This window comes from Paraburkholderia sp. CI2 (genome assembly GCF_014201055.1).
Taxonomy (GTDB): Bacteria; Pseudomonadota; Gammaproteobacteria; order Burkholderiales; family Burkholderiaceae; genus Paraburkholderia; species Paraburkholderia tuberum.
In genome coordinates this window covers 1-57,671 of the sequence record NZ_JACHDL010000035.1, presented here as the reverse complement: position 1 = coordinate 57,671, position 57,671 = coordinate 1, and the positions used below count along the sequence as shown (strand labels likewise).

Annotated in this window: 47 protein-coding genes and 8 pseudogenes (1 of these 55 running past the window's edge); 23 read left to right on the top strand and 32 right to left on the bottom strand. The window is 63.1% G+C overall.

The annotated features are described in order from the left end of the window. Both HDG32_RS32685 and HDG32_RS32680 read left to right on the top strand, forming a co-directional pair. Positions 1-75 carry the 3' end of a diguanylate cyclase gene (locus tag HDG32_RS32685; protein ID WP_184073665.1) on the top strand. Its footprint begins 1,101 nt before the window's first position, so only the last 75 of its 1,176 coding nucleotides appear in the window; its start codon lies off the left edge, out of view; the stop codon is at positions 73-75. 170 nt (positions 76-245) lie between these two features. Continuing rightward, the gene (locus tag HDG32_RS32680) at positions 246-938 is read left to right on the top strand and encodes a cytochrome b/b6 domain-containing protein (protein WP_184073664.1); all 693 of its coding nucleotides are present in this window, start codon (positions 246-248) and stop codon (positions 936-938) included. 44 nt (positions 939-982) lie between these two features. Here the strand turns inward: HDG32_RS32680 and HDG32_RS32675 are convergent, their stop codons facing one another. Next, positions 983-1,444: a CHRD domain-containing protein gene (locus tag HDG32_RS32675; RefSeq protein WP_184073663.1), complete on the bottom strand. Its 462-nt coding sequence runs from the start codon at positions 1,442-1,444 to the stop codon at positions 983-985. A 336-nt stretch (positions 1,445-1,780) separates the two neighbouring features. Between HDG32_RS32675 and HDG32_RS32670 the strand changes: the two genes are divergently transcribed. Next, positions 1,781-2,035, top strand: a complete 255-nt coding sequence (locus tag HDG32_RS32670; protein WP_260336676.1) for a diguanylate cyclase domain-containing protein — start codon at positions 1,781-1,783, stop codon at positions 2,033-2,035. 178 nt (positions 2,036-2,213) lie between these two features. Here HDG32_RS32670 and ilvD read toward each other — a convergent pair whose 3' ends face one another. Further along, a complete protein-coding gene (gene ilvD, locus HDG32_RS32665; RefSeq protein WP_184073661.1) occupies positions 2,214-4,076 on the bottom strand; it encodes a dihydroxy-acid dehydratase in 1,863 nt (620 codons plus the stop codon). Positions 4,077-4,556: 480 nt separating this feature from the next. Between ilvD and HDG32_RS32660 the strand changes: the two genes are divergently transcribed. Continuing rightward, positions 4,557-5,948 (top strand): short-chain fatty acid transporter, encoded by a 1,392-nt coding sequence (locus tag HDG32_RS32660; RefSeq protein ID WP_184073659.1) that lies wholly within the window; start codon positions 4,557-4,559, stop codon positions 5,946-5,948. Between the two features lie 318 nt (positions 5,949-6,266). On the opposite strand, the gene HDG32_RS32655 is transcribed toward HDG32_RS32660, so the two are convergent. From HDG32_RS32655 to HDG32_RS32640, 4 genes are all read right to left on the bottom strand, one after another. Next, positions 6,267-6,698, bottom strand: coding sequence for an NUDIX domain-containing protein (locus tag HDG32_RS32655; protein ID WP_184024745.1), 432 nt, complete (start codon positions 6,696-6,698; stop codon positions 6,267-6,269). Positions 6,699-6,720: 22 nt separating this feature from the next. Beyond that, positions 6,721-7,365 carry a LysE family translocator gene (locus tag HDG32_RS32650; protein WP_184073657.1) on the bottom strand — a complete coding sequence of 215 codons (645 nt, stop codon included), beginning with the start codon at positions 7,363-7,365 and terminating at the stop codon, positions 6,721-6,723. 105 nt (positions 7,366-7,470) lie between these two features. Further along, positions 7,471-8,451 (bottom strand): substrate-binding domain-containing protein, encoded by a 981-nt coding sequence (locus tag HDG32_RS32645; protein WP_184073654.1) that lies wholly within the window; start codon positions 8,449-8,451, stop codon positions 7,471-7,473. Continuing rightward, on the bottom strand, positions 8,448-9,827 hold the full coding sequence (locus HDG32_RS32640) for a leucine-rich repeat-containing protein kinase family protein (protein WP_184073653.1): 1,380 nt from the start codon (positions 9,825-9,827) through the stop codon (positions 8,448-8,450). The genes HDG32_RS32645 and HDG32_RS32640 overlap by 4 nt, the downstream gene beginning before the upstream one ends. A 300-nt stretch (positions 9,828-10,127) precedes the next feature. Here HDG32_RS32640 and HDG32_RS32635 point away from each other — a divergent pair, with 300 nt between their 5' ends. Beyond that, positions 10,128-10,751, top strand: coding sequence for a methylated-DNA--[protein]-cysteine S-methyltransferase (locus HDG32_RS32635; protein ID WP_184073651.1), 624 nt, complete (start codon positions 10,128-10,130; stop codon positions 10,749-10,751). 134 nt (positions 10,752-10,885) lie between these two features. After that, positions 10,886-11,191: a panthothenate synthetase gene (locus HDG32_RS32630; RefSeq protein WP_090807469.1), complete on the top strand. Its 306-nt coding sequence runs from the start codon at positions 10,886-10,888 to the stop codon at positions 11,189-11,191. A gap of 8 nt (positions 11,192-11,199) precedes the next feature. Here the strand turns inward: HDG32_RS32630 and HDG32_RS32625 are convergent, their stop codons facing one another. Continuing rightward, entirely contained in the window at positions 11,200-12,441 is a 1,242-nt protein-coding gene (locus tag HDG32_RS32625; protein WP_184073649.1) for a Zn-dependent hydrolase, read from the bottom strand. Between the two features lie 4 nt (positions 12,442-12,445). Then, a complete protein-coding gene (locus tag HDG32_RS32620; RefSeq protein ID WP_260336675.1) occupies positions 12,446-13,426 on the bottom strand; it encodes a helix-turn-helix domain-containing protein in 981 nt (326 codons plus the stop codon). 136 nt (positions 13,427-13,562) lie between these two features. Here HDG32_RS32620 and HDG32_RS36835 point away from each other — a divergent pair. Next, positions 13,563-13,646: pseudogene (locus tag HDG32_RS36835) on the top strand (oxidoreductase); the annotation flags it as partial. Positions 13,647-13,805: 159 nt separating this feature from the next. Here HDG32_RS36835 and HDG32_RS32615 read toward each other — a convergent pair. Together HDG32_RS32615 and HDG32_RS32610 are read right to left on the bottom strand one after the other, a co-directional pair. After that, the gene (locus HDG32_RS32615) at positions 13,806-14,513 is read right to left on the bottom strand and encodes a dienelactone hydrolase family protein (protein ID WP_090807471.1); all 708 of its coding nucleotides are present in this window, start codon (positions 14,511-14,513) and stop codon (positions 13,806-13,808) included. Positions 14,514-14,837: 324 nt separating this feature from the next. Next, a complete protein-coding gene (locus HDG32_RS32610) occupies positions 14,838-16,010 on the bottom strand; it encodes a porin (protein ID WP_184073647.1) in 1,173 nt (390 codons plus the stop codon). A gap of 370 nt (positions 16,011-16,380) precedes the next feature. Here HDG32_RS32610 and HDG32_RS32605 point away from each other — a divergent pair, with 370 nt between their 5' ends. Then, positions 16,381-17,889, top strand: a complete 1,509-nt coding sequence (locus HDG32_RS32605; RefSeq protein WP_184073675.1) for an MFS transporter — start codon at positions 16,381-16,383, stop codon at positions 17,887-17,889. Positions 17,890-18,025: 136 nt separating this feature from the next. Here the strand turns inward: HDG32_RS32605 and gudD are convergent, their stop codons facing one another. Both gudD and HDG32_RS32595 read right to left on the bottom strand, forming a co-directional pair. Further along, a complete protein-coding gene (gene gudD, locus HDG32_RS32600; protein WP_184073645.1) occupies positions 18,026-19,375 on the bottom strand; it encodes a glucarate dehydratase in 1,350 nt (449 codons plus the stop codon). Between the two features lie 130 nt (positions 19,376-19,505). Beyond that, positions 19,506-20,837, bottom strand: coding sequence for an MFS transporter (locus HDG32_RS32595; protein ID WP_184073643.1), 1,332 nt, complete (start codon positions 20,835-20,837; stop codon positions 19,506-19,508). Between the two features lie 417 nt (positions 20,838-21,254). On the opposite strand from HDG32_RS32595, the gene HDG32_RS32590 reads away from it, so the two are divergent. Beyond that, entirely contained in the window at positions 21,255-21,965 is a 711-nt protein-coding gene (locus HDG32_RS32590; RefSeq protein WP_184024710.1) for a FadR/GntR family transcriptional regulator, read from the top strand. Between the two features lie 55 nt (positions 21,966-22,020). Here the strand turns inward: HDG32_RS32590 and HDG32_RS32585 are convergent, their stop codons facing one another. Both HDG32_RS32585 and HDG32_RS32580 read right to left on the bottom strand, forming a co-directional pair. Beyond that, on the bottom strand, positions 22,021-22,326 hold the full coding sequence (locus tag HDG32_RS32585) for a hypothetical protein (RefSeq protein WP_184061648.1): 306 nt from the start codon (positions 22,324-22,326) through the stop codon (positions 22,021-22,023). A 1-nt stretch (position 22,327) separates the two neighbouring features. Continuing rightward, positions 22,328-22,867 (bottom strand): annotated as a pseudogene (locus tag HDG32_RS32580) (acyclic terpene utilization AtuA family protein); the annotation flags it as partial. On the opposite strand from HDG32_RS32580, the pseudogene HDG32_RS32575 reads away from it, so the two are divergent. Both HDG32_RS32575 and HDG32_RS32570 read left to right on the top strand, forming a co-directional pair. After that, positions 22,858-23,115 (top strand): annotated as a pseudogene (locus HDG32_RS32575) (LysR substrate-binding domain-containing protein); the annotation flags it as partial. The pseudogenes HDG32_RS32580 and HDG32_RS32575 sit on opposite strands and share 10 nt — an antisense overlap. Positions 23,116-23,475: 360 nt before the next feature. Beyond that, positions 23,476-23,703 (top strand): hypothetical protein, encoded by a 228-nt coding sequence (locus HDG32_RS32570; RefSeq protein ID WP_013092475.1) that lies wholly within the window; start codon positions 23,476-23,478, stop codon positions 23,701-23,703. Positions 23,704-23,846: 143 nt separating this feature from the next. Here the strand turns inward: HDG32_RS32570 and HDG32_RS32565 are convergent, their stop codons facing one another. Next, positions 23,847-26,075: an NADP-dependent isocitrate dehydrogenase gene (locus tag HDG32_RS32565; protein ID WP_184073641.1), complete on the bottom strand. Its 2,229-nt coding sequence runs from the start codon at positions 26,073-26,075 to the stop codon at positions 23,847-23,849. Positions 26,076-26,440: 365 nt separating this feature from the next. On the opposite strand from HDG32_RS32565, the pseudogene HDG32_RS32560 reads away from it, so the two are divergent. Next, a pseudogene (locus HDG32_RS32560) lies at positions 26,441-26,947 on the top strand (substrate-binding domain-containing protein); the annotation flags it as partial. Between the two features lie 46 nt (positions 26,948-26,993). Here the strand turns inward: HDG32_RS32560 and HDG32_RS32555 are convergent. From HDG32_RS32555 to HDG32_RS32515, 9 genes are all read right to left on the bottom strand, one after another. Further along, complete coding sequence (locus HDG32_RS32555) at positions 26,994-27,341, bottom strand: type II toxin-antitoxin system ChpB family toxin (protein ID WP_184073639.1); 348 nt, start codon at positions 27,339-27,341, stop codon at positions 26,994-26,996. After that, positions 27,335-27,586, bottom strand: a complete 252-nt coding sequence (locus HDG32_RS32550) for an AbrB/MazE/SpoVT family DNA-binding domain-containing protein (RefSeq protein WP_184073637.1) — start codon at positions 27,584-27,586, stop codon at positions 27,335-27,337. The genes HDG32_RS32555 and HDG32_RS32550 overlap by 7 nt, the downstream gene beginning before the upstream one ends. Positions 27,587-27,776: 190 nt before the next feature. After that, complete coding sequence (locus HDG32_RS32545; protein WP_184073635.1) at positions 27,777-28,661, bottom strand: alpha/beta fold hydrolase; 885 nt, start codon at positions 28,659-28,661, stop codon at positions 27,777-27,779. An 81-nt stretch (positions 28,662-28,742) separates the two neighbouring features. Continuing rightward, positions 28,743-30,005: a 3-(3-hydroxy-phenyl)propionate transporter MhpT gene (gene mhpT / locus HDG32_RS32540; RefSeq protein ID WP_184073633.1), complete on the bottom strand. Its 1,263-nt coding sequence runs from the start codon at positions 30,003-30,005 to the stop codon at positions 28,743-28,745. Between the two features lie 101 nt (positions 30,006-30,106). Then, entirely contained in the window at positions 30,107-31,138 is a 1,032-nt protein-coding gene (gene dmpG / locus HDG32_RS32535; RefSeq protein WP_184073631.1) for a 4-hydroxy-2-oxovalerate aldolase, read from the bottom strand. Positions 31,139-31,151: 13 nt separating this feature from the next. Beyond that, on the bottom strand, positions 31,152-32,102 hold the full coding sequence (locus tag HDG32_RS32530; protein WP_184073629.1) for an acetaldehyde dehydrogenase (acetylating): 951 nt from the start codon (positions 32,100-32,102) through the stop codon (positions 31,152-31,154). A 35-nt stretch (positions 32,103-32,137) separates the two neighbouring features. Then, the gene (locus HDG32_RS32525) at positions 32,138-32,947 is read right to left on the bottom strand and encodes a 2-keto-4-pentenoate hydratase (protein ID WP_184073627.1); all 810 of its coding nucleotides are present in this window, start codon (positions 32,945-32,947) and stop codon (positions 32,138-32,140) included. 18 nt (positions 32,948-32,965) lie between these two features. Next, positions 32,966-33,916 carry a 3-carboxyethylcatechol 2,3-dioxygenase gene (locus HDG32_RS32520; protein ID WP_184073625.1) on the bottom strand — a complete coding sequence of 317 codons (951 nt, stop codon included), beginning with the start codon at positions 33,914-33,916 and terminating at the stop codon, positions 32,966-32,968. 1 nt (position 33,917) lies between these two features. Beyond that, positions 33,918-35,780 (bottom strand): bifunctional 3-(3-hydroxy-phenyl)propionate/3-hydroxycinnamic acid hydroxylase, encoded by a 1,863-nt coding sequence (locus HDG32_RS32515; RefSeq protein ID WP_184073623.1) that lies wholly within the window; start codon positions 35,778-35,780, stop codon positions 33,918-33,920. Between the two features lie 220 nt (positions 35,781-36,000). On the opposite strand from HDG32_RS32515, the gene HDG32_RS32510 reads away from it, so the two are divergent. Continuing rightward, positions 36,001-36,840 (top strand): DNA-binding transcriptional regulator, encoded by an 840-nt coding sequence (locus HDG32_RS32510; RefSeq protein ID WP_184024662.1) that lies wholly within the window; start codon positions 36,001-36,003, stop codon positions 36,838-36,840. A gap of 122 nt (positions 36,841-36,962) precedes the next feature. Here HDG32_RS32510 and HDG32_RS32505 read toward each other — a convergent pair whose 3' ends face one another. The 3 genes from HDG32_RS32505 to HDG32_RS32495 form a co-directional block, all read right to left on the bottom strand. Beyond that, on the bottom strand, positions 36,963-38,003 hold the full coding sequence (locus tag HDG32_RS32505) for an ABC transporter substrate-binding protein (protein WP_184073621.1): 1,041 nt from the start codon (positions 38,001-38,003) through the stop codon (positions 36,963-36,965). A gap of 126 nt (positions 38,004-38,129) precedes the next feature. Further along, positions 38,130-39,515: a sensor histidine kinase gene (locus HDG32_RS32500; protein ID WP_184073619.1), complete on the bottom strand. Its 1,386-nt coding sequence runs from the start codon at positions 39,513-39,515 to the stop codon at positions 38,130-38,132. Between the two features lie 2 nt (positions 39,516-39,517). Next, positions 39,518-40,195: a response regulator gene (locus HDG32_RS32495; protein ID WP_184073617.1), complete on the bottom strand. Its 678-nt coding sequence runs from the start codon at positions 40,193-40,195 to the stop codon at positions 39,518-39,520. A gap of 279 nt (positions 40,196-40,474) precedes the next feature. On the opposite strand from HDG32_RS32495, the gene HDG32_RS32490 reads away from it, so the two are divergent. The 8 genes from HDG32_RS32490 (at position 40,475) to HDG32_RS32455 (ending at position 50,205) form a co-directional block, all read left to right on the top strand. Further along, entirely contained in the window at positions 40,475-41,494 is a 1,020-nt protein-coding gene (locus HDG32_RS32490; protein WP_184073615.1) for an ABC transporter substrate-binding protein, read from the top strand. Between the two features lie 39 nt (positions 41,495-41,533). Continuing rightward, on the top strand, positions 41,534-42,328 hold the full coding sequence (locus HDG32_RS32485; protein WP_184024643.1) for an ABC transporter ATP-binding protein: 795 nt from the start codon (positions 41,534-41,536) through the stop codon (positions 42,326-42,328). Positions 42,329-42,344: 16 nt separating this feature from the next. Further along, complete coding sequence (locus tag HDG32_RS32480; RefSeq protein WP_184061632.1) at positions 42,345-43,208, top strand: ABC transporter permease; 864 nt, start codon at positions 42,345-42,347, stop codon at positions 43,206-43,208. A gap of 285 nt (positions 43,209-43,493) precedes the next feature. Beyond that, positions 43,494-44,969 (top strand): tetratricopeptide repeat protein, encoded by a 1,476-nt coding sequence (locus tag HDG32_RS32475; RefSeq protein WP_184073613.1) that lies wholly within the window; start codon positions 43,494-43,496, stop codon positions 44,967-44,969. Positions 44,970-45,023: 54 nt separating this feature from the next. Beyond that, a complete protein-coding gene (locus HDG32_RS32470; RefSeq protein WP_184073611.1) occupies positions 45,024-45,506 on the top strand; it encodes a glycoside hydrolase family 108 protein in 483 nt (160 codons plus the stop codon). Further along, the gene (locus tag HDG32_RS32465; RefSeq protein ID WP_184073609.1) at positions 45,506-46,198 is read left to right on the top strand and encodes a hypothetical protein; all 693 of its coding nucleotides are present in this window, start codon (positions 45,506-45,508) and stop codon (positions 46,196-46,198) included. The genes HDG32_RS32470 and HDG32_RS32465 overlap by 1 nt, the downstream gene beginning before the upstream one ends. A 151-nt stretch (positions 46,199-46,349) precedes the next feature. After that, complete coding sequence (locus HDG32_RS32460) at positions 46,350-47,894, top strand: alkaline phosphatase family protein (protein WP_184073607.1); 1,545 nt, start codon at positions 46,350-46,352, stop codon at positions 47,892-47,894. A 589-nt stretch (positions 47,895-48,483) separates the two neighbouring features. Then, a complete protein-coding gene (locus HDG32_RS32455) occupies positions 48,484-50,205 on the top strand; it encodes a DUF6311 domain-containing protein (RefSeq protein WP_184073606.1) in 1,722 nt (573 codons plus the stop codon). Between the two features lie 168 nt (positions 50,206-50,373). Here the strand turns inward: HDG32_RS32455 and HDG32_RS32450 are convergent. Beyond that, a pseudogene (locus HDG32_RS32450) lies at positions 50,374-50,850 on the bottom strand (IS5/IS1182 family transposase); the annotation flags it as partial. 3 nt (positions 50,851-50,853) lie between these two features. On the opposite strand from HDG32_RS32450, the pseudogene HDG32_RS36830 reads away from it, so the two are divergent. After that, positions 50,854-51,165 (top strand): annotated as a pseudogene (locus tag HDG32_RS36830) (sterol desaturase family protein); the annotation flags it as partial. A gap of 535 nt (positions 51,166-51,700) precedes the next feature. Beyond that, a complete protein-coding gene (locus HDG32_RS32445; RefSeq protein WP_090810248.1) occupies positions 51,701-52,183 on the top strand; it encodes a 2OG-Fe(II) oxygenase in 483 nt (160 codons plus the stop codon). A gap of 244 nt (positions 52,184-52,427) precedes the next feature. Here HDG32_RS32445 and HDG32_RS32440 read toward each other — a convergent pair whose 3' ends face one another. The 4 genes and pseudogenes from HDG32_RS32440 to HDG32_RS32425 form a co-directional block, all read right to left on the bottom strand. After that, positions 52,428-53,072: a hypothetical protein gene (locus HDG32_RS32440; protein WP_184073604.1), complete on the bottom strand. Its 645-nt coding sequence runs from the start codon at positions 53,070-53,072 to the stop codon at positions 52,428-52,430. 346 nt (positions 53,073-53,418) lie between these two features. After that, positions 53,419-53,547: pseudogene (locus tag HDG32_RS32435) on the bottom strand (IS30 family transposase); the annotation flags it as partial. A 147-nt stretch (positions 53,548-53,694) separates the two neighbouring features. Further along, a complete protein-coding gene (gene tehA, locus HDG32_RS32430; RefSeq protein WP_184073602.1) occupies positions 53,695-54,681 on the bottom strand; it encodes a dicarboxylate transporter/tellurite-resistance protein TehA in 987 nt (328 codons plus the stop codon). Between the two features lie 787 nt (positions 54,682-55,468). Next, positions 55,469-57,574, bottom strand: a pseudogene (locus HDG32_RS32425) (putative bifunctional diguanylate cyclase/phosphodiesterase); the annotation flags it as partial. Between the last annotated feature and the right edge of the window lie 97 nt (positions 57,575-57,671).

The following is a 57,671-nucleotide window of genomic DNA, read 5'->3' as shown; positions in this document are numbered from 1 at the left end:
TTGTATCGAGCCAAGTCGCTGGGGGGCAATCGGCTTGAACAGACGCCAACGACCGCGCTCGCCGCCGCCAGCTGATCTTCGAGTGGCAATCGGATTCAAGCTCCCGCCGGCTAGTGTGTGGGGAAGTTTCCGGTCCCGCTCGAAACACTGAATTCGTTTGTCAGCACGGCTCCGTCGATTTTGCTAGTGGCCGAGGAGCCACGCGGATTTTCGTCCGAGCGCGATTGCGCACGCAGGTACGACACATGGATGCTCACGAACCCGACACACGGCCGACCCAGCCCGTAACCCGCCCTGTCCTTGTCTGGGACGCGCCGGTGCGGTTGTTTCACTGGCTGGTGGTCGTGCTGGTCACGGCCGCGTATGTCACGTTGAAGCTGAACTGGATCGACTGGCACGTGCGCGTCGGCGAGACGCTGCTCGCCCTTGTTATTTTCCGGCTGCTATGGGGCTGCTTTGGCAGTGAGACCGCCCGCTTTCGCAGTTTCGTGGCATCACCCGCTGCCGCGCTTCGTCATTTGCGCCGCCTGTTTCATCGCGAGCCCGATGTACAGGTCGGTCACAATGCGGCCGGCGGCTGGATGGTTCTATTTCTGCTCGTCTTGCTGCTGACCGAGACGCTGAGCGGGCTCTACGTCAACAACGACATCGCCGACGAAGGGCCGTTTAGCGAACTGGTGCCCGCGTGGCTCGCCAACGCAATCTCGGCGTTGCACGGCCTTGTCTGGTACGTGCTGCTCGCCGCGGTGGTGCTGCACGTGCTCGTGATCGCCCTCTACGCGGTAGCGAAGGGACACAACCTGCTGCGCCCGATGCTGACCGGCTACAAACTGCTGCCCTCGTCAGTAGACGCGCCGCGGCAGGCGCCAGCGCTGCTGGCGCTGCTGCCATTCGGCGTCGGCGTTGCCGTGGTGATGCTGCTCGCGGCTTATCTGTGAGCCTGACGCAAACCCGCTCTCCGGGCGCGGCTACCGTGCCTGCTTCAGTTGCCCTTCGGCGGCGTCACCTGGCCGCGAATCTCGCCATCCGGATTGTTCTTCGTGTGAACGTTGATGTACATGTCACCGGCTTCGAACATCTTGGCTTCGTCCGGAGATAGCGTGGCCTGACCGGTGATCGGGCTCGTCACCTCCATGGTGCCCTTCTGCGACAGCCAGACCTTTACGCCAGCGTTTTTACCGGCCGGGGCGGGTCCGTGGAAATGCGCCATCGTGGTCGGACTCGTCAATCCGCTGAAGCTGATGTTCCAGGTGACGACCCGCGTGCTGGGGTCGTACGTGAGCTTGGCGCTGCCGCTGCCCGGCGTCTGCACCGGCGGAACCTGTTGGGCGCCCGTCAAAGGCACCTCAAACGAGACGGGCGCCGCTTGCGCCAAGGTCAGCGTACCCGCGAAGGCCAAACCACCGAACACCATGAAAGCGCGCCGCGTGATGGATCGTGACATCTGGTTTTCTCCTGTTGGGTTTGCCCTTGGTGAGCGGGCGATTATTGAAGACTGCAGAAGACCTCGTCGGCGTTGTTGGCAGCCAAACAAGTGAGTCAAGCATAGACGCAAGCAGGCCGTAACGCGAAGGTCGCATGAGGCCGAAATCCGGCTATGCGTGGCAACCGCCCCGTTACGTCGACGCCAGATCAGTCTGTCCGGCGATTCGAAAGGAATTCGTCGGGCGAAAATCGTTGAAATTTGATCTGGCGCGAAAAATTCTTCCGGTACGATATGCGCTTCGTGCGGAGGCAGCGGATGTAACTGGCGCGACCTGGTGTTGCGCCAGGAGCCTTCATGGATCACACCCATTGTTACGCTGCCATGTTGCGCGCACTCGTCGCGGCGTCTGCTGCGCGCGCTCCGGCCGGCGACGTCGCATGCACACTCAGCGCTGGCGTCGACGAATTCGGTGACGGCGATACCGTTGCCTCGGTGATGGCGAGAGCCGATACAGCGCTCTATGCCGCGAAAGCCAACGGCAGAAACTGCGTGATGCTGGCGGGGTCGTCGCAGCGTGCCGATGACATCGTTTCCAGTTTCCCGGCTTAGGCAAGGCTCCGCGCAGGGCTGCGCAGGAGACGCCTGATCGATCGTCCATTCGCACTGCCGCCGCAAAAAAAAAACCGGCACGCAGTCGCCCGCATACCGGTCTCTATTGGGGCCCAGTCGCGTCACCGCGAAAAGGGCCGCCGCGCTGATCCGCGCCAGTCCGCGCTTTATTGGCGCTTTATTTGCGCTTCAATTGCGAAATATCGCGCACCGCGCCGCGATCGGCCGAGGTCGCGAGCGCCGCGTACGCCTGCAATGCCTGCGACACGACACGCTCGCGATTGGTCGGCTGCCATGCGTCGTCGCCGCGCGCTTCCATCGCCGCGCGACGGCGTGCGAGCTCTTCGTTCGACACCGCGAGATGCATCTTGCGCTGCGGAATGTCGATCTCGATCACGTCGCCGTCTTCGACCAGACCGATCGTGCCGCCTTCCGCCGCTTCCGGCGACGCATGGCCGATCACGAGGCCCGACGAGCCGCCCGAGAAACGGCCATCGGTAAACAGCGCACAGCTCTTGCCGAGGCCCTTCGACTTCAGATACGAAGTCGGGTACAGCATTTCCTGCATGCCCGGACCGCCTTTCGGACCTTCATAGCGGATCACCACGACGTCGCCCGGCACGACCTTGTCACCGAGAATCGCGTCGACCGCGTCGTCCTGGCTTTCGAACACGCGCGCGCGACCCGAGAACAGCCACTGCGATTCGTCGACACCCGCGGTCTTCACGATACAGCCCTTCTCCGCGAGATTGCCGTACAGCACCGCGAGGCCGCCGTCCTTCGAGTACGCGTTTTCCTTGCTGCGGATACAGCCGCTCTTGCGGTCCGTGTCGAGCGTCGCGTAGGTCGCTTCCTGGCTGAAGGCGACCGTGGTCGGAATGCCGCCCGGCGCCGCGCGGAAGAATTTCTGCGCTTCCTCGCCCGCGCCGCCGGCGATGTCCCACTTCGCGATCGCGTTGCCGAGGGTGCCGCTATGCACGTTGCCGCACGACAGATCGAGCAGCTCCGCGCGCGCGAGCTCACCGAGAATACCGATGATGCCGCCCGCGCGATGCACGTCCTCGATGTGGTACTTGTCGGTCATGGGCGCGGCCTTGCACAGGCACGGCACCTTGCGCGAGATACGGTCGATGTCCGACATCGTGAAATCGACGCCCGCTTCCTGCGCGGCGGCCAGCAGGTGCAGCACGGTGTTGGTCGAGCCGCCCATCGCGACGTCGAGCGTCATCGCGTTTTCGAACGCCTGCCTGGTGGCGATGCTGCGCGGCAGGACCGAGGCGTCCTCCTCCTGATAGTAGCGGCGGCACAGATCGACGACCAGGCTGCCCGCCTGCTCGAACAGGCCCTTGCGCCATGCGTGCGTCGCGACGATGGTGCCGTTGCCCGGCAACGCGAGGCCGATCGCCTCGGTCAGGCAGTTCATCGAGTTCGCGGTGAACATGCCCGAGCACGAACCGCAGGTCGGGCACGCGCTGCGCTCGACTTCGGCGACTTCGGCGTCGCTGATCTTCGGATCGGCGGCCTTGATCATCGCGTCGATCAGGTCGATCTTTGCGATCACCTGGCCGTCGGTCGGCGACTTGACCTTGCCCGCTTCCATCGGCCCGCCCGACACGAACACGACCGGAATGTTCAGGCGCATCGCGGCCATCAGCATGCCCGGGGTGATCTTGTCGCAGTTCGAGATGCAGACCATCGCGTCCGCGCAGTGCGCGTTGACCATGTACTCGACCGAGTCCGCGATCAGTTCGCGCGACGGCAGCGAATACAGCATGCCGCCGTGGCCCATCGCGATGCCGTCGTCGACGGCGATCGTGTTGAATTCCTTCGCCACGCCGCCGGCCGCTTCGATCTGCTTCGCGACCAGCGCGCCCAGGTCGCGCAGATGCACGTGGCCCGGCACGAACTGCGTGAACGAGTTCACGACCGCGATGATCGGCTTGCCGAAATCGTCGTCCTTCATGCCGGTGGCGCGCCACAGCGCGCGGGCGCCGGCCATGTTGCGGCCATGAGTCGAAGTGCGTGAGCGATAGTTAGGCATCTGTATCCTCAGGTATTGCTGTTATCGGTTTTGATGAGCGCCCGCGCGGGCGTGGGGATCGCAGCGCGGACTTTGCGCTGGGAACGAATAGTGCAAGAACGCCAGTAAGACGTCCAATATATTTTTTCTGCGTAATTAGGTCGGGGAAAGTATTAAACGATGCCGCGACCGCTCAGCCGATTTCACCTTTTCTTGACATTGCCCGCTCCCACCGCGAATAATGCAGCGTTCGTTTAACGAAACCGTGTTCACCATAAGAACATTGAAACGGAAACAGAGGTCTTTTCGAGCGCAACACCGGGTTCGAGGCCAGGCGCGCCCAAGCCTCGGCCCACCCTCCTGGATTCGCGCCAATCTGTCCGCTGTGATCAAGATCAGGTAAGGCAAGTTTGCCGCCAATACGCGCCAGCACCCCGCGCCGGCGCGCCGTACCCGCCCCTCCGCCCAGCACAGGGCCCGGCACTACACAGAGTCACACACATGAAGCGAGACACTCCCCCTCACGCCGCCGGCCGACCGGCCGCTTCGCGCGGCATCGTCGAAGGGCTGGTTTATGTTTTCGAGCAGGTCATGCCCGACCCGTTCGTCCTGTCGATCTGCCTGACGTTCTTCGTCGCCGTGCTGGCGATGCTGATCGCTCCGAACGGCACACTGCCGACGCTGCTCGATTCCTGGTACACCGGCACGTTCGGCATTCTGGGCTTCGCGCTGCAGATGATCCTGATCCTCGCGACCGGCTACGCGATCGCGGAAGCGCCGATCGTGCAACGCGGTCTGCGCGCGCTCGCGTCGCATGCGAACTCGCCGACGCGTGCCGCGCTGCTCGTGTTTCCGGTCGTCGCGGTTGCCGCGTGGCTCAATTGGGGGCTCGGGCTCATCGTCGGCGCGTTGCTGTCGCGGGAAATCGCGCGGCGCGTCGACGTCGACTTCGCATGGCTCGTCGCGGGCAGCTATTCGGCCTGGTCGATCTGCAACAGCGGGCTGTCAAGTTCGATCGCGCTATCACAGGCATCGCACGGCAATGCGCTGAATCTCGTCGAGAAAGCGACCGGCCACGTGGTGCCGCTCAGCGAAACCATCTTCGCGCCGTTCGTGTTCATTCCGACCGTGCTGGTCGTCGTCGTGATGACCGCGATCTTCATCAAGATGCATCCGAAGGCGGAGAACGTCGTCGCGTTTCGTCAGAGCGGCGAAGCCGCCGCCGACGCGCCGAGCGACGACCCGCATGCCCGCGCGAGCAGCGAGACATCGCTCGCGGCGCGCCTCGAACAGTCGATGCTCGGCACACTGCTGATGCTCGCGCTCGGCATCGGCTATCTGGCGCTGACGTGGCACAAGGAAGGATTCGATCTCGACATCAACAACACGATCCTGATCTTCCTGATGATCGGTCTCGCGCTGCAACGCACGCCGATCGCGTACGCGAATTCGATTCGCCGCGCCGCGCGTCAGACCGGCTCGATGCTGCTGCAATATCCGATGTACGGCGGGATCATGGGCATCATGAAGGGCACGGGTCTCGCGTCGATGATCGCGAAAGCGTTCGTGACGATCGCGTCACCGGTCACGCTGCCGCTGTGGAGCTATCTGAGCTCGCTGATCATCACCCTGCTGGTGCCTAGCGCCGGTGGCCACTGGGCGGTGCAGGGTCCGTTCGTGCTGCCCGCGGCGCTCAGCCTGCATGCGTCGGTGCCGCGCACCGCAATGGGCGTGGCGATGGCCGAGAATGTATCGAACATGCTGCAGCCGTTCTGGGCGGTGCCGATCGTCGCGATCGCGGGTATCCGGATTCAGCGCGTCATGGGCTATACGGCGGTGACGTTCGCGGTGTCGCTGGTGATTTACGCGCTGGCGTTGTGGCTCGTGCCGTAACCACAATGACCTGAGTCGAACGATCTCGCTACCGTCAAAACAAAGGGCCGATGAAGCAATGCTTGATCGGCCCTTTGTGCTTTTGCGGCGTACCGCTCGCTGTTACATCTTGACGACGTCCAGCAGCGTCTTCTTGCCGTCCTTGTAGTCGTACAGCGAGATCACGCCGTGCTGAAGGTCGCCCTTCGCGTCGAACGTCGCGATTGGAGCCGCGTCAATTGGCGGTCGTTTCGTCGCTCGATTCAGCGGGATTTTGCGGGTTTGATTCGTTCAGGACATCGTCGGCAAAAGTGACGAGATAAGCAGGAACTCTGCGAATCACGGCTTGAAATCGGCCAGCATCACACCGTCGCGGATATGCGCGAGAGCGGCCGCCACGTAGTCGACGACCGGTGCCGGTGGATGGTCGGGCTTCGCCCACACGAAGCCCGAGCACTTGTGCGGCTCCATGTTCGCCAGTTCGCCTTGCCATGAACGGCACACGAGAAAGAAGCTGATGCGGTTCGTGTCCGAGTCGCGCCGCATCACGAGTTTGAATTCGAGCGCGCCGGGCGCGATCGTCACACCCGCTTCTTCTTTCGATTCGCGAATCGCGCATGCCTCGATCGATTCGCCCGGTTCGAGATGGCCGGCAATCAACGCGTACTGGCCGTCCCTGAAACCGGTATTCGCGCGCCGGATGAAAAGGCACTCGCCCTGCCCATTCAGGAACAGCACGTTCACATCGACGATGCTTTGCATTCGGCTCATTTTCTTGCCGGCATCATGACGACTAGCCGCGTTGCGCGGTCAGCAGCTTGATGCCGAGCGCGACGAAGACGAGCCCGCTACCGCGTTTGAGGGCCGCGACCCAACGGCTGGCTCCGACGCGCGTATGGATACCGCGCACGCCGAGCGAATAAATGGTGTGCACGAGCGCGACGGTGACCGCGATCGTCAGATACATCACGATGAACTGCTCCGCCAGGCCGCGCTCGTGGTCGATGAATTGCGGCATGAACGCCGATAGAAAGATCATCGTCTTCGGATTGCTGCCCGACACGAGCAAGGCTTCACGGAATACCTTCTTGCGCTCGAACGTATAAGCGGACGATGCGACGCCCGCCGGCTGCGCGGCCCGCTTTGCCTCTTTGTTGCCGCCGCGCAGTTGCCTGATGCCGAGATACATCAAATAACCCGCGCCGAGCACTTTCATCGCGACGAAGAGCGGCGGCAGCGTCGTCAATACCGCGCCGACACCTAGCGCCACGAGCGCGACGACGACGCCTTGCGCGAGCAGATTACCGGCGACGCTCGCCGCCGCGCCGCGGTTTCCATAGCGGACCGAATTGCGGATCACGAGCAGAACGTTCGGTCCCGGCGAAATGGTGGTGAGCAGATAGGCACCGGCGAAAAGCAACCAGGTATGGAAGGACATGGCAGGCCCAGCGGTTCGTTGTGGTTGAATACCAATACACCGGACATCATCATGCCACGGAAAAAATCGCTGCCGCCGTCGCTGCGCGCTAATCGCTACGCCGCTTCAACGTATCGAGGCCGTCACCAGTTGCAGCGGCGTCTCGATCACCTTCGACAACTCGCGCTGCTTGCGCCGCTCGGTCACCGCCTTCAACGCGAAGTCGATGCCGAACACGGTCTGGCGGCCGGCGAACTGGTTCATCGTCGCGAGCACGCGGCCGTCGGCGAGTAGCGGCTTGATCGCATCGATCGCGTCGTAGCCGGTGACATAGACGCCGCCGCCGCGACCCGCGTCGCGAACCGCGTCGACCGCGCCCATCGCCATGTTGTCGTTGCCGCATAACAGCGCGCGCAGCTGCGGGTGCTCGGCCAGCATTTTCGCGGCCACGTCGCGGGCTTTGCCGTACTCCCAGTCACCCGACTCGACCGCGACGACCTGCACGCTCGCGGCATCCATCGCATCGCGGCTGCCGGCCGTGCGCTGCTGCGCATTGCTGCTCGCCGAAATGCCTTCGATGATGCCAACCTGATCGCCGGGCTTCAGCCGCGCGGCCAGATATTGGCCGACCTGCTTCGCGCCGTTGCGATTGTTCGGCCCGACGAACGGCACCGAGATGCCGGCGGCCGCTTGCGCCGCATCGTCGAGCGGGTTGTCGATCGTGATCGTGATGATGCCGGCCTTGATCGCGCGCGCGATCACCGGGATCAGCGCCTTCGAGTCGGTCGGCGCGATCACGATCGCGTTCACCTTCGCCCTGATCGCCTCGTCGACCATGCGGATCTGCGCGGCGGTGTCGGTCTGTTTGGCCGTGCCGCGAATCGTCAGGCTGAATTGCGACGAGAAGTGGTCATGGTAATTGCGCGCAGCGTCGACCATCGCAACCGTGAACGGGTCAGACATCGATTTGAGTACGAGCGCGATCTTCGGCTTCGTGCCGGGCAGCACTTCGGCGCCGGCATCGTCCGCGAACAGCGCGATGCCAGTGAGACCGGTTGCGGCCAGCGCGCCCGCGAGCAGCACGCGGCGGCGCATGTTCTGCGTCATGGCTTGACTCCTTCGCGGAGTTGCCGGTTGCGGAGGTGCCGGTTGCGGAGGTGCCGATCGAACGACGCGACGCTGGCGGCAATTTCGTCGAAGAGCGGCCGGCTGTCGATATCTTCGCTCAGACAATGCGTCTTCAAGGCGGCGAGTTGCGCGGCGAGTCCATCGGGTACGTCGCAACGCTCGAGCAGCTCTTCGAGCAGACAGCCGTACGCCCTCACTTCGAGCCGCTGCAACGCGATAGCGAGCTCGCGATTGCCGGCGTCAAAAAACGACGCCGCCCCGAAATCGCCGAGCAGCGCGCGCCCCGCGCCGCCGTGCAGGATATTGTGCGCGTACAGATCGCCATGCATCACGCCGCCCCGATGCAGATGACTCGCGACCTTCGCGATGCCGCTCGCGATACCGAGCACCGTCGCAAGGTCGAAGCGCGCGTCGTCGCGATAGATGTCGCGCGTACACGATGCGAGGTTCGGCGGGCCGGCGAGATTGGCGAAGCGCGTATCGATCAATCCCATCACGAGGCCATGCGTATCCGACGGATGCCCGATCACCTTGCCGAGCACGGGGATCAGGTTCGCATGTTCGCCGCCGCGAATGCAAGCAGCCATCTCGCAGTCGGGCAAACCGTCGCTCGTCACCGCGCCCTTGAACAGCTTGACGGCGACCGCACGCGGCGCGGGCTCGTTGTCCGCGTGCAGCGCCACGCGATAGATGACGCCCGATGCGCCCTCGCCCAACGGCCGTTCGAGCCGCAACGCATCCCAACGAATGCCGCTGATGGGTGTGTCGATGAGCGCCGCCTGTTCGAGCGCCGCGTTGAACGGATTGCCCGCATACGCGAGCCACGCAAGCCGCGGCAGACGCAGCAACCAACTCGGCAATGCATCGAAACGATTCGCCGCGACCCTCAGCAGTTCGAGCCGCGTGCATGCGAGCAACTCCTCGGGCAGCGCGCGCAGCCGGTTGCCGGCAAGCATCAGCTTCTGCAGTTGCGTGCAGCGGCCGAGCTCCGCGGGCAAGCGTTCGAGATCGTTGTCGGTCAGAATCAGCCAACGCAGCAGCGGCGGCAGCGCGCGAGCCGGCACCTCGCGGATGCGATTCGACTTGAAGCCGATCATGCTCAGTTGCGCGCATTCGCCGAGCACGCCGGGCAATTCGGTGAACGGGTTGTTGGACGCGAACAGGATGCGAAGTTTGCGCAGACGCGGCAGATCGTCCGGCAGCGTCGTCAATGCGTTGTTCGACAGGTCGAGCACTTCGAGCGTATCGGCGAGATCGAAAATCTCGCGCGGAAATTCGCTCAGGCCGCACGCGAGTTTGAGTTCGCGCGCACCCGCCAGTCGCCCGGCCCGCAGGTGTTCTAAAGTCGTGGTCACAGTCGTGGGAAAGAAGATCGGGTAGCGCCCGCAGCGCGTCGTACCGAAGCTGTCGATTTTACTGAGTCGAAGGTCATCTGGGGTTCTCTGCGGTACAGTGATGCGAGCGTCGCTGGGGTCACGGCCGTCGCGGCCATGTCGAATGCGAATGAGACAGCAATATCTGGAGCGCGTTCGGGCCACGCAAGCGACACACTATCGGATAACGGCGCAGCCTTCATGCAGTTTTGCGCGTCCGGTCGCCGAAACGCCGCCGCCTCGCAAGTCCTTGCGCCGCCACCCTGTCAGGAGCCTGAGAAAGTGACGTATGCATACAAGTTGATCGATTCGCCGGTCGGTCAGTTGAAGCTCGTGGCGAAAGGCGAATGCCTTGCCGCGATTCTGTGGGAGCACGACAAGCCGAACCGCGTGCGACTCGGCGAAATGAGCGAAGCGAACGAACTCGCGGTGCTCGTCGAGACAGCGCGGCAATTGCACGAGTACTTCGCGGGCACGCGCCAGGCCTTCGATCTGCCGCTCGACTTTCACGGCACCGAGTTCCAGAAGCAGGTCTGGCGCGCGCTGCTGACCATTCCGTTCGGCCAGACGCGCAGCTACTCGGAGATCGCGCAGCAGATCGGCAACGTCAATGCGGTGCGCGCGGTGGGCGCGGCAAACGGCCGGAATCCGATTTCGATCGTCGCGCCGTGTCATCGCGTGATCGGCGCGTCGGGCGAGCTGACGGGATTCGCCGGCGGCCTCGCCAACAAGATGCTGCTGCTTTCGCTGGAGGCGGGGCAGACCTCGCTCGAAGCAGCGGCGGACCACGCGCAAAGGCAGGCGCCTGACCGGGGAGCGGCGCAAGCTGTCAAGGACGATGCGCCCGCGAAACCGGCGCATCGTCAGCCGAGCCGGGGAACGCAGGGTTCGCTGTTCGGTAGCTAAAGCAGCGCACACCCGGCACGATGCGCCACCCACCGGCCGCAATCGCCGATGCTTCGTCCGCGATCAGCACCATCGCCCGCGCATGCAACACCTATCCTTAAGATGCCCTTTGGGGTATCGAACAGGAGGATGACATGCGCATGCTTCTCAACATACAAATACCGAACGAACCGTTCAGCACACTCGTGCGCGAAGGCCGAATCGGCGACCTGATGAGAAAGATCCTCGAGGACATGAAACCAGAAGCCATCTACTTCACCGAGCAGCAGGGCAAACGCGGCGCGGTGGCGGTCGTCGAGGTCGCCGATGCATCGGCGATCCCCGCGCTTGCCGAACCGTGGTTCCTGACGCTCGACGCCGACTGCGAGCTGCGCATCGCGATGCTGCCCGAGGATCTGATGAAAGCCGGGCTCGACGCGCTCGGCGACAAGTGGAAGTAGCGCGGCCCTCAGGAATGCCCAGCCGATAGCTGCAGCAGCATCGAAGCCGCGGCCGTCGCCGCGACCTGGCAGCCGAGCACGATATGCGCCTCGGCCGTGTCCTCGATAAAGTCGTGACTCACGCCGCCGATGCTCGGCACGAACATCATGCACGCCGGCATGCAACGCGCGATCACCTGCGCGTCGTGCGCGGCGCCGCTCGGCATGCGCAACCACTGGCCCGGCGCGAGTGCTTCGGCGGCTCGCGCGATGTGCTCCGCGAGCGTGGCGTCCATGCTGACGGGTTCGATCGGCTCGTCGAGCGTCTGCAATTCGACGCTCACCGCGTCGTGCGCGTTGAAAGCGCGCACCAGTTCCGCGAGCGCGCGTTCCATGGCCTGAAGCCGTGCGGGGTTCGCATCGCGGAATTGCAGGTACATGTCGGCCGCGCCGGGCACGACGCTCATCGAGCCCGGATCGAGATCGATGCGGCCCACGGTCCAGACGGTATCCGCGTCCGCCAGCTGCCCGAACGCGTCGTTCATCCGCGCGATGAACGCGACGAGCGCCGCGCCCGCGTCGCGGCGAATCGCCATTGGCGTCGTGCCCGCGTGGTTGCGCTGACCCGTGAAGCGCAGTCGCGATTCGCGCAGCCCGACGATCGTCGTGACGACGCCGATCGCTTTGCCGATCGCTTCGAGACGTCCGCCCTGCTCGATATGCGGCTCCAGATACGCGACCTGGCGCCCTGCCTCGAAACGTGCACGCGGCCGGCCCGCCAGTCCAGCGGCCTCGAGTACGTCGGCGAGGCGCTCGCCCTGCCGGTTCGTCGCGCTGCGAATCGAGTCGTCGACCGCCTCGCCGACGAAGCTGCGGCTGCCGAGCAGGCCCGAGAACGTGCCCTCCTCGTCGATCCACGACGCGACGTCGACGGCGAGGTGCCGCGTCGCCTCGTGCTCCGCTAGCGCGCGGGCGATTTCGAGCCCGTACATCACGCCCATTGCGCCATCGAGCCAGCCGCCGGTCGGCTGCGTGTCGGTATGCGAGCCGATCACGAGCGCGGGACCGCTATTGCGCGAGCGTCCGAACACGGTGCCGACGCCGTCGATGCGCGCGTCGAGCCCCGCCTCAGTCATCCTGCCGACCAGCCATTCGCGTGCCGCCAGATCGACCGGCGACAGCGCGAGCCGGACCACGCCGGGACCGGTCGCGCCGAAACCGCGCAGCCGTTTGAGGTCGGCCATCAGCCGGTCAGGATCGATCTTCACCACGTTGTCATCTCCATGCATTGATTGCGGATGCCGCCGCGCGAAAATCACCCGGCGACATATCGTAGGCACGCTTGAACGCGCGATTGAAATCCGACGCGCTATTGAAGCCCCAGCCGTACGCGACCTCGATCACCGGCCTGCGCGGGTGGCGATGCAGTTCATCGGCCGCTTCGCGCAGGCGCCGGTTGCGGATATACGCGTGAAGCCCACCCTCCGGCTCGAACAATCGATACAGCGTGGGCCGCGACAGCTGCGACATGGCCAGCACGCTGTCGACCGTCAGATCAGGTTGGCCGAGATTTGCGTCGATATAGCGGCGCGCTGCCGTGAACATCGCGGTGCGTGCCACCGCCCGCGCACTGCCGGTCAAGCCTGTTTCCTTGCCGAACGCCGCCGCCATCAACAGCGCGCAGGTGTGGAGCGCTTCCTGAGCCGCGGACGCGTCCATCGTGGGCAACGTGCGGCACAGTTCCGACAGCTGCGCGGGAATCAGCCGCGCCAGCGGCGTCTGATATTCGATTACGCGGCCATGTATGGACTCCGCCTCCGGCAGCACCGGATCGATGATGGCGCGCGGCAGGAACAGCGCGAGCAGACGGCACGGGCCGCGCGTCATCCGCATCGGCTGGTTCATGTCGAGCGCGAGAATGCCCGGCCGCGTTTGCAGCGCGACGCGCTTCGGATAGAGGCCCGTGGTCGTTTCGAACGTCCCTTCGACGGCTATATGAAACACGATCTGGCGCACGTTGTCGGTCGAAATGCGCGCGACCGACCGCGATTGCGCGACCGGATCGGTGCGGCAACCCGTAAAGGCCATGCCGCCGGCGCGATAGGTATCGATGGTGCCGCGAAAGCCGTCGGCGAGTTGCCGGCGCGAAATCGGCACATCGAGAAAATGGCCGACGCGCTCGCGCCACACAGGCAGCTGCTCGCGCGGCACAGTGCCTAAGGTGTCGAAGTGGGTGTAGTCGAAAGCCGCTGGCATGGCTGCGGCTGCGGTTGCGGTGCGGTTGGCTGCCTGATCGGTCGTCAAGGTGTCCCCGCCGGTTTTGTCGTGTGCGCCTGCATGATAGCCGTGGTCGGCGAAAACGTCATGGGCCTGTTGCCAGCGCGTCGATGCCGGCGCGACGGCTTTCCTGGCTTCGGACGCCGCGCGCTGGATCACCGTCGAGACGCTGCATGTCGATGGCGCTTCGAAGCTGTGAGCTGCCGTTCGCGAGCAACGAAGCGCGCCGCGTAAACCCGGAAAGGGCTGCATAAGAAAACGCCCGCGCTGCAAAACAGCGCGGCCGTATCAAGAAAGCGCCACGACCGCAGGCACTCTCACGAAGCGGACGAACCGTCCGCTTCCGCCATTCACCAACTCATTTCCACAGCGTGCGGCCAAAGAACGTCAACGTACGATCCCACGCCTGTTGCGCCCAGACCGGGTCGTATTGCGTCCTCGCGATGCGGCCCGACCCGACCGCCGTTTCGTTCGCGAACGCGTGACGCGCCAGATAGCGATGAAACTCGACGTCGACTTTCGCGTCGGTGAGTTTCTTTTCGAGCGCGTCGACGGTGTCGGCGGCGAAGAACTCGTCCTGCAGACCCCAGTGGCCCATCACCGGAACCTTGATCTTCGACGCGTCGATATAGTCGAGCGGCGGGAAGCCATACCAGACGACCCCGGCCGCCACTTCAGGCACGTTGCACAGCGCGAGGAACGTCAGCGCGCCGCCCATGCAATAGCCGGTCAAGCCAACCTTCGCCGCGTGCTGCTGCAGATACTGGACCGCGCCGCGCACGTCCTGCGTTGCGGCATCGCCGAAATCGAGGCCGCTCATCAAGTGATGCGCCTCATCCTCTTCGACCGTCGACTTGCCGCGATACAGATCGGGCACCAGCGCGAAGTAGCCGGCTTTCGCGAGGCGATCGGCGACGCCGCGAATCTGGTCGTTCAAGCCCCACCATTCCTGGATCACGACGACCGCGGGCGCACCCGCGGTTTTTTCAGGCTTCGCGAGATAGCCCTGTAGCTGCTTGCCGTCGGGACGGTTGAACGTGATCATCGAACCTGCGTGTTGGGTCATCGGTCGCTCCTCGAGTAGACGAAACCGCTAGCATAGCGCCGCTACCCCGTTTTCTGTTCAATCGGAATCGTGCCAACGCGCGAGCGTGATCCCGCGGAATCTGCGCGTTATGTGAATCGAACGATATGAGGATCAGCATAAGCAAAAATTCGTTAATTGATTCGTCGACACGAGAGACGCCCTCAGCCGTTTCGTGTTGAAAGCTGGCGCAAAACGCGACGCAGAAATCAGGCCCGCGCGACATGTGATTTCGCGCACGCATTCAAGCGCTTTTATCCAATGGGTGAATGACTCGACTGAAAGCTTGACGTATTGCGATGCGCGCTAGAACCGCTCTATCACACCGAATTGGACGCCCGCGACCGGCGCGCCCGGATAGGCAACGGGCAGCCCGGTCACGTTGACGCCGCGCAGCGTGAAGCGCGAGTCGTCGTGATTCGCGAGATAGGCGGCGCTGAAATACAGCAGCAGCGTCGGCGACATGCTGTATTCGAATGCCGCGCTGAACTGGTCCGCGCTGCCGCCAGGCGTCGTGTAGTCGCGCACGTGCGCATAGCCGAGCGAGGCACGCGCATTGGTCGAAAAACTGTACTGCGCCGACAGCGAGCCGCCCGCGCCGTGATAGACCGGTGTGCCGCCATCGCCGTTGAAAAAGGACAGCCACACGCGCAGCTTGCCGAAGGCGTAGTTCGCGCCGCCGAGGTTCGCGCGCAGCGCGCCGGCACCGTGCGTCTGCTGGCGCGCGTACAGCAGATGCAGGTGGTCGAGCCGATACGACGCGGTCGCGTAATAACCGTCGATGCCGTTGCCGTCGGCCTCGGACGGATCGCGCATCGCCATCATCAGCGTCGCACTGAGGCCGGCAATGTGCGGCGACAGATACGCAACCGCGTTGTTCGCATACGGCGTGATCTTCGACAGATTGTTGAGCCCCGAGGCGATCGTGCCGGCGCCGAACGCGTCGAGATCGCCCTTGAACGGGATATAGATCGGCGAATACTGACGGCCGACGCGCAGTTCGCCCCAGCTGCCGCTCGCGCCGATCCATGCCTGACGATTGAAGATCGAGCCCGGCACCTGCAAGCTGCCGTCGGTCGAGCTGAAGCCGTTTTCGAGCGTGAACACGATCGCGTTGCCGCCCCCGAGCGGCTCCGCGCCATGCAGCCCGACCCGCGAGCCGCGATACGCGCCCGAGTCCATGCGCGCGACCCAGCCCGAACCGGGGTCGGTGATTTCGACGCTCGTATCGATCACGCCATACAGCGAGACGAAGCCGGTGTTGATCCCTGAGGCGGCGCCGGTGCCGGTATCGATGTCGGTGACGGCGGCTGCGCCGTGCGCATAGAGCAGAAGCGCGCCACCTCCCCAAGCCGCTCTCACGCCGACGCTGATCGTCAAGGCTTCGCGGACTGTGTTCAGCAGGCAAGCCATGGCGTGACGCAGGATGAGTTCCTCCTCGAACACATCGATCGGATATACCGCGAGCGAACTTACCACGTTCGGGCGAACCCGTGCGGGCCGTCCAGTACGCTCGCGCACATCCCAACGATGCAAGCGCGCGCCAGCGTCCGCGACTGGAGGACGGCGATGCAGGAGTCGCCGCGGCCCGTGTGCGACGTCGTGCCCGGGGCACCACCTTTTTTCCCGCGCCGTGTGGTTTTTCGCGCGACGAATGCATTTGACCAGGGGAAACCCGTATAATCCTCAAGACGTCAGACAACTTGCGTACAATCGCCGGCAGCCTGACCGCGATCCGCCGTGCAGCGTCCACCCCGAACCGCCTTCTGCCCGATCCGTGAATTCCACCGCCCCCGCCAGTTCCGCCGCCGCCGCCCCCGCCCTGCCGTTTCGCCACGCGCTTTACGCGATGCTCGGCATCGGCCTCGTCAACATGCTGGTCGCGCTCGACCAGACCGTCGTCAGCACCGCGCTGCCGTCGATCGTCGCCGAGCTGCACGGCTTCGAATATTTTGCGTGGATCGCAAGCGCGTACCTGCTCGCCTCGGTCGTCACGGTGCCGGTGTTCGGACGGCTCGGCGACTACTTCGGCCGCAAGCGCTTCGTGATCGCCGCGGTGATCACGTTCACGGTCGCGTCCGTGTTGTGCGGCCTCGCCAACAGCATGCTGTTTCTCGCGATCGCGCGCGGACTGCAAGGCGTTGGCGGCGGCATGATGGTCGGCACCGCGTTCGCGTCGATTCCCGACCTGTTCCCCGACCCGCGCACCCGCGTGCGCTGGCAGGTCGTGCTGGCCGCGGCCTACGGCATCGGTACGGCGGCCGGCCCGTCGCTCGGCGGCTGGATGAGCGAGCACCTCGGCTGGCGCTCGACGTTTCTCGTCAATCTGCCGGTGGGCGCGGCGGCGCTCTATTTCATCTGGATGCATCTGCCGAATTTCCGGCGGCCGCATGACGGCGAAGTAAAGATCGACTGGCTCGGCGCGGGGCTCGTCGCGGGCGTGCTCGGCGGCTTGCAGGCGTTTATCGAAGCGGTGCCGAAGCACGGCCTCACCGTGGGCAATCTCGTGCTCGGCGCGTGCGTGATCGCCGGCGCGATCGCACTCTTCACGTGCGAAAAGCGCGCCACGCATCCGATCGTTCCGCTCGATCTGTTCAAGGACGCGCAGCTCGTCACGCTATTCACGCTCGGCATGCTGTCCGGGTTCGTGATGTTCTCGCTGATCTTCTTCGCGCCTTTGCTGCTGCAAGGCGGCTTCGGTCTCTCGCCGCAGCAGGCCGGCCTGCTCGCGACGCCGATCGCCGCGTGCATCGCGCTCGGCAGTGTGCTGAACACGCGCATCGTGATTCACATGAAGAAGCCCACGCGCATTCTGACGATCGGTTTCGGGCTGCTGATGTTCGCGTCGATCGCGCTCGCGTTCGCCAATCCGGACACGCCGCGCTGGCGCATCGTGCTGCCGATGGGCGCGGTCGGCATCGGCCTCGGCTTCATCCTGAACAACCTGAACGTGTTCGGCCAGGAGATCGCCGGACGCGAGCGCTTCGGCATCACGACCGCGCTATTGCAATCGACGCGCATGGTCGGCGGCATGCTCGGCACCAGCATCGTCGCGACTGTCGTGCAGCATCACTATCGCAATGTCGTCACGCGCACGATGAGCGTGCTCGGAGAGCCGGCCGCATCGCAATGGCGGCCGCGTTTCGTCGATCTGCGCATCCTGATCGACGACGCGTCGCGCACGCAGCTGATTGCGGATATGAAGAAGTCGGGACTCGATACGCTCGCGCTGATCGATAGCGCACGCGACGCGCTCGTGCAGTCGATTCATATCGGTGTGTGGCTGACGGCGGTGGCATCGCTCGCGGCCGCGCTGCTGGTGCAGCGGATTTCGCATGTGGTGTTTCGCAAGAGCTGACAAGTGGCCCGATGATGGCCGCCGATATCCGCGGTGCGGCTAGCTCGCACCGTGCAATGCAAAAGGAAACAAAAAAGCCTGGTGAACCGCATCTTTCGTGCAGCCCGCCAGGCTTTTTGATTGAGTTAAATCGTCCTTAACGCACGAGACACGGCCGCTTGTTGTCGAACTTCCAGTTTGGAATCAGATATTGCATGGCAATGCCGTCGTCGCGCGCGCCGAGGCCGTGCTGCTGATACATCGCGTGCGCCTTCTCGAGCGCATCCATATCGAGTTCGATGCCGAGCCCCGGCTTCTGCGGCACCTTGACCTTCCCGCCGACGATCTGCAGCGGATCTTGCGTCAGGAACTGACCATCCTGCCAGATCCAGTGCGTATCGATCGCGGTGATCTTGCCCGGCGCCGCGGCCGCGACGTGCGTGAACATCGCGAGCGAAATGTCGAAGTGGTTGTTCGAATGCGAACCCCACGTGAGGCCCCAATCGTTGCACATCTGCGCGACGCGCACCGAGCCCTGCATGGTCCAGAAATGCGGATCGGCGAGCGGAATATCGACGGATTGCAGCTGGATGGCGTGACCCATCTGACGCCAGTCGGTCGCGATCATGTTGGTCGCCGTCGGCAGGCCGGTTGCGCGACGGAACTCGGCCATCACTTCGCGGCCCGAATAGCCGTTCTCCGCGCCGCATGGATCTTCCGCGTAGGCGAGAACATCGTGCTTGTCACGGCACAGGCGCACCGCTTCCGCGAGCGACCATGCGCCGTTCGGGTCGAGCGTCACGCGCGCTTCGGGGAAGCGCTCGGCGAGAGCCGTGACCGCTTCGATCTCGGCGTCCCCTGGCAGCACGCCGCCCTTCAGCTTGAAGTCGTTGAAGCCATAGCGCGCCTTCGCGGCCTCGGCAAGACGCACGACCGTCTCCGGCGTCAGCGCTTTCTCGGTGCGCACGCGCTCCCAGTCGTCACGCGCGCCGGCGTTGTTCGCGTACGGCAGATCGGTCTTGTTGCGATCGCCGATATAGAACAGGTAGCCGAGCATTTCCACCTCGTCGCGCTGCTGGCCTTCGCCGAGCAGTGCCGCGACCGGCACGCCGAGATGCTGCCCGAGCAGGTCGAGCAGCGCGGCTTCGAGCGCGGTCACCGCGTGAATCGTCGTGCGCAGGTCGAAGGTCTGCAGGCCACGCCCCCCAGCGTCGCGATCGGCGAACTGCGTGCGCACCTTGTTCAGGATCGCCTGCAGATTGCCGATCGACTGACCGACCACGAACGGCCGCGCGTCGTCGATCGTCTTGCGGATGTTCTCGCCGCCCGGCACTTCGCCCACGCCGGTATGGCCCGCGCTGTCGCGCAGAATCACGATGTTGCGCGTGAAGAACGGACCATGCGCGCCGCTCAGATTCATCAGCATGCTGTCGCGACCGGCGACGGGCACGACGCGCAGTTCGGTGACGACCGGCGTGGCGTTCGATTCGGTAGGTTTGGTGGACATGGGAAAAGCACCTGTGTGATGAAGTAGGCCGGCCGGCGGAAGCCGCCGCGCGCTGCGTGCGTGTTCGACCGGACCGGATGAGAACTCGAATACAGAAAAATCGACGGCCGCGTACGAGCCGTCAGTGTAGTCAATGCGCGTTGCCGTGCAACGAATCGGGCAACGGCTCGCGATTGCCGGGCTTGTTGCGCGTCAGGAAGCCGGCCGCCGCCGCGAGCAGCGATGCGACGCCGAGACCGTACAACCCGCCCGTGATCGAGCCCGTGTGTTGCTGCAGATAGCCGAAGGTGGCCGGCGCGAAGAAGCCGCCGAGGTTGCCGAGCGAGTTGATCAGCGCGAGCACGCCGGCGACGACGCGCGCATCGAGGTAGCCCTGCGGAATCGGCCAGAACAGCGACGACGCCGCCTTGAAGCCGATCGCCGAGAAGCAGATCGCGACGAACGAGAACACCGGGTTGCCCGACGTCGACGCGAACAGACCGACTGCCGCGATGACGAGCGCGACCGCGAGCCAGCCCTGCTGATGTCGCCACTTCGCCGATACGACCGCGAACCCGTACATCGCGACCATCGAGATCAGCCACGGAATCGCGTTGAACATGCCGACCTCGAAGTCGGAAAGGCCGCCCATCTTGCGGATGATGGTCGGCAGCCAGAAAGTGGCCGCGTAGATGGTCAGCTGGATCGCGAAGTACAGGAAGCAGAACAGCGCGATTTGCGGGTCCTTCAGCAGCTTCACCGTCGGCAGATGCGCGCCGCCTTGCGCTTCGCGCTCGCCCTGTTCGGCCGCGATCGATTGTTCGAGCACACGCTGTTCTTCGGCCGTGAGCCAATGCGCGTCACGGATGCGCGACTTCAACAGCAACCAGCTGACGACGCACAGCGCGATCGAGAATGCGCCTTCGATCAGGAACATCCACTGCCAGCCTTGCAGGCCGAGGCCGCGAATCGACAGCAGCGAGCCGGTGATGGGACCGGACAGCACCGACGCGAGCGCCGAGCCCGACAGAAAGATCGCCATCGCCTTGCCGCGTTCCTTTTGGGGCAGCCACTGCGTGAAGTAAAAGACGACGCCGGGAAAGAAGCCCGCCTCGGCGACGCCGAGCAGGAACCGCAGCACGTAAAACGACGTGTCGTTCCAGACGAACGCCATTGCGCCCGCCACCAGCCCCCACGTGCCCATGATGCGCGTGAGCCAGGCGCGCGCGCCGAACTTCTGCATCAGCACGTTCGACGGCACTTCGAACAGCGCGTAGCCGATGAAGAACAGCCCGCTGCCGAGCCCGTAGGCGGCCGCGCCGATGCCGAGATCGGCCTTCATGTGCGCGTTGACGAAGCCGATGTTCACGCGGTCGATATAGTTCGCGATGAACATGATCAGGAAAAGCGGCAACACGTTGCGCTTCACCTTCGCGACCGCCGATTCCAGCGGGTCGAGCGCGGTGGTCAGAACTGATGTCAAGTTGTGTCTCCCTGTCGGCCACGAGGCCTGGTGGAACGCAGCGCGGCGCACCCGGTGGGTGCAAGACCCTGCTCTACGCCTGATATGTTGTCTGACGACAGTCTACCGCGTTACTTTGGTCAAATCCAATGGGGTGTTTACCCTGTGGTTCCAGAGGGATCGCCTTGAAATAACGGCAGATTCAAAGGTTCATAACCCTGTTGACCAACCCGGAATCCGCCTCGAACTAAGACGTCCGATGTCTACGATTGGCAGACTGTCGTCAGCAACCCATGCGTTTGCGCAAATGTCCGTCTCATCCCCGCCCCCACCGCGCATCTGCACGCAAAAAATAGCCCGCGCCGATGCCGCCGAACGCGGCAGAATCGAGTACAGTCCTGTGCGATACTTTGCAGGATCAGTCAACCAGCCACAAAAATGAGCAGCCTAACTGAAAAGGTGGTGGCCACCCTTTCCGATGAGATTCGCCGCGGGGCGCTGAGGCCAGGCGACCGCATCCCCACCGAAGTCGCGATGATGAAGCAGCTGTCCGTGAGCCGCTCCGTGGTCCGCGAGGCGATTTCGCGTCTGCAGGCAGAGAGGATCGTCGAGACGCGCCATGGCATTGGCACGTTCGTGCTCGCGCCCGCCGCCGAAAAGCCGATGCAGCTTCCCGCCGCCGATCTCACCAGCATGCTCGACGTGATGGCGATCATCGAGTTCCGGATCGACGTCGAAGCGGCCGCGGCCGCGCTCGCGGCATCGCGGCGCACCGAGCAGAACCTGAAGCAGATCCGCACTGCGCTCGATCGATTCGAGTCGGAGCTCGAGCGTGGCAGCACCGACACGCTCGCACACGACATCGAGTTCCATTTGCAGATCGCGCGCGCGAGCGGTAACCGCTATTTCTTCGACGTGCTGAGCCAGCTCGGCCGCTCGGTCAGCCCGCGCACCCGGCTCGGTTCGGCCGAGATCGCGGAGCTAGACCATATCGAGGTGTTGCGCAGCGTGCTCGGCGAGCATCTGATGATCTATCGCGCGATCGAGCGTCAGGATGCCGACGACGCGCGCGCCGCGATGCGCATGCATCTGAGCAACAGCCGCGAGCGACTGCGCCGCGCGCATGACCTGACGAAGGCTGGCGTGTGATCACATGCGGGGCTGAGCGGCCGCCCCGCAACACGACGCGCCGCCGGCAATGCCCTCACTGCCCCACGTCGAGATCCATTAACGCCGAGCTCAGCGATTTGCCATGCGCGTCGAGCGCGAGCGAACGCGTAACGCCGCCGCCGAGCGCGTCGCCGAGCACGAAGTTGAATGCGGCAAGGCCCGGCAACTCGTGGCGCACCACCTCGCCGCGCACCACATCGCGCAGATGCGTCTTGACGCGCTCGGGCGTCAGCACATCGCGCAACCGCTCGTAATGCAGCGCGTCGTAACAGATCACCGAGATATTGAGCGTATTGCCCTTGTCGCCGGTGCGCGAGTGGGCCAGTTCTCGTAGTTTCATCTCAAGCCTCCATCAGCGAGAAAGCCGGCGTCGCATACTCGCGCGGCAGCAGCACCGACTGCACCGCGACCACCTCGCGCGCCGCCTTCGTCACGCCGCCGCCGCCCGCCGGTCCGTTCGTGTACAGCGTCTCGACCTCGTTGCCGATGCGCAGCGCCTGCGCGAGCGACGCCGTGCGTCCCGCCACCCGGGCGCGCACTTCGTACGGCTCGCCATGACCGGCCGCCACCGCGTCACCATGCAGTGCGTTCACGCCGATCAGATCGAAGCGCAACTCGCGCGTCTGCACGGCGGTCAGCGCGAGACGCTCGCGCACGATATCGAGCGCGAGCCGCGCCCGCGCAAGCGCGCCGGGTCCGCCGTACGAAATCTGCCCCTCGCCGATATAGCCGTCGAAATACGCAACCGACACTTTCAACGTCGCGGTGCGCTCCGTGCCGCCACCGCCGGTGACGCGCACACGGTCCACGGCTTCCTGCTCGACGCGCACCTGCGAGAAATCGGCGACCACGTCGGGCTGCAGATAACGACGCGCAATGTGAGCCGCGCATCGCCTGCGAACCGACCTACATGATGAGCGCGGTCGCGATGGCGCGCGCCGGGCTCGGCATCACGATCCTGCCGGCGTCGGCGCGCGAGGTGCGCGCGGAGCCCGAGCTAGTCGCGCGACCGATCGACGAAGCCGCGTTCACGCGGCGCATCGCGCTGATCAAAAAGCGCGGCCGAACCTTGCCGCCGGTGACCGAGACCTTCGTCGCGATGCTGATCGAACGGCTCGGCGCGTCATAGGGCCGCACAGCGTCGTTTTGCGCGTCGCGCGCAGCCCTAATTTTCACGATACGAAACGATGCCGCGCGTCGTAAAAAATCATGTTGCGGGGCACAAAGCGGCCATTTCACGATGCCCGGCGGCGTTGCACATCGCAAAAAGTATCGCGCAAGCCTTTGTTTTTACACGAATATTTTTAATATAAAGACCGGCTCGACGCCCAATTGCCCGCCGATTCGCTGACGTAGACTCTTTCACAAGAGCACGCGCTTCACGCAGTCGGATTCGAGGGGCCCCACGACACGGCCACCCAAATCCCGCAGATTGCGCAGAAGCCGTCACGAATCGCGGCTTTTTTTATTGGCAACTGGGAGACTAAAAATGAAAGGCTTTCGCTTTGGTTCGACGCAGGGAGCGTTCTACATTCTGCCGGGTCAGGACGGCTGGGAAGCCACCTACGGCAACGAAACGCTCGGAGAATTCTCGAGCCCGCAACAGGCCGCCGACGACCTCGCGCGCGGTCTGAGCTGCGAGCATCTGTCGGAGCTCGACACGTCGACGCTCGAGATTCCGGAGAAGCTCGCCGATTGGGAAATCGTTCACGTATAAGGACGGGCATGACCGACGGCGACGTAGCAGTGACAGTAGAAACGACAATGGCGCCCGAAGGCGCCATTGTCGTATTTGCGGTCCTGCTTGCGGCTTTGTCCGCGGTGTGCTGCGTGCTTACCGCATCAGTCGCCCGCGCGAGCTCAAGCCACCGAATCGACGATTGCGTTCAGCGTCGCGCTCGGGCGCATCGCCTGGCTAGTCAGCTCGACGTTCGGACGGTAGTAGCCGCCGATATCCACCGGCTTGCCCTGCGCCGCGCCGAGTTCCGCGACGATCTTCGCCTCGTTGTCGGCCATCGCCTTCGCGACGCTCGCGAACTGCGCCTGCAGCGCGGCATCGTCGGTTTGCGCGGCCAGTGCTTCGGCCCAGTACATCGCGAGGTAGAAGTGGCTGCCGCGATTGTCGATACCGCCGACCTTGCGCGCCGGCGACTTGTCGTTGTCGAGGAACTTGCCGGTCGCCTGATCGAGCGTCTTCGCAAGAATCTGCGCCTTCGGGTTGTGATACGCGGTGCCCAGATGCTCGAGCGATGCCGCCAGCGCGAGGAATTCACCGAGCGAATCCCAGCGCAGGAAGCCTTCCTCGACCAGCTGCTGCACGTGCTTCGGCGCCGAACCGCCCGCGCCGGTTTCGAACATCCCGCCACCGGCCATCAGCGGAACGATCGACAGCATCTTCGCGCTGGTGCCCAGTTCCATGATCGGGAACAGGTCGGTCAGGTAGTCGCGCAGCACGTTGCCGGTGACCGAGATCGTGTCCTTGCCGGCGCGGATGCGCTCGACCGAGAACTTCGTCGCTTCGACCGGCGTCATCACGCGGATGTCGAGACCGTTCGTGTCGTGATCCTTCAGGTACTGCTCGACCTTCCTGATGATCTGCGCATCGTGCGCGCGCGCCGCGTCGAGCCAGAACACGGCCGGCGTGTTGGAAGCGCGGGCGCGGTTCACCGCGAGTTTGACCCAGTCGCGGACCGGCGCGTCCTTGGTCTGGCACATACGGAAGATGTCGCCCTGTTCCACCGGCTGCTCGAGCAGCACCGCGCCGGCTTCGTCGGTGACGCGGACCACGCCGTTCGCCGGGATCTGGAACGTCTTGTCGTGTGAACCGTATTCTTCGGCGGCTTGTGCCATCAGCCCGACGTTCGGCACCGTGCCCATCGTGACCGGGTCGAACGCACCGTGCTTCTTGCAGTCTTCGATCACCGCCTGGTACACACCGGCGTAGCAACGGTCCGGAATCACCGCCTTCGCGTCGTGCAGCGCGCCATCGGCGCCCCACATCTTGCCCGACTCGCGGATCATCGCCGGCATCGATGCGTCGACGATCACGTCGCTCGGCACGTGCAGGCTCGTGATGCCCTTGTCCGAGTTGACCATCGCGAGCGGCGGACGCTGTTCGTACTGCGCCTCGATGTCGGCTTCGATCGCCGCGGCCGTTTCAGCCGGCAGATCCTTCAGACGCGCGTACAGGTCGCCGATACCGTTGTTCGGGTTGAAGCCGACCTTGGCCAGTGCTTGCGCATGCTTCGCGAGCACGTCCTTGTAGAACACCGACACCACGTGACCGAAGATGATCGGGTCCGAGACCTTCATCATCGTGGCCTTCAGGTGCACCGAGAACAGCACGCCGTTCGCCTTCGCCTCGGCGATCTGCGCTTCGATGAAGCTGCGCAGCGCGTTCTTGCTCAGCACCGACGCGTCGATGATTTCGCCTGCCTGCACCGGCGTCTTCGCCTTCAGGACCGTGATCGTGCCGTCGGCGGCGGTCAGTTCGATCTTCACGCTACCGGCCTGCGCGACCAGCGCCGACTTCTCGCTGCCGTAGAAATCGCCATCGCTCATGTGCGAGACGTGCGACTTCGAGTCCGCGCTCCATGCGCCCATCTTGTGCGGATGCTTGCGCGCGTAGTTCTTCACCGACAACGGCGCGCGGCGGTCCGAATTGCCTTCGCGCAGCACCGGGTTCACCGCGCTGCCCTTGATCTTGTCGTAGCGGGCCTTGACGTCCTTCTCGGCGTCGGTCGTCGCGACGTCCGGGTACGACGGCAGCTTATAGCCCTGGTCGCGCAGCTCGGCGATCGCTGCCTTCAACTGCGGCACCGACGCGCTGATGTTCGGCAGCTTGATGATGTTCGCTTCCGGGCGCATGGTGAGTCCACCGAGCTCCGCCAGATCGTCGGAAGCCTTCTGCTCCGCGCTCAGGTAGTCCGGAAATGCGGCAATGATCCGGCCGGCGAGCGAGATGTCACGCGTTTCGACGAGCACGTCGGACGAGCGCGTGAACGCCTTGACGATCGGCAGCAGCGAGTACGTCGCCAGTGCGGGCGCTTCGTCGGTCAGGGTGTAGATGATCTTCGGCGGTGTGGACATGATTAATGCTTTGCTAGGAAGTGATAGACAGAGCGTTGGCAGTCGAAGCCAGCGCAAATCGTGGCGCGACGGCGACGGCGACGGCGTCAGTTCGGCACGACGCAACCCCGCGACCTTCGTTTTGCGATACGACCGAGAGTATATGCGCGTTTTCCACTAAATGTGACCAGACAAACAGGTCGCGAGACCCTACCCAAAGGGGTCGAGCCATGACTGGCAAGGGTTTGCGGCCGATCACCCCGGTCTTAAGACAGATATCTTATAGATGACTTGCGGAATATTATTTTTGGATGAATGCGAATTGGTCGCATTGACGAGCCGCAAATGCCGCCACCGAGCCGTGACTGCTGCCCTCCACTTGCCGACGATTGGGCGCCTCGAAGATACGCTTGCGCCGCCGGCTCCTCACGCCCGCGCTTCGCGCGTCACGACGTCCTGCGCCGGCGTCGTCGACGGACGGCGAGCGCGCCTGCTCGGGCCTGATGCTCGGCCCGAAACGACCGGACGCCGTGATCTGCTACAACGATCTGATCGCGCTCGGCTTCATCAAGGAAGCGCGCGAGCTGGGCTTCTCGTTGCCGCGCGATGTTTCCATCGCTGGATTCGACAACGTGCCGTATGGCGAGTACGCGTCGCCGGCGCTGACCTCGGTAGACTTTCAGAGCGAGAAGATGGGTGAGCTCGCGATGATGAATCTGATCGACGAACTGCACGGTAAGGGCGAAGAGAGCGCGGGTTATTCGATGCTTGATCCGCATCTGGTGGTGCGGGAGTCGACGGTTAGGCGGGAGTTGGGAGAGGCAGCGGACGACGCCGCGGGTAGTGATGGGCGGTTGCCGAAGAGTGTGACTCGGATGCCGGCGGCGGAGTGATGGGGTCGCTCGCCGCGGATCGGTTTAGTTCGTATCGTCTTTCCCGTCATTCCAGAATCGTTTGAAGGCGGGCGAGCGCGTCCTCGACTACCTCGGCCGGAGCGCGCTCGACTTTGCGTGCGCCGCGGGCCTCGAGGTCCAGAGTGCGCACCATATTCACCAGAGCCACCCCCTGAATCTCTGTTCCCGAACCCGAGAGCGGTACCGCGAACCCAGCGTATCGAGCGAACTCCCCCTGCGTGATCGGCGCAACGAGCGCGACCCCAAGAGCATTGAATGCGGCAGGCGACAAAACCAGCGCGGGACGGAAATCGCCTTGCTGCTCCTTGCCAAGCGTCGGATTCAGGCTCACGCGCACGATATCGCCGCGCTCAAACTTGATGCGCCTTACCATGCTTCGCGCCCCGCCGGCTTGACTTCACTCCAGACGTCGAGATCGGCTGGCGGTGGCGCCTTCGGATCGCACTGCGCGACGAGTTCATCCAGTGAATACTTGCGACGCGCAGGCGTAAGCAACACCCCCTCGGGGCGCACGTCCGCGTTCAGCGAACTGCCCACCGACGCATGAATTTGCTCCAACAACACGGCCGGCAACCGTACTGCAGCGCTGTTGCCCCACTTCTGAATCTTGAGTTCCATATCCCAGCTCCAAATGTATATCCATTGTAGATACTCACAGCGAAAACAGCAAGTCGTCCGTATCTACATTGACGCTACATCCGGATCTTGAAATCGCCTATTAGTCGGCGAAGAAAAGAACCCAAACCTAAACGAGGCAACCAGCCCGCCGCCGCAACGACGCACCAGTCGCCCACAACGACAACCCTGCTTAATGCCCGCGTCCCAGGAACTCCCCCACCATCCGGTTGAACTTGTCCGCATGCTCCCACTGCGCCCAATGCCCGCAGCGGCCGAACACATGCAGATCGGCGTTCGGCATCCCGGCAACGAGCCGCAGGCCGATGTCCATCGGCACGAAACGATCGTCGCGACCCCAGATCACGAGCGTCGGCGCGGTTACTTCGCCAAGGCGCGGCCCGTAGTCGTTGAACTGCTTCGGATTCGCGGCGAGGCTCGCGACGAAGTTCTCGAGGTGATCGCGGCGCGCCAGCATGTTCGCGAGGCGCGCTTGCATCAGGTCTTCGGTCAACGCCTTCGTGTCGAACACGAAGACGCTCATCATGCGCTGCAGGTTCTCGATGGTCGGGTTGCGGTACAGCCCTTGCAGCAGCTTGATGCCTTCGGTCGGCATCGGCACGAACTGGCTCGGGCCGCCGGTGCCGCCGCCCATCAGCACGAGCTTGCCGACGCGTTGCGGCTCGGCGAGCGCGAACGCGACCGCGCTATGCCCACCCATCGAGTTGCCGATGATATGCGCGCGTTCGATATCGAGCGCATCGAGCAGCGCCTTCAGGCAGCGCGCGTTCAGTTCCGAGCGCGAGCCCTTGCAGACGATCGGGTCGCTCCTGCCCCAACCGAGGCAGTCCATCAGGATCACGCGATAGCCCGCCGCGACGAGCGGCTCGACGTTCCGATTGAAGTTGGCCCAGCCGGTCGCGCCCGGTCCCGAGCCGTGCAGCATCACGACCGTTTTCGCACCCTGCCCCACGTCGTTGTAGTGGAGCTGCATCTCGCGGCCGTCTTCGGTGATGCGGACGAATCGGCTGGTCGCTTCCTCGGTGATCGCCGCTGCTTGCGTGTTGGTGTTGCTCATGTCGAATTCCTTTGTTTCACGGATTAAGTGACCGCGAGTCGCCGTTGACGGCGGACCCGCGCGGTATTTCGGGCTGCAAAGCTATTGCGCGGCCACCGGGGTATATCGAAGTGTCGAGCGATTCACGACGAGCCACGCGCCAATCGCGGCGACCGCGATCAGCGGAATGCTCGCGCCGAGCAGCACGCTCGCACCCTGACCGATCGCGAGCAGTTGCCCCGCGATCAACGGTCCGAGGATCGAGCCGAGACGGCCCACCGCCACGGCCGCGCCGACGCCGGTGCCACGCACTTCGGTCGGGTACAGGCTGCTTGCCAGCGCATACAACACCGACTGGCCGCCGACCAGGAACAGCCCCGCGAGCAGACCGCCCCACGCCATCGACGTGCCGCCATTCGCGCTCAGCAACGCGCCAAGCGCAACGACGATGCCGACATACATGCCCGCGACCGTGCGGCGCCGCCCCATCCGGTCCATCATGCCGGCGATCACGATCGCGCCGATGCCGCCGCCGATGTTGAACATCATCTGTACGACACCGGACTGCACGCGCGTCAGACCGCGCGTCAAGACGAGCGACGGCAGCCAGTTGATCAGGAAATACAGCACGATCAGCGTGCCGAGATAGCTGATCCACAACGCGATCGTCGTGCCCGCGCGCCCTTCCTGCCACAGCGCGTGCGTCACGCTAGCCGACGCATCGCGTCGCGCGCCTTTGGTTGCACGCGCCGCGACGAACTGCGCCGACTCGCGCAGGAACAGCGCAAGCAGCGGCAGCACCAGCAACGGCCCGAAGCCGCCGACGTAGAAGATATGCCGCCAGCCCGCGTCGCCCGGGCTGATGATGCCGACCACCGCCGCGAGCGCCGCGCCGAACGGCATGCCGCAATACATGGCGCCGACCGCGGTGTTGCGCTGTTGGGGCGGCGCCGCTTCCGAGCACAGCGCGATCAGATTCGGCATCGCTGCGCCAAGACCGAGGCCGGTCAGAAAGCGCGCGGCGAGCAGGCTGTTCAGGTCCCACACCTGCGCGGTCGCGAGCGAGAAGATGCCGAATAGCGCAACCGACCACATCAGCACGCGCTTGCGCCCGAGCCGGTCGGCGAGACGTCCGCCGATCGCGGCTCCTGGCAGCAGCCCGAACGCGCCGATGCTGAACGCCCAGCCCATCTGCGCGACCGCGAGATGAAATTCGCGCGCCATGCGCGGTGCCGCGAGGCCGGTCGATTGCAGGTCCACGCCTTCGAGCAGCGCGACGATCAGGCAGAGCCCGATCGTCAGCGCGCCGCCGGCAAGAGGTTTCGTCGACTGTGTTGTTTGCGTTGCTTGCGTTGACTGCCGCATAAAAGTCTCCAATGTTGAGTCAGCGTCGCTCTTGCGGCGACCTTGCTGGATGAAATGAACGCTGCGCGCGCGGCATGCGGCGCCGTCGCGCAGCGTCCGGGTCATGAAGCCACTGCGTCGGTTGCGTGCGCGCGCTTCAGATCCAGTGCGACGTCGACGATCATGTCTTCCTGGCCGCCGACCATGCGGCGTTTGCCCAGCTCGACGAGAATGTCCATGGTCTTCAGGCCGTATTTCTTCGCGGCCACTTCCGAGTGGCGCAGGAAGCTCGAATACACCCCCGCATAGCCGAGCGCGAGCGTTTCGCGATCGACGCGCACCGGACGGTCCTGCAGCGGACGCACGATGTCGTCGGCGGCGTCCATCAGCGTGTAGAGGTCGGTGCCGTGATTCCAGCCCATGCGCTCGGCCGCCGCGATGAACACTTCGAGCGGCGCATTGCCCGCGCCGGCGCCCATGCCCGCGAGCGATGCATCGATACGGTCGCAGCCTTCTTCGACCGCGACCATCGAGTTGGCCACGCCCAGCGACAGGTTGTGGTGCGCGTGCATGCCCGTCTGCGTTTCGGGGTTCAGCACGGCCTTCACCGCGCGGAAGCGGTCGCGCACGTCGTTCATCGTCAGCGCGCCGCCCGAGTCGACCACATAGATGCAGGTCGCGCCGTAGCTCTCCATCTTCTTCGCTTCGATGGCGAGGTTCTCCGGCGTAGTCATGTGGCTCATCATCAGGAAGCCGACGGTGTCCATGCCGAGTTCGCGCGCGTATTCGATGTGTTGCTTCGAGATGTCCGCTTCCGTGCAATGCGTGGCGACGCGCACCACGCGAGCGCCCGCGTTGTAGGCGGCCTTCAGGTCGTGGATCGTGCCGATGCCAGGCAGCAGCAGGGTCGCGATCTGAGCGTGCTCGACCACGTCAGCCACCGCTTCGATCCATTCGAGGTCGCTGTGCGCGCCGAAGCCGTAGTTGAAGCTCGAACCCTGCAGGCCATCGCCGTGGGCAACTTCGATGCTGTCCACCTTTGCGCGGTCCAATGCGCGTGCGATGTCCTGCACGTTCTGGATCGAGTACTGGTGACGAGTGGCGTGGCTGCCGTCGCGCAGCGTCACGTCGGAGATATACAGTTTCTTGTCCATGCGGGAAGTCTCCTTAAGCCTCTGATGCCTGCACGAGCGCCTGCGCCATGCGCTCCGCGGTCGCGAGCGCGGCCGAAGTCATGATGTCGAGATTGCCCGCATACGCAGGCAGATAGTGCGCGGCGCCTTCCACCTCGATGAAGACCGAGGTCTTCAGACCGCTGAACTTGCCGAGGCCCGGAATGTTCAGCGGCGCGCTCGCGCTGATTTCGTCGAACTGCACCTTCTGCTTCAGGCGATAGCCCGGCACGTACGCCTGCACCGCGGCGGCCATCTGCTCGATCGACTGCTCGACCTTGTCGAGGTCGGCCAGCTCCGACAGCGTATAGACCGTGTCGCGCATCATCACCGGCGGCTCGGCCGGGTTGAGCACGATGATCGCCTTGCCCTTCGCGGCGCCGCCGACCACTTCGATCGCCTTCGACGTGGTCTCGGTGAATTCATCGATGTTCGCGCGCGTGCCTGGGCCCACTGACTTGCTGCTGATCGACGCGACGATCTCCGCGTAATGCACCTTCGCGACGCGCGACACGGCCGCGACCATCGGAATGGTCGCCTGTCCGCCGCACGTGACCATGTTCACGTTCGGCGCGTCGAGATGCGTGTCGAGATTTACCACCGGCACACAGTACGGGCCGATCGCCGCCGGCGTCAGATCGATCACGCGAACCGAGGGCTTCAGCTTTCGCAACAGCGCATCGTTCTTGACGTGTGCGCCGGCCGAGGTCGCGTCGAACACGAAGTCGATGTCGTTGAACACGGGCAGACGAGTCAGACCTTCGACACCATCATGCGTGGTCGCGACGCCAAGCCGCGCGGCGCGCGCGAGGCCGTCGGAGTTCGGATCGATGCCGACCATCGCCGCGACTTCGAGATGCTTGCCGTGACGCAGGATCTTGATCATCAGATCGGTGCCGATGTTGCCGGAGCCGATGATCGCGGCCTTCAGTTTTTCGCTTGCCATATGAGTTCCCAATCGAGTGCTTGCGAGTGCATGCTTTATGCGGAAAAAGTCGCGCGGACGCTGCCGAGACCTTCGATCTGCGCGCAGTAGGTGCCCGGCTCCTTGACGGCGACCATCGGCCCCAAAGCGCCTGTCATCAGCACGTCGCCGGCACGCAGCGGCGTGCCGAGCCGGACCATGCGATCCGCGAGCCAGGCGGCGGCATTCAGCGGATTGCCGAGACACGCGGCGCCATTGCCGCGCGACAGGACTTCCGCATCCTTCGATAGCGTCATTGCGCAGGCCGCGAGATCGATATCGCGCAGCAGGACCGGGCGGCTGCCGAGCACGAAGCGCGCGCTCGACGCGTTGTCCGCGACGGTATCGACGAAGCGGATGTTCCAGCCTTCGATGCGGCTGTCCACCACTTCGATCGCCGCGACCGCATACGCGGTTGCGCGCATCAGATCGGCGTACGTGTGGCGCTCGTGCAGCAGATCGTGTTCGAGCACGAGCGCGATCTCCGCTTCGACCTTCGGCTGGATCAGCTCGTCCAGCGGAATCGGCTGGCCGTCGCCATACGCCATCGATGCGAACAGCGCGCCGAAGTCAGGCTGGTCGACACCGAGTTGACGCTGCACCGCCGGCGACGTGAGTCCGATCTTGCGGCCGACGACGCGCTCGCCCGCCGCGATGCGCGCGGCCGCGTTGGCCTGCTGCACCGCGTACGCGAGCTCCTCGGCGTCGGCCGGGTTCGACAGGTCGACGAAACGCGGGTCGTCGCGCAACGGCGCGATGGTCGCGCGCGTACGTTCCGATTCGCGCAGGCGCAGGGCGAGCGCGTCTATATTGCTTTGAGTGGTCATGGCGGGTTCCTGATTCGGTTAGACGTGGGCCGTCACGGGTCGCGCGTGCATCGCGCCAAAGCCCGCGATCCATTCGGGGATCGGACGGTAGTAATCGAGCGACGCGCGATACGGGCCGCTCGCGTTCAGTGCGCCGAACGCGGCGATCCACGTGCGGATTTCGTGCGCGGACTTGCCCGCCTCGCGCGTGATCGCGCGGTTGGTCAAACCGTCGAGCGCGGTGAGTTCGCCGTCTTCGAGCAGCTTCAGGAACGCGCGATCCCATTCCGGATTGAGCGGATGCAGACGGCTGTCGCCCGCGGCGAACGCGCGCGCCGCCGCGATCGTGCGCGCCTCACGCGCCGCACGCGATTCGGCCGACGGATTGCGGCCCGCGATCAGACGCTCGGCGACTTCCTCGCTCGCGCCCGCGAGTTCCGGCACCGGCGGCTCGTGCGAGATGCCGCCCGAGCCGATCACGAGCACGCGTTGCTTCGAGCGTGCGAGCGCTCGACCCAACGCATCGCCGAGCAGACGCGCTCGGCGGCATGAAGCCATCGGCGCGGCCACCGAATTGATGAATACCGGCACGACCGGATATCGATCGAGGCTGCCCGTCAGAATCTCCAGCGCTTGCGCGCAACCGTGATCGACCTGCATGCGGTACGAGACGGCGACGTCGACGTCGCTCGCGAGCACCGCTTCGGCAAGGTCGAGCGCGGTATCGGCGGGCACCTCCAGCGGACCGGCGAGGCTCTTGAAGTCGCCGATCGCGCTCGCCGATGCGCCGATGCAAAACGGCGGCATCACGTCATAGAAGAAACCGTTGTAATGATCGGGCGCGAACACGACGACCAGTTCGGGATCGAACTCGACGACGCGCGCACGCGCTGCCGCATGCACACGCGCGACTTCCGCGACGACTTCGGGCGCGGGATCGTAATAGCCGTGCAACGGCGTGTGCGAAAGGCATTCGAGCAGCATCGGCATATCAGGCTCCGGCGGTTGCAGCGGTGGCGAAAATGGCGACGGCATCGGGCGCGAACGCTGCTTCGTTGCGAGAACCGGCCACGTCGGCCCGCCCCGCCGCGTCGAGATGCAGCTGCTGCGCGAGTTCGACGACGAGTTGCGACACCTGCTGCGGCGAGCCCATGCCCGCGACGAAACGATCGGGACGCAACAGCACGACCGATTCCGGCACTCGCGTGAACCAGTCCTTCAGCCGCGTGTTCACATCGCCGATCGCGATGACGTCTTCTGGCACGTCGTCATGGAAAGACAGCTGCGTGTTCGGCTTCGCGACCACGAAGCAGCCGCCGAGCCGCTGCCAGATCGCACGCGCCTGCTCCGACAAACCGAAGGTCGGTTCCGCGCCCCAGCCGACGATCGCGAAGCGGTTGCCGAGCACATCGTCGAGTCGCACGACCTCGCCGCTCTCCGTGCGCACGCGCGGTTGAATGAACATGCGGCCGACCGGCGAATGACAATGCGGGTCGCGTCCATACACGAGACGGCCGAGCCGCGACTCGCGCTTCTCGCTCATCAGACCGAGCAGGCGGCCCGGCGCCGAATGCCCCGCGCGTTCGAGCGCGCGCGCGAGCCAGCCACGCTTGCGCGGCGTGCGCGCCAGCAATACGACGCCGCTTTCATAGCGTGGCATCGGCTTGAAACGCATTTCGACGAAGTAGCGCTTGACCGCCGGGAACCAGTTGAACGTACGCACGAACGCATCGCGAAACTTGATGCCGAAGCGGCTCGTCGGCGCGAAGATGTCGCCCGCGACCTCAGAGAGGTGGATCATCGAGCGCGCATGCGAACGGCGCTCGGCGGTGTAGCTATCGAGCAGCGCATCGCCGGCGACGCCCTTGACCACCATCGCGAGTTTCCAGCCGAGGTTGCTCGCGTCGCGAATACCGCTGTTGTAGCCCTGGCCCTGCCACACCGGCATGATGTGCGCGGCGTCGCCGGCGAGCAGCACGCGCTTCACGCGGAAGCTGCTCGCGAGGCGCGCGTTGTGCGTATAGACGCGCTTGCGGATGTAGTCGACCTTCTCCGGCTCGGCGACGACCTTGCGGATCAGCGCGGCCATGTTCTCCGGCTTCGACAGCTCTTCCTCGGTCTCGCCGGGCATCACCATGAATTCGAAGCGGCGAATCCCGTGCGGCAGCGCGGCCGACACATACGGGCGCCGCGGATCGCAATGCATGTACACGTGCGGTGAGCCGATCGGGTCATTGCGCACGTCGACGACGATCCACTGATTCGGTTTCGTGCGGCCCTCGAACGGCACGTCGAGGGTGCGGCGCACGAAGCTGTTGCCGCCGTCCGCACCTACCATGTACGACGCTCGGATCGTGCGGCGGCCGCTCTGCGCGTGTTCCGCTTCGATCGTGACGCCGCTGCCGTCCTGCGTGAACGAGTCGACCGTGTGGCCGAACAGCACCTCGACGTGCGGGAAGCGTTGCAGGCCGTCGTACAACACGCGATCGGCCAGCGGCTGAATGAACGCGTTGCGGCGCGACCAGCCGAATTCGTCGGTGCGCGGCTCGATCGACGCGAAGCAGTGACCGTTGCTCGTGACGAAGCGCATCCAGTGATCGGGGGTCGTGTGCGGCAGCAATGCATCGGCGAGGCCGACGGACTGAAACACGCGCAGCGCTTCGTCATCGAGGCCGATCGCGCGCGGATAGTCGATGATCCCGTCGAGCTTTTCGATCAGCACGACGCGCACGCCCTGCAGGCCGAGATAGTTGGCGATCATCAAACCGACCGGGCCGGCGCCGATGATCGCGACGTCGGTGGTGACGGGTCCACTGTGGCCTTGCGCGGCCACCGGGTCGAGCGGTTGGGGCATGTTGTCTCCGTATGTCGACCAGAGTGACCGGGTCGAGATATTCACGGAGCGCGGCGGCGCGAACCGGCTGTCGCCATGGCGAAAAATCGCCTGCGGGCAACAGCTTGCGTCTCCATGAAATCGTTGATTTGTTGGCAGTCTAGGACCGGCCACCTGCCCGCTCAACAAAATCTGGAAATTGTGCATAGAATGCACACAGTTGATTTGATTGAGGTCTCAAGTGACCAAATACACGAATGTGCGAGGTCTGTCGCGCGGCTTGCAGGTGCTGCAGGCGCTCAACTCGATGGACAGCGGCCGCGCGACGAGCCAGCAGATCAGCGAGCTGACCGGCCTGCATCGCACCACCGCGCGGCGGCTGCTCGAAACGTTGATGGAGGAAGGCTTCGTGCGGCGCAGCGCGTCCGACGACAGCTTCCGGCTCACGCTGAAGGTGCGCGCGCTGAGCGAAGGCTTCACCGACGACGAACGTATCGCGACGATCGCGCCGCCGGTGATGGGGCGTCTGCTGCAACGCGTCGCGTGGCCGTCCGATCTGACCACTCCCGACGGCGACGCGATGATCGTCCGTGAGACCACGCACCGCTTCAGTCCGCTATCGTTTCATCGCGCGATGGTCGGCCGCCGTTTACCGATCCTGCTGACCGCGGCGGGTCGCGCGTACTTCGCGATGTGCCCCGACGAGGAGCGCGAGGACATTCTCGATCTGCTGCGCGCGGGCGCCGGCGGCGAGGAGCAGAAGGCGCTCGCGTCGAACGACGCGTTGATTCGCAGCCTCGTGCGACGCGTGCGCGCGGATGGGTTCGGCTCGAATCACGGCGACTGGGCGGATCAGGGGAAGATTGGCGCGGTTGCCGTCGCGATCGTGTTCGAGGAACGCGTGCTCGCGAGCTTGAACGTAGTGTTTCTGTCGCGCGCAGTGTCGCTCGCGGAAGCGAAGCGGCGCTATGTGCCCGAGTTGCAGACGGCCGCGCGGGAGATGGTCGAGGAACTCGCGGCGCAGACCCGCGCGAGGAGCGGAGCGGGCAAGACGCGTGCGGGACGCGAGCGCAAGTCGTGAGGTGGCTTTCGCAGCGATTCGCACGGAGCCGTTGTCCCAGTCGATATCCTCGCCGATGATCCGCATCGACGACAGCAGCGCATTGTCCTGAACCAGGAGCAACCCCCGCGGTCAGCCCGCTTTCAAGGCTTCACGTCATCGACAAACTGATTGGTAAACGTGCGCGACAGATCGATATGCCGCCCCTTCACCGCCGGATTGAAACTCGACAGTACCTTCAGCACCGTCTGCGGACCGTCGGCTGGCATCTTGCCGTCGACGGTGTACATCGGCAGCGAGGCCTGCAATGCGCTGATATACAGCGCTCTGTCGTTGCCGATGTCTTCTTTTGGCATCTGCGCGGCGATTTGTTCCGCGCTGTGGGTGCGCATATAGCGCAGCGTCTTGACGAATGCGCGCGCGAGTTTCGCGGCTTCGTCGGCATGCGCGTCGAGCCACGTGCTTTGCACATAGAGGCTCGACGCCGGATACATGCCGCCGAGCGCGGCGCGCGTGCCATCGACATTGCGCATGTCGACGAGTACTTTGGCGTCGCCCGCTTTCAATAGTTGAGTGACGGTCGGCTCGGTCGTCATACCCGCGTGAATGCGTCCTTGCCGCATCGCCGCGATGAAACTGCTGTCCGCGCCGACCGGCAGCAGCGTGTATTGCGTGGACCGCACGCCCGCGCGCTGTGCGAGGTACTGCGTGAGAAAACTCGTCGAGGAGCCGAGCCCCGTCACGCCGAGTGTTTTTCCGCGCACGTCGGCCATGCTCCGGATCGAATCGGCCGATTTCGCCGCGACCAGTTGCACTTCGCCGGGCACCTGGCTGAACACGACGATCGTCTTCACTTCCTTGCCGCGTGTCTGCAGATCGATCGTGTGATCGTAGAAGCCGACCACGCCCTGCACCGCGCCCGCGAGCATTTCGTTTTCGCCGTCTATTCCAGTCGGCTGCGACAGCAGTTCGACGTCGAGCCCTTCGGCCTTGAAATAGCCGAGCCGTTCGGCAAGACGCGCCGGCAGATAGATGAGCTTGTTGGTACCGCCCACCATGATCGCGAGTTTCTCCGGCGCGGCGGCTTGCGCAGACGTCGCGAGTCTCGCGAGCGCGCACAGCGCGAGCGACGCCGCGACGGCGGCATAGGCCGCGCGCGAGAAACGCGTCAAGGAAAGCTTCATTGGGGGTGTCTCCGTTATCTTGTGTCTGGGCGCCGCGCGGGTCGCCTGCCCGTGATTTCGAAGGTGCGAACCCTTCCCGATGCTTTCACGGCTGTGCATGTTGCGCGAACCTCGGGTTTATCCCGATCACTTCGGCGTTGCGCGCGGAAACGTCACGGCGATATGCACACCCTTGCCGCCCTCGCCCGCCTTCAGCGTGATCTCGCCGTGATGGGCGTCCGCGATTTCGCGCACGATCGCAAGACCGAGGCCCGTGCCCTCGGTATCCGTCGACGCACGAAAGAACGGCTCGAACACGCGGCTGCGCGATTCGGCCGGAATGCCGGGGCCGTTGTCGATCACGCTGACCGTCACCGCATTGGCCGCGGTATCAGCGTTCACGGCGACCGTCACGTGACCACCGCTGCCCGTATAGCGAATCGCGTTCTCGGCGAGATTCGCGATCAGTGCCTGCAACAAGCCGCGATGTCCGAGCACCGGCGCCGCGCCGTGCAATTCCGCGCCCAGATCGATTTCACGTGCCTGCGCGAGCAGGCCGAGATCTTCGACGACCTCCATCGCGAGCGGCACCAGATCGACGCGTTCCATGGCGAGCTGCGAGTTGTCGGCGGCCTCGGCCTGCGCGAGCAAAAGCAGCTTGTTGGTGAGCCCGACCATCGAGCGGTTGCTGCGATGCATCGCGGCAAGCGCTTCGTCGAGCGCGGGATTGAGGCCTTCCTGCTGCCGCGCGAATTGCAGTTGCGTGCCGAGCAGCGTGAGCGGCGTGCGCAACTGATGCGCGGCGTCGGCGATAAAGCGCCGCTGCGCCGCCACCTGCACGCCGAGCCGCGCGATGCACTGATTGATCGCATCGACGATGGGCCGCAGTTCCGTATGCAGACGCTCGACGCGAATCGGTTCGAGCTGCATCGGATCGCGGTCGGCCACCTCGTCTTTCACCTTCATCAACGGCCGCAACTCGAACGTGAGCCCGATGCAAACGAGCGCCACCGCCAGCGCGATCATTTCGAGCTGGCGCACGAGTTGCGGCCGCCACAGCTGTTGCGTCATCGCATCGCGCGAGCGCACGGTCTTGCCGACCGTCACGCGCACGGGACGCGTCGCGCCGTTGTCGTACATGAGCCGCACGATGTCGACAGCGCGCACCTGCTGGCCGTGCAACTGCGTGTAGTACGAATCCGGCACGTCGGGCGCCCGCAGCGGGCGCGGCGGAAAATCAGGCGTACCCGCGAGCAGCCGCCCATCGTCGACACGCACGCTATAGAACACCTGGTCGCGATATGGCGATGCGAAGATCTCGAGCGCGGCGGGCGGCACATCGACACGCAGAAAGCCGTCGCTCCATTCGACCTCGCCCGCGATCATCCGCGCCGACGCGACCAGCTGATTGTCCTGCACCAGATTCGCGGTGTGCCGCGCGTTGTCGTACTCGGTCTTGCCGGTCACGAACACATAAAGCGCGAGCGGTACGAGCAGCCACCACAGCAGGCGTATGCGTAGGCTATTGGCCATCGTTACTGGTCGTCTTCCCGCTTGCGCAGCAGATAGCCGAGCCCGCGCAGCGTGACGATCGCGGCCGAGCTGCCATCGAGCTTCTTGCGCAGACGCGAAATGTAGATCTCGACCGCATCCTCGCTCGGCTCGTCGGCGAGCGTGAAGATCGCATCGACGAGCGCCGGCTTCGTCACCGTCTTGCCGAGGCGCAGGATCAGCGCTTCGAGCACCGAACGCTCGCGCGGCGTCACATTCAGCGACGCGCCCTTCAGCGTGAACTGGCGCGTGTCGATGTCGAACGACAGATCGCCGCACACCACCTCGCCCGCTTTCGACGGCGACTGCCGCCGAATCGCCACCTTGATGCGCGCGATCAGCTCGCGCACTTCGAACGGCTTCACCAGATAGTCGTCGGCGCCGGCGCCGAGCAGCTCCACCTTCTCGTCGATCGAGCCGCTCGCGGTGAGGATCAGCACCGGCGTCGCGTCGCCACGCTGACGCAGCCGGCGCAGCACGTTCTTGCCCGACAGCTTCGGCAGGTTCAGGTCGAGCAGGATCACGTCGTAGTGATTGGTGCGCAGCAGGCGGTCGGCTTCATCGCCGTCCAGCACGGCGTCGAGCGCGAAGGCTTCCTGCTCCAGCATTTTCGCGAGCCAGTGCGCAAGCGTGGGGTTGTCTTCGATCAGCAGCAGCTTCATGGCGGCAACGGCAAAAGTCAGGTCGTCGATTGTGCATTAAAACAAGGGGGCTGCGCGCATACCGTGTGGTTTGCCGCATCCGTCCAGTGCCCGCCGCGAGCGCAGTGCCGATCCGCGCGCAATTTCGGCGCATTTTCGGCGCATTTTCGGGTTAACACCCATGTTTTGCGCCAAACCCCGAAAGCTGCCAGAAGGTTTCGCGTTTCTATAATCGCCCCCATTGACCCAGAAAAGCGCCGCGCACCACGCTCGCGGCGACCCACCTAAGGAGACTGCTTCATGCGTACCTTGCGCCAGATTGCCGCTGTTTCAGGAGTTGCGTTCGCCCTTGCCGCCGCATCGGCCGCCGCTCACGCCGAGAAAATCACGATCATGGTCGGCGGCGCCACCAAGATCATCTATCTGCCGGCCAAGCTCACCGAGCAGCTCGGTTACTTCAAGGACGAAGGCCTCGACGTCGAGATCCTGTCGCAGCCGGCCGGCGTCGATGCGGAGAACGAACTGCTCGCGGGTGCGGTGCAAGGCGTGGTCGGCTTCTACGATCATACGATCGACCTGCAGAGCAAGGGCAAGGAAGTGCAGGCGCTCGTCGTCTTCGGCCAGGTGCCGGGCGAAGTAGAAATGGTCTCGACGAAGGCGGCCGATTCGCTGAAGAGCATGGCCGACGTCAAAGGCAAGACACTCGGCGTGACCGGCCTCGGTTCGTCGACCAGCTTCCTCACGCAGTACCTCGCGCAGCGCGCGGGCGTGCCGTCGACGCAATACACGATGTTGCCGGTCGGCGCGGACAACAGCTTCATCGCCGCCGTCAAGCAAGGCCGCATCGACGCCGGCATGACCACCGAGCCGACCGTCTCGCAACTGCTCAAGACCGGCGACGCGAAGGTGCTGGTCGACATGCGCAACGTGGACGGCACGCGCGCCGCGCTCGGCGGCACCTACCCCGCTTCGAGCTTCTACGTGCAGCGCGCGTGGGCCGAAGCGCACAAGGACGAGGCCGCGAAGCTCTCGCATGCGTTCGTGAAGACGCTGAACTACATCGCGACGCATAGCGCCGAGGACATCGCCGCGCAGATGCCGAAAGACTACTACGGCAACAACAAGGACCTGTACGTGAACGCGCTGAAGGCGTCGCTGCCGATGTTCACGAAGGACGGCAAGATGCCCGCCGACGGCCCGGATACCGTGCTGAAGGTGCTGTCCGCATTCAATCCGTCGGTAAAGGGCAAGCATATCGATCTCGCCAAGACCTACACCAACGACTACGTGTCGGTGCCGGTCAAGACCGCGTCGAAGTAACGCTTCCTTCATATTCACAGAACTGCGAGGCACCCGCCGATGAATCAACCTATGTCACGCGAGACGCCAGCGATCGAAATGCGCAACGTGTCGTGCCGTTTCATTTCCCCGGACGGCAAGGCCACGATCGCGCTGCGCGACTTCAGCATGTCGGTGGCACGCGGCGAATTCGTCGCGGTGGTCGGCCCGACCGGCTGCGGCAAGTCCACCACGCTCAGCATGATCACCGGCTTGCTGAAGCCGACCACCGGCGAAGTGCGCGTGATGGGCGCGCCGGTGGACGGCATCGATCCGCGCATCGGTTTCGTGTTTCAGGCCGATGCGGTGTTTCCGTGGCGCTCGGTGCTCGACAACGTCGCGGCGGGTCCGCTGTATCGCGGCCGCTCGAAATCGGCCGCTTACGATGAAGCGAACGAATGGCTGCGCCGCGTGGGCCTCGACAAGTTCGGCAAGCACTATCCGCATCAACTGTCCGGCGGCATGCGCAAGCGCGTCGCGCTTGCGCAGACCTTCATCAACAAGCCGGAAATCCTGCTGATGGACGAGCCGTTCTCGGCGCTCGACATGCAGACGCGCACATTGATGCAGGACGAGTTGCTGCAATTGTGGGGCGGCGCCGGATCGGTCGTGTTCGTCACGCACGACCTCGAAGAAGCGATCGCGCTCGCCGATCGCGTGTTCGTGCTGACTGCCCGCCCCGCCACGCTGAAGAAAGTCTACGAAATCGATCTGCCGCGACCGCGCGTCACATCGGAGATCCGCTACGACTCACGCTTCATCGAAATTTCGCGCGATATCTGGCATGACCTGCGCGAAGAAGTGCAGATCGGTTAATCAAGGAACGGCAAACATGTCTACACCCTCTCAACAGATGATGCCCTCGGGCATCGACGCCGCGTCGCTCGCTCACGTCGAGCGTATTGCGCAGAAGAAGATCCGCCAGCGCCAGGTTCTGGTGATATCGCTGCGCATTCTCCTGCTCGTGGTCGTGCTCGGCGGCTGGGAACTGTCCGCGCGCCTGAAGTGGATCGACCCTTTCTTCTTCTCGATGCCGACCGAGATCTTCGCGCAGATCGTCGACTGGTTCGTGAACGGTACCTCGCAAGGGCCGCTGCTCACGCAGGTGTGGGTCACGCTCGAGGAAACGGGGCTCGGCTTCATCATCGGTTCGATCGGGGGCATCTTCTGCGGCATCGTGCTCGGCCGCAACAAGCTGCTCTCCGACGTGTTCAGCCTCTACATCAAGATCGCCAACTCGATCCCGCGCGTCGTGCTCGGCTCGGTGTTCGTGATCGCGCTCGGGCTCGGCATGGCGTCGAAAGTCGCGCTCGCGGTCGTGATGGTGTTTTTCGTCGTGTTCGCCAACGCGTTCCAGGGCGTGCGCGAAGCGGATCGCTACATGATCGCGAATGCGCAGATTCTCGGCGCGTCGCGCCGTCAGGTGACGACCTCGGTCGTGATTCCGTCGGCGCTCAGCTGGATTCTCGCGAGCCTGCACGTGAGCTTCGGCTTCGCGCTGGTCGGTGCGGTGGTCGGCGAGTTTCTTGGCTCGAAGCAGGGCATCGGCTTGCTGATCTCCACCGCACAGGGCGCGTTCAATGCGGCCGGCGTGTTCGCGGCGATGATCGTGCTGGCGGTGGTCGCGCTTGCCGCCGACTACCTGCTGACCGCGGTGGAGAGTCGATTGTTGAAGTGGCGGCCGAGTTCGGTTTAAGCCACGGCAGCGCAGAGTCCACAAACAGTAGTTCGCTTCACCGATGCCGCTCAGTCTTCTGGACTGAGCGGCATTTTTATTTGCTAACGCACATCCTGTCTCCCGCCAGCAAACTGTTTTTCGCAATACGTTGGCCACCTCGCAACACTTTTCTCTTTCAATCCCCCACCAGAAGCCAACATCCGGCTGCCAGCCCGTTCCATGCGCTATGGCACGCTCGATGCATACCCACCGCGCAAGTCAGGCGATTGCCAACATCGATCGCGGATCGAAGCGAGGTGAGTCATGTCGAGTGCACAGAGTCAACGCCGGTCAACCAACGGGTACGGCGGCCCGTTCATGCGCGCCAACACCGCGAATCGCCGCGATCGTCATCATTCGAGCGGATTCGTGCTGTTCGGCTTGCACACCGCCGGTGTGATCGGCCGCGGACCGAAACGCCTCTGGCCGTATGTCTTGCCCTGGTTGTTCATCCTACTGACGATCGGTTCCATCTGCCTCGTCGTGCGCGGCGTGCTCACGCGTCAATTGCTGGTACCGCCGGTGGAGACACCGCAAACGCTGACCGAGCGCGGCTATACGGCGAACTTTCTCGCCGAGCGGATCATGTCGGCGATGAAGGAAATCGGCCAGGATGCCGAATCGATTCCGCACGACACGATGACCAGCAACGACGCGCAGCAGGACATCCAGATTCCGGGTCAGGAAATGTCGTATGCGACGACGGTGCGCTTCATCAAAGGCGTGCTCAAACGCGACGATGTCGCCGTGCACATCGGCATCACGAAGACGAATAGCAGCGCGGATTCATACGTCGCGCACGTGCAGATAGAACACGGACCGTTCAACGGCCGCGAAAGCACGGTGCCGTTCGAAGGGCGCGACCTCGAAAAGCTCGTGCACGACATCGCAGTCACGGCGATGCGCCTCGCCGAACCTAACATCCTCGCCAGTCATCTGTTCACGCAGGTGCAAAAGACCAAGTGCTCGCTCGCGCAATGCGACTATCGCGAGATCGTCGGGATCTATGACGAAGTTCTCGCGTTGCCCTCATCCGAGCAAGCCCAATGGGCAGTCGCGGGCAAGGCGTGGTTGCTCGACAGTCAGCAGCGCTCGACAGAAGCCGAGCAGCAGATCCGTGAAGCATTGACCCAATACAAGCACTCGGCGGTGCTGCGCGCGGGTCTCGGCATTGCGCTCGAACAGCAGAACCGCATCGACGATGCGCTAAAGGAACTGCGGGCCGGCGCGAAGGAAAAGTCGCGCACCGCTGAAAACCTGCGACTGCTCGGCGACGTGCTGTTGCATTCGAAGAAGCACGATCGCGAAGCACTCGAAGCATTCAGGCAGGCTGCCAAGATGAACCCCGACTCCGTCGACACGCTGCACGACTGGGCCGAGGCGCTCGTCAAAACCGGCCACGACGACGAAGCAATCGACAAGCTGTCGCACGCCGTCGCGTTGCGTCCCGATCTCGCCCCGTCCTATGTGGAATGGGGCCACGCGCTGGAACACAAAGGCGCGCTGCGCGAGGCCGCGCGCAAGTATGCACAGGCATTGCAGCGCGACGCCGGCACGTTGTCGGCGCGCGAACGCGAACTGGCGCTCTCGACGGACGCATCGCCCGACGAAGCCGACACCCGGACATCGAGGCCTGACCTGCGCGTCAAGCCCGTTTCGAATCCCATGACGTCGTACCCGCTTCGGGCATCGCTCGATACGGTACGCGACGCCGTAGGACGGGCGATGCGAGCGGCCTGAGCCGCGCGCATTCGCCATTTGAGTTGGCAACACAGCCGAACAGGAGACAGTTCGATGGACAGCTTCGAAGATGCATTCAAAGCCTTGATCGGAAACGAAGGCGGGTACAGCTTCAATCCGGCCGATCCAGGCGGCGAAACGATGTGGGGTGTGACAGCGCGCGTCGCGCGCAGTGAGGGCTATAACGGCCCGATGAAAGACCTGCCGCTCGATACCGCCCATCAGATCGCCAAGCGCAGGTACTGGGACCCGTTGCATCTCGACGAACTCGATCCGCGCGTGGCTTTCCAGATTTTCGATGCGAACTACAACGGCGGCCTCGTCGTGCTGTGGATGCAGAAAGCGTCCGGCGCCAGGGAAGACGGCAAGTTCGGCCCCGACACGCTCGATGCGGTCAAGAACGCCGATCCGATGAAGTTCGTGATGCGCTTCGCCGCGTATCGTCTGCGGTACCTGCGGAACCTGCATTCGTGGCCGAATTTCAGCCGCGGCTGGACCGAACGCATGGCAGCCAATCTTCTCCTGGGAGCAGCATGATGGACTGGTCTAAAGTTGCGAAGAATATCAACAGCACCGCCCCGCTTCTCGCCGGGCTCGTGGGTGGTCCGGTCGGCCTCGGCGTGACCGCTGCCGCCGCGATCATCTCGCACGCGCTCGGCACGCCGAGCGACCCGGCCTTCGTGGAACCCGCGTTGAACGACCCCGGCGCACTCGAAAAACTCCGCCAGGCCGAAAGCGCGAATTCTCTGCAATTGCAGCAGTTGATGGTGACGGCCGCGCAGTCGAGCCTCGCGCACGACGCCGACATGGCCCGCATCGCCTCGAGCGACACCGCGAATGCACGCGCGATGGGTGTCGCCAATCGCGACTGGGTCCCGAAGGTGCTCGCGATGGCGGTCACCACCGGCTTCTTCGGCATTTTGCTGCTGATGGCGTTCCAGCCTTTGCCGGGTAGCAACAAGGATCTCGTCAACGTGATCGTCGGCGCGTTGGGAACCGCGTGGATCAGCATCATCGGCTATTACTTCGGCACGTCGGTCGGCTCGATGCGCAAGACCGAGCTGCTCGCGAAGCCGAGCGTGCCGATCACGGCCGATAGCGCGTTGACGTTGCGCGAACCGGCGTCGCAGTCGGGAGCGCACGCGCCGGCGGCGGCCGCGCCGTCCGGCGACCACTTCCCATCGTTCGCGCCGGGCGGGCAAGGTCCGATCTTCTCGGGCGGCAGTTGAGTCGATGCTACGTTAAGCGAATCATGCACGCGACGAAGTACATTGACCGTCGCGTGCATGTCCGCCTCAAAGCAGGGCTCTTTCGCCAGCGCGCGTTTTGCGCTAAGTTGGCAACGCGAAGTCCATCCCGTCCCGAGTGGAGCGATAAAAGATGAGTGACGTCGAGCAGAACGCGCGGAACGATCCGATCGAACACGTCGTGCTACTGTTGATGGAGAATCACTCGTTCGACCAGATGCTCGGCTGCCTCGACGCCGTGCACGACAAACTGGACGGCGTGCGCAACGCGGCCGGCAAATCGAACGCCGACGGTCAAGGCCACACCTTCTATCCGCGTGAAACGCGCGAGCGGCAGATGAAGCACGATCCGAATCACGAGCACAAGGCCGTGATGGAACAGATCGCCGCCGACAACAGCGGTTTCGTGCGTACGTTCGTGAACGACTACCCGAAGAGCAGCCTCGCCGCGCGGCAAGACGTGATGGGCTATTACCCGCTCGGCTTTCTGCCCGCGCTGCACACGCTCGGTTCGCAATTCACCGTGTGCGACCGGTGGTTCTCGTCATTGCCGGGGCCGACGTGGCCCAACCGTTTTTTCGCGCTGACGGGTACGTCGAAAGGCGAGATCGGAATGCCTTCGGGACTCGACGGGCTCAATCCGCGCTGGTACACCGAGCAGGATCAGGACACGGTTTTCGATCGGCTGAACGCCGCGCGCAAAACGTGGAGCGTCTATTTCTACGACTTCCCCGCCTCGTTGCTTCTGAAGAACCAGCGACGCGCGGAAAACCTCACGAATTACCGCTCTTTCGATAAATTCTTCGAGGACGCAGCGGGACCCGCCGGTCAGTTTCCGCAATTCGTACTGATCGAGCCGAAGTACTTTGGCGAAGCGCAGAACGACGATCATCCGCCGCACAACATCATGAAGGCAGAGAAGCTGATCGCGGATACCTACAATGCGCTGCGCTCGAATCAGGCGCTGTGGGAGCGCACGTTACTGGTGGTCCTCTACGATGAGCACGGCGGTTTCTACGACCACGTATCGCCGCCGGCCGACGCGCTCGCGCCCGACGACCACACCGCGAGCTTCGATTTCAAACGACTCGGCGTACGTGTTCCCGCCATCCTGGTGTCACCGTGGTGCGAAGCCGGCGTGTGCAACGAACGATTCGATCATTGCAGCCTGCTGAAGTACCTGTGCGACAAGTGGCAAATGCCACCGCTCGGCAAGCGCACCGAGGCGTCCGCGAACCTCGGTGTGGCAATTCGCCGTGGCGGCGGCGCGCGCACCAATACGCCGCCGTTTATTCGCGTGCCCAATCAATCGCTGATTGCGCAGCACGTCGAACTGGAGCGCAAATCGTCGAATGGCAATCAGCATGGCCTGCATCATTTCGCCGACTATCTGCACGCGGAACTGGACCGGCTCGCCGCCGAGGCGGTCGAGGCGGCCGCGCAACTGGCGCGCACCGGTAACGCATGGGTGCGCTTCAAGAGCGCGTTGGGCTCGCTGATGATGAGTCTCGGCCAGTGGCTCAACAAGGACTTCTACGACGCACGCGACCAACGCGATGCACGCACGAGCCAGGCGTTCACGCGCTTGCGGCAATCGGTCCGTGAGGCGACGCCGGGCATCGCGCGAGACGATGCGGAAGAAACGGCCTCGTCCGTCAATCCGGTCTCGCAGAAATAGCACGCCGCAAAGCGGTGGTAGTGCGGAACGTTGCCGGATGCCAGAGTTCGTGAAATCGGGGACCGTGGATTTCTTCGACTATTTCAATAGTCTTGACGCAGTGGCCGGTTGGCAGTGACGGTATCAGTGAAGCCGACGGTGAATCGTGCCACAGAAACCGGGAATTTCGGTTCGGGACCGCCGCAGCGCAGCGCCGCCGGCTATTTTCCCGGCGACAAGCGTTATCGCGGACAACGGCCACTTTCGGTCGGTCGGCAGATCCGGATGAACGGCCGCTGCTGGCCCGGTTTCAGACTGCCATAAACGACAACCCGCGGTTTAATGCTGGTGAGCGAGTTATCACCGGACATCCTGACGGTTCGCCTTGTGCTGTCCGCAAGTCGATAGTCAGGGTTGGTTCTAGACCAAACAACGTCTTCACGATTACCATTCTCCACCGTCGCTGGAGGCAGGAAGGATCTGTAGTTAGCCCGTCCTGAACAATTCGTTTTGCCGACCACGGGCGTTACGGCAACCGTCCCCGCCGCCATGCCGCTACCAGACTTTTAATCTTCGCGGCTTCGGATATCACTGCCATCAGGTTCCCGGCTTGCTCGATTCATCGCTACCGTTTTTCCAGTTGCGTTACATTCACCATCAATACGACCTAGACTTTCCATTAACAATGGCTGACTTATTCCGCATTCGGAACGTCCTGATTCCGGCCGCTATCGGCTTAATCGTTTTCCTGGCGTTCACGGGCGGACACGGGCTGAATCCGCTTCGTGTGGACTGGATTATGTCGAGCGACGGTGACGCCCCGCAGCAATACGTCGGATGGAATTTTTTCCGTCATAGTCCGTATCTGCAATTCCCCTTAGGCCTGAATCCGGGGTACGGGGAAGTCATCGGTAGTTCGATCGTATTCTCGGATTCAATACCGTTGTTCGCAATCCTGTTCAAGCTGGTTCGCGGCGTCCTGCCGGACCAATTTCAATATTTTGGGCTATGGATCGCTGCCTGCTTTGCTTTACAGGCCGTTTTTGCCTGGGCGATCCTGTCGCTGCGCACCACGGACAACGTGATCAAAGCACTAGGTTGCGCACTTCTGACACTCTCTCCGCCTATGCTTTGGCGGCTTCACGGACATGAGGCCCTGATAGGGCATTGGCTGCTGCTTGCCGCGCTATATCTCTATCTGACCAACCGGGGCAGGATGTGGCACTGGATTCTGTTGATTTGCGTGACCGCATCGATTCACGCCTATTTGCTTGCCATGGTCGCAGGCATCTGGTTTGCCGATCGGGTACGCCTGCTTGCGCCCGGTAGCTCAAGATTGAAGCAATTGGCTGTCGAGCTTCCGTGTCTTGCCGTTGCGGTTTTGATCACGACCTGGTCGGTCGGCTATTACACGGTCAGAAGCGTCGTGTCGGGGGGATTCGGCACCTATCGCGTCACCCTGACCTCGCCGTTCCGGGCGGAGGCCATCTGGTCGATCTGGAGCAGCTATGGATTCCTCGGCGGAGATTACGAAGGTTTCTGCTACATCGGTGCTGGCGTCTTACTGCTTTTCGTGACGACGGCGGTCTTGATCATAAAACATCGCAAGAACGCGCCCATTGCCTGGGGCACGCACGCGTCACTGATTTTCGTGTGCGCGCTGTTTTATCTGTTCGCGCTGTCAAACCGGGTCTCTCTCGGCGGCCGCCATGAGCTGTTCCAGTACCCGATGCCGGCCTTCCTGACAGGATTCACGTCGACATTCCGCGCCTCGGGTCGCTTTATCTGGCCGGTTTTTTATGCGGCTATTGTCTTTCTGCTATTTCGCTTCATCAAACTCTCGCCCAGAAAATGGGTAGTTCCTCTTTTGTGTGTCTTCGTGGTCTTCCAGGCCACGGATCTGATCAAGGCGTCAAAGTATTTCAGAAGCCAATGGACGCAGCAGTGGACCCCGTCCCTCACGTCCGATTTCTGGAAAGAGGTGCCCCGGCAGTACAAGCGGATCGCGTTTGTCATGCCGCTAGATGGCGGCTACACCTATGTCCCGATTGCGTTCATGGCGTCTAATGCGAAGATGACGATCAACGGCGGCAATCTTGCGCGCGTCGATTTCGACAAGCTCGGCCAGGTGCAGGCGCAATTGCAGGATACGATCGAGCACGGTACTTATTCGCCCGACACGCTTTACGTGTTCCATACCCCGCAAAGCTGGGCGACAGCCAAGGCAAATTTCAAGGGCGATGGATTTGTCGGAACAGTCGACAACTATGACGTAATCGCACCGGGTTGGCATGGATGCACGACGTCGTGCGGTGCATTGGCGAACAAGTAATGTAAGTTCGTGAATTATCTTATAGGTACGGCTTGTCCATCTGAAATGTTCCCCGCGTCCCTGTTCCGGATGGTCATGCTGTACGCGTGAAACGTCGCGACGAGGGATTGGGGAGCACCCGCGACTAGCTGGTCCGTCCGGAACAATTCGTTTTGCCGACCACGGGCGTTACGGCGATGGGGTCACGGCAACGCTGCGGTTAATCAGGGCAGCGAGAATGAAGGCACAAAGAAGCCGCAGCTTCCTCAGGATCATCCGCAGGTTGTGACCGGCGCCGCACAACACCGCGTGCATCGCATCGCCGAGCGCGCCCTTGAGCCGGTTGCGATCGAGTTTTCCGTCTGTCTTCATATGGCCGATGGCTGGCCAGATTGCACTTCGCCGTCTGATCATCGCGCGTAGTCCGCGTGTGATGCCCCGCCGCAGGCCCGGGTGGTAAATCTTCACGTCGTCGACGGCGACACCCTTGTAACCGCGATCTACGATTGCCACCTCGGGCTTCGCCTCACTCAGGATCGAGGCCTGTTCCAGCGCTTCAGCCAGCGTATGACCGTCGTACGGATTGCCCGGCATCGAGCGCATGCCGATCGCCAGGCCCTCCTTGTGCGTTGTAGTTATGGACACTTTCACACCGAACTCGTATGGGATGAATATCTGGATGGAAACTACCGTGGCGTGCTGATTGTGTTCGACCGACTCTTTGGCACCTACATAGCTGAACAGCGCGACACGCCGTGCCGCTTTGGGCTGGTGCGACCGATGACGACATATATTCTGCTGACTATCGAGTTCGACCACTGGCGTGCATTGTGGCGCGATCTGCGAACGGCGCACTCTTTGCGCGAGGCGTGTGGCTATGTGTTCAAGCCGCCTGGTTGGCGGCCTGATGGCAGCGGGCAGACAACCGAAGACCTGAGGCGTGGTGCTAACCCGCAGCACTTCGCCGAGGGACCGCAATAACCGTCCGATATCAGCCGGAGAGCGGCCGCTTACGAAGGCGGATTCAACCGGTCGATGCAATAGTTCGATCGAATCGTTCAGCCGGTGTTTCGTAATCCAGGGTCTTTCGTGGTCGCTCGTTCAGCCTTCGTCCCACTCGTGTAGACTGCGCGGTTGTCCCAACAGATCGACCACCTCGACCCGGCTCTTCCTGCTGGGTCCGGCGTGTGTCAATGCCCGCGTTCGACGCGCCCCCGACAATGCTTGATGGTTTTGACCAGCTGGTAGCAGACCCGAGCGAGTACTCGATCGAGCCGCCAGCGGAAGAACAAATAAAACGGATGCATTTCTGGAACACCCCCTGATTGAAGCGGAAATCGAATTGCTGGTTGATTGCCTGATCGGCGACGCCGCGCCGGACGAGGCAATCGATGTCGCGTCGAATTCCCGATCCAGCGAATTCGACATCGCGACACGCGCGCTCGCCGTCGACGGCTGGTGTGTCGTGTCGAACTTTTTGTCACAGAGCCAGACGCAGGCCTTATCGACCGAATGCATGGCCATGCACGACGCACAGCTGCTGACACCAGCCCGTGTGGGGGCCAATCGCGCTGCCACACTTTTGCGCGGCGATAGCACGCACTGGTTCCAACCCGACGCGCTGAGCACGCGGCAGCAGGCGTTCGCCGATCGCATCGACGCGCTACGGAACGCGCTCAACCGCGACCTGTTTCTCGGTCTGGTCGATAGCGAATCACACTACGCGGTATATCCGCCAGGTGCCGGATACGCACGCCACCTCGACTGCCTGCGTAACAGCGACAGCCGCGTGATTTCCGCTGTGTTCTACCTCAACGAAGCGTGGCAGGACGCCGAGGGCGGCGCACTGCGGCTATACCTTGCCGATCAGTCTTATCACGACGTCTTTCCGCGCGCCGGAACGCTGCTCTTGTTTCTCTCGGCGGAGTTTGAACACGAGGTGCTGCCCGCCACGCGCGACCGCATGAGCATTGCATGCTGGATGAGGCAGAGGGTGTAAGCCGAACCGCGTGCGCATCTGTGGTTAACGATCCAGGATGGCGCCCTTTCGGATCAGCTTGACAATCAATTGCCGGATTTCGTTAGTGTCCAGTGCGGCATGGTGCCGATAGCATATGCGCGAAGCCAACGCCGAGTCACGACAATGTGGCCGAGCTCGGAAGCTCAATCAAGCCGTGAGCCCTCCTTTCGCCCCCGTCACGCTGGGTGCAGCAGACGCGGGAACAGAGCCCCCAAAAAATAGCTCAGTGTCGGAGATTTTCCTCGCAATCTTCCCAGTACCGAAGCGGGTCGCGATGTTGTGGATAGTGTAAGTTGAGCCACTCTGACAACCTGGCCCAATCGGGATGGTTGGTACCAGTTTGAGCCGACCAGATCGACGACCTCTCAAGTACTTGACCGTTCACGCGATCACGGACGAGCAAGCTGCCCAGTCCGCTTGAACTGTCCGTCTGTGACTCAACCAGATACCGCGGCAGAATCCTGAGCTCAGCATCCTCGGCCCACCCGTATAAGGCGCGGACCACGCCGGACGGATCGCGCAACTCTATGGGTCCGCTTTCCGGGCGAACGGCTGTCCAACCTTCAGGAAACTCAGTGACAACCTCGTTTTTACCTTCCCTTACCCACTTCGCGCGCCATGCCCTCGCCATCGACTCGCGCATGCGAGATACCGACTCGTAGGCAGCAGGCAACTCGATCGCCATCGGAAGAGTAATGAGGTTGTCTTTCCAGAGTTTGGCTTCGTCGTCGACGCGCTCGACCTCGTCGAACACCCCTGCATCGAATGGGTTCTCTGGCCGGCTCGATACTTTCACGTTCCCATTAGGCAGACCCTCGAAAAGGCGCTCAGCATCATGGCGGGTAAGTTTCGTCTTTCCTTTCTTCATTGGGCTCTCTGCAACAAGGTTGTCGCTAACGCGTAGGCCATAACGACCGAAATCGGGCGCCACTTCCTCTCACGCGCGTTTGAAGATGCTCACGATCCTATTCTGCGCTATTCGCATGTTACCGGCTTGCGCGGCGGCAATGGCGCGGCTTATGCCGCCGCTCCTGCCAAACATCAGACGGGTCGATCCTCGCACAGGATCAGAGGATGAGCGGACGGGCGTCTATCGACTTCTCGCGAAGTCTCCTTCTACCACAGCGGTTATCGAATGGAAGGAGGTGGCAGAATCCGGGCAACTGAACTGCCGTACACGACCCACTTGCGCCGCTCAGCCTAGGTTTGCGGATTCAACCGGTGGATGCAACAGTTTGTTGAAATCGTTTGGCAGGCGTTTCGTAGTTTAGGGTTTTTCGTGGACGCTCGTTTAGACGCCTGGCAACGGCGTTGAGTTTCGCCTGTGAATAGATCGAAAGATCAGGGCTCTGGCGTAACACTTCGTCCCCGAATACCGGTGAGCTAGATTGGGAGTCTTTGTGAATGACGAGGGTTGCCGATATCCCACGTTCGCGTGCGGGAGATTCGGTTTCGGGGTGACATTGGAGTGGGCGAGGTGGATCGTCGGCCTACGCCTTGTGGTCATCCTGTGCTGGCATCGCAGTGGGCGCGGGCAGCAAATTCCCGGTAACCAGTAGATGCAGGGTTCGAATTACAAGATACCCCACCGCCAAGTTCGCCAGCCCGAATGCGGGCAACGCGAGCCATGTGAGTGGCGCGCCAACCCCTTCGGTGGTTAGGCGCATGATCGACAGAGCGAGTGCAGTGATGCCGAAACTGAATGTCCAAAAGCTTGCGCTAAACGCTTGCTGCCCAAACCACGGAAGCAGGCGGCAAAGTACTGCCGCCTGAAAAATCCCGTAGCCGACAAGGCCCTGCGCGAGCAGGTCTGGCTTTTGTCCGTTAATCGACAGCCACGCGACGCAGCCGACAACTGACGGCGCCAACTGAATGCCGAGGGTCGCACGAATGGATAAGGCCAGCGGTGCAGTCGTATAGAGCCTGTGCAGCAGCACGGATTCGATGGCTAGCCATGCGAAGAAACCTGCACCGAAGAACAGTGCACCGAGTCCTTCATAGCCCAGAGCGCCGGATACGATTGACGCAACGAAATTCCCAGCAACCGTCGGGAGGTAGAGAACGGCTGTGGTCGCCTCCGGCGCGCGACTGCCCTGCCACAGCCATCCTGTCCGCCAAACGCCGAACGCGGCTCCGCCTGCCCATCCGACTGAGGCGAGAACCAGGGCGGCGACGCGGGAATAAGGAACCAGTGCCAAGGCAATCAGCAGGGTGGCGACAAACGCCAGGCCGACGAAGCAGCATGCGACCGGATGGCCGATTTCGGCAATCGCCGCGGTTCGGTGATAGATCCATTTGTGCGCATACGCGAGGACTAGCACGAGCCAAACCAGCCCAGCGAACGCCAGCACGATCTCGCCGACCGTAGCGGGCAGAGGCCACAACTTCAACGCTTCGCGCCAGTCACTGCCGAGCCCGGCAAGACCCAGAACGATCCCAAAGAACGACGCGGGTAACGGAGCAGCGGGCGTTTTCATTGATGTAACCTCTGTAGCTACGGCCGAAAACGGCGGACACCTACCTCCGCGAAGTCATCACTAGAATCGCTGGTTAGCGCGGCGATCTCATACCTTGTCAAATCCGACCGGTGTTGTCGGTAGGGTATCAGTAAAAACGTTCTTCATTCAATGCACGGGGTTGCCGCCCCGGTTTCATCGGGTAAAGTTTCACGTCACGGATGTCGGTGTATGACTGCTCCCCTACGCAGGGCAAACTTTGCGAGTGTCTGCTATCAAGACCGGTGAGCGGCCGGTGTGGGTCGGCAAGGAGCATTCAACTCCCTCGTAAGCGGCCGTCCGCTGCCGACAAGTTTGACCGGTAGCTGAATGACTGCTGTGGCCGATGACCCGACTCACGAAACAGAAGAAGGGACGGCCGTTGTACTTCGGAAGCGGCCGTTGCGGTGGCAATAGTCCGAACGGCGGTTCAGGGTCGACCTCTGCCCGACGCGGACTGATGAATGGCGGCTCACTCGGCGTGTTAAACGTCGGACTGGGTTCGGCCACAAGCCGCCGTTGGTCGATGCCTCGATATACACGTTCAGGCGTATCTTCAAGCCAGCAAACGGACTTTCGAGCGTTGAGTCCATCTGTCGCGAGACCGGCCTTTGCGGCCGTTGGCGCCCCGTCCGATCGCAACCTGTCCAATGGCTGCTCCCGAAAACTCGGAGGACTGAGGTCGAACTGTTTTCGACCGTTCGAGACTACCGTAACCGGGGCTCGTTTCTCGATACCTGGCATACACTCGTTCGGCGATAGCTCACGATTATTCGTCGCGCACCTCTTGGTGAGCCGCCTGCCTGGCTGTCGGCCACACCCGCTCCTCAAATTGATCAGATGGAACCGGCTCCGAATACAAAAAGCCTTGCGCAAAGTCACAACCCACGGCGGCGAGAAAATCACGTTGATCCGTCGTCTCGACCCCCTCGGCAATAACCTGCAATCCCAACTTGTGAGCGAGCATGACCATTGCTTCGCAGAGCGCCTGATTGCCGCCGTCGAAACCGAGGTTCTGTACGAATGAACGGTCGATCTTGAGATAATCGATGTCGAAGCGCTTCAGATAGGCTAAGGACGAGTAACCGGTCCCGAAGTCGTCGATCGAAATCCCGATTCCTGCCTCGCGGAAACTCAGCAACTTCTCGTTCAATTCGGCGTCCAGTAACAGCCCTTCGGTTATTTCAATTGCCACGCTCTGTCTAGGCATGCCTTGCCGAATGAGGTATTCCGACCATTGGATACACACCAGATTGTCCTGGCGAATCTGCACCGGTGAAATGTTGACACTGATCTGAAACGATGGATGGAATCGTCGGCGCCATTGACGCGCCTGGCGCACGGCCTGTTTGAACACCCAATCGCCGATCGGAACGATGAGCCCCGTGTCTTCGGCCAATGCGATGAAATCCACTGGACTGATCGTGCCGCGCACCGGGTGTAGCCAGCGAATTAGCGCTTCAGCTTTGTAAATTTCGCCAGTCGCCAGATTGACGATAGGCTGGTAATAAACACGGAACTGTTCGGCTTGCAGGGCGGTACGTAGATCGCTCGTGAGACGCCGGCGCTTTTCTGCCGCCACTTGCAACTCGGGCGTAAAGTAGTGGAAACGGTTGCGCCCCGCGGCTTTGGCCGCGTACATGGCCTGGTCGGCATTCTTGAAGAGAACATCCAGTTCTGTCCCGTCGTCAGGGTAAAGCGTAACTCCTACACTCGCAGAAATGAAAGCCTCGTCCGGACCAAGCTTGAAGGGTTGGGCCAGCGTGGCGATGATCGTCTTCGCGATCTGTTCGATGCTCCCGGTGTCGTCCAACTCGGGCAGAATCACTGTGAACTCGTCACCGCCAAGTCGAGCGACCGTGTCGAATTCACGCACACACGAGGTAATGCGCCTCGCGGCCTCGATCAGCAGGATGTCGCCCATATCGTGTCCGAGCGAGTCGTTGACCTCCTTGAAGCGGTCGAGATCGATCAGCATCAAGGCCATCGGCCGCCCGGAGCGATGGGACACGCCGGCTTCATGCTCGAGACGGGCATGAAACATCTGGCGGTTCGGGAGATGGGTCAGCGCATCGTAATTAGCCTGTTTCCATATCGTTGCCTCGAATGCCATCCGGTCCGACAAATCACGACCGACCGCCAACACGGAGTTCACCTCGCCCGACGCGTCGATCTCTGGAGTGAGCCTGATATGGCTGCACTGTTCCTGTCCGTCCTTACTGAGCCATCTCAGTTCGAATTGGCGACTTTTCCCGGTTGTAATGGTTTCGCTGATCTTCTTCTCGTAAGCCAGCGCGTTAGCACCGCCCGGTATCTCTGAGGGCCGTTTGCCGAGCGATTCGCGAAGGCTGCGGGCCGCCGAGACACAGAAAGCCGGATTGGCGTAGGTGCGGCGCAGCTCCCGGTCGTAGCGCGTGATCGTGTCAGGTGAATTCTCGATCAACGTGCGCGACTCCTGCTCTTTGGCGACGAGCTCGGCCGTTCGCTCGATGACCGTCTGCTCCAGGGTAGCGTTGATCTCGTTGATCTTCTGGATCTTCTGCCCGATCGCCGCACTCATTCGTTCGAACCTGTGCGCCAATCTGCCCAATTCATCCTTTACGCCAATCTCACTGCGCGCGTCCACCGATGCCTCCGCCTCTGCGCCTGCATCGCTACCGGTGTCGTCCATCCTTCGCACCAGATCTTTGAGCGGTACAGAGATGCTGTGTGAAATGAAGTTGGCGAGGAAGATCGAAAGCAGAAACCCCGAAATGCCCACCAGTATGATCTGATCGCGGACGGACTGTGCCTCCGCCGTCAACTTCTTCTCCGGGATCGTACTGACCACAAACCATTTTGTGCCGGCGATACCCGTGTATGCAGCGAGATATCGGTCGGGCGGTTTCAAAGGTGAAGCGCAACACAGGGCTTAATGAACGGAAGTATCAGGTCGGGAGGCAAGTTCAAGCATGCTGGCGAAGACTTCGAAC

Excerpts from the sequence above, each read along its gene's own strand:
- HDG32_RS32545 (WP_184073635.1), bottom strand. The coding sequence starts at position 28,661 with ATGAGCAACACCAACACGCAAGCAGCGGCGATCACCGAGGAAGCGACC.
- HDG32_RS32650 (WP_184073657.1), bottom strand. The coding sequence starts at position 7,365 with ATGTCCTTCCATACCTGGTTGCTTTTCGCCGGTGCCTATCTGCTCACC.
- HDG32_RS32440 (WP_184073604.1), bottom strand. The coding sequence starts at position 53,072 with ATGAAGAAAGGAAAGACGAAACTTACCCGCCATGATGCTGAGCGCCTT.
- HDG32_RS32620 (WP_260336675.1), bottom strand. The coding sequence starts at position 13,426 with ATGCCAGCGGCTTTCGACTACACCCACTTCGACACCTTAGGCACTGTG.
- gudD (WP_184073645.1), bottom strand. The coding sequence starts at position 19,375 with ATGTCCACCAAACCTACCGAATCGAACGCCACGCCGGTCGTCACCGAA.
- mhpT (WP_184073633.1), bottom strand. The coding sequence starts at position 30,005 with ATGCGGCAGTCAACGCAAGCAACGCAAACAACACAGTCGACGAAACCT.
- HDG32_RS32470 (WP_184073611.1), top strand. The coding sequence starts at position 45,024 with ATGGACAGCTTCGAAGATGCATTCAAAGCCTTGATCGGAAACGAAGGC.
- dmpG (WP_184073631.1), bottom strand. The coding sequence starts at position 31,138 with ATGGACAAGAAACTGTATATCTCCGACGTGACGCTGCGCGACGGCAGC.
- HDG32_RS32675 (WP_184073663.1), bottom strand. The coding sequence starts at position 1,444 with ATGTCACGATCCATCACGCGGCGCGCTTTCATGGTGTTCGGTGGTTTG.
- ilvD (WP_184073661.1), bottom strand. The coding sequence starts at position 4,076 with ATGCCTAACTATCGCTCACGCACTTCGACTCATGGCCGCAACATGGCC.
- HDG32_RS32590 (WP_184024710.1), top strand. The coding sequence starts at position 21,255 with ATGAGCAGCCTAACTGAAAAGGTGGTGGCCACCCTTTCCGATGAGATT.
- HDG32_RS32500 (WP_184073619.1), bottom strand. The coding sequence starts at position 39,515 with ATGGCCAATAGCCTACGCATACGCCTGCTGTGGTGGCTGCTCGTACCG.
- HDG32_RS32660 (WP_184073659.1), top strand. The coding sequence starts at position 4,557 with ATGAAGCGAGACACTCCCCCTCACGCCGCCGGCCGACCGGCCGCTTCG.
- HDG32_RS32485 (WP_184024643.1), top strand. The coding sequence starts at position 41,534 with ATGAATCAACCTATGTCACGCGAGACGCCAGCGATCGAAATGCGCAAC.
- HDG32_RS32670 (WP_260336676.1), top strand. The coding sequence starts at position 1,781 with ATGGATCACACCCATTGTTACGCTGCCATGTTGCGCGCACTCGTCGCG.
- HDG32_RS32475 (WP_184073613.1), top strand. The coding sequence starts at position 43,494 with ATGTCGAGTGCACAGAGTCAACGCCGGTCAACCAACGGGTACGGCGGC.
- HDG32_RS32550 (WP_184073637.1), bottom strand. The coding sequence starts at position 27,586 with ATGGAACTCAAGATTCAGAAGTGGGGCAACAGCGCTGCAGTACGGTTG.
- HDG32_RS32445 (WP_090810248.1), top strand. The coding sequence starts at position 51,701 with ATGGCCATGCACGACGCACAGCTGCTGACACCAGCCCGTGTGGGGGCC.
- HDG32_RS32630 (WP_090807469.1), top strand. The coding sequence starts at position 10,886 with ATGCGCATGCTTCTCAACATACAAATACCGAACGAACCGTTCAGCACA.
- HDG32_RS32530 (WP_184073629.1), bottom strand. The coding sequence starts at position 32,102 with ATGGCAAGCGAAAAACTGAAGGCCGCGATCATCGGCTCCGGCAACATC.
- HDG32_RS32680 (WP_184073664.1), top strand. The coding sequence starts at position 246 with ATGGATGCTCACGAACCCGACACACGGCCGACCCAGCCCGTAACCCGC.
- HDG32_RS32515 (WP_184073623.1), bottom strand. The coding sequence starts at position 35,780 with ATGCCCCAACCGCTCGACCCGGTGGCCGCGCAAGGCCACAGTGGACCC.
- HDG32_RS32525 (WP_184073627.1), bottom strand. The coding sequence starts at position 32,947 with ATGACCACTCAAAGCAATATAGACGCGCTCGCCCTGCGCCTGCGCGAA.
- HDG32_RS32490 (WP_184073615.1), top strand. The coding sequence starts at position 40,475 with ATGCGTACCTTGCGCCAGATTGCCGCTGTTTCAGGAGTTGCGTTCGCC.
- HDG32_RS32555 (WP_184073639.1), bottom strand. The coding sequence starts at position 27,341 with ATGGTAAGGCGCATCAAGTTTGAGCGCGGCGATATCGTGCGCGTGAGC.
- HDG32_RS32570 (WP_013092475.1), top strand. The coding sequence starts at position 23,476 with ATGAAAGGCTTTCGCTTTGGTTCGACGCAGGGAGCGTTCTACATTCTG.
- HDG32_RS32465 (WP_184073609.1), top strand. The coding sequence starts at position 45,506 with ATGGACTGGTCTAAAGTTGCGAAGAATATCAACAGCACCGCCCCGCTT.
- HDG32_RS32645 (WP_184073654.1), bottom strand. The coding sequence starts at position 8,451 with ATGACGCAGAACATGCGCCGCCGCGTGCTGCTCGCGGGCGCGCTGGCC.
- HDG32_RS32460 (WP_184073607.1), top strand. The coding sequence starts at position 46,350 with ATGAGTGACGTCGAGCAGAACGCGCGGAACGATCCGATCGAACACGTC.
- HDG32_RS32565 (WP_184073641.1), bottom strand. The coding sequence starts at position 26,075 with ATGTCCACACCGCCGAAGATCATCTACACCCTGACCGACGAAGCGCCC.
- HDG32_RS32505 (WP_184073621.1), bottom strand. The coding sequence starts at position 38,003 with ATGAAGCTTTCCTTGACGCGTTTCTCGCGCGCGGCCTATGCCGCCGTC.
- HDG32_RS32520 (WP_184073625.1), bottom strand. The coding sequence starts at position 33,916 with ATGCCGATGCTGCTCGAATGCCTTTCGCACACGCCGTTGCACGGCTAT.
- HDG32_RS32495 (WP_184073617.1), bottom strand. The coding sequence starts at position 40,195 with ATGAAGCTGCTGCTGATCGAAGACAACCCCACGCTTGCGCACTGGCTC.
- HDG32_RS32605 (WP_184073675.1), top strand. The coding sequence starts at position 16,381 with ATGCTCGGCATCGGCCTCGTCAACATGCTGGTCGCGCTCGACCAGACC.
- tehA (WP_184073602.1), bottom strand. The coding sequence starts at position 54,681 with ATGAAAACGCCCGCTGCTCCGTTACCCGCGTCGTTCTTTGGGATCGTT.
- HDG32_RS32480 (WP_184061632.1), top strand. The coding sequence starts at position 42,345 with ATGTCTACACCCTCTCAACAGATGATGCCCTCGGGCATCGACGCCGCG.
- HDG32_RS32615 (WP_090807471.1), bottom strand. The coding sequence starts at position 14,513 with ATGACCCAACACGCAGGTTCGATGATCACGTTCAACCGTCCCGACGGC.
- HDG32_RS32655 (WP_184024745.1), bottom strand. The coding sequence starts at position 6,698 with ATGAGCCGAATGCAAAGCATCGTCGATGTGAACGTGCTGTTCCTGAAT.
- HDG32_RS32585 (WP_184061648.1), bottom strand. The coding sequence starts at position 22,326 with ATGAAACTACGAGAACTGGCCCACTCGCGCACCGGCGACAAGGGCAAT.